General features: G+C 42.6%; 60 protein-coding genes, 3 pseudogenes and 1 riboswitch (2 of these 64 running past the window's edge). Of the genes and pseudogenes, 42 read left to right on the top strand and 21 right to left on the bottom strand.

Going from position 1 to position 56,788, the window contains the following annotated elements:
• The 3 genes from ACTWPX_RS05925 to ACTWPX_RS05915 form a co-directional block, all read left to right on the top strand.
• Positions 1-516 carry the 3' portion of a hypothetical protein gene (locus tag ACTWPX_RS05925; RefSeq protein ID WP_443118890.1) on the top strand. The gene continues 150 nt to the left of window position 1, outside the view, so only the last 516 of its 666 coding nucleotides appear in the window; the start codon falls outside the window, past its left edge; the stop codon is at positions 514-516.
• A complete protein-coding gene (locus tag ACTWPX_RS05920; protein WP_443118889.1) occupies positions 507-980 on the top strand; it encodes an endonuclease NucS domain-containing protein in 474 nt (157 codons plus the stop codon). The genes ACTWPX_RS05925 and ACTWPX_RS05920 overlap by 10 nt, the downstream gene beginning before the upstream one ends.
• 394 nt (positions 981-1,374) lie before the next feature.
• On the top strand, positions 1,375-2,709 hold the full coding sequence (locus tag ACTWPX_RS05915; RefSeq protein ID WP_443118888.1) for a D-serine ammonia-lyase: 1,335 nt from the start codon (positions 1,375-1,377) through the stop codon (positions 2,707-2,709).
• Between the two features lie 171 nt (positions 2,710-2,880).
• Here the strand turns inward: ACTWPX_RS05915 and ACTWPX_RS05910 are convergent, their stop codons facing one another.
• The 4 genes from ACTWPX_RS05910 to ACTWPX_RS05895 all read right to left on the bottom strand — a co-directional run bounded on the left by ACTWPX_RS05910 (position 2,881) and on the right by ACTWPX_RS05895 (position 7,425).
• Positions 2,881-3,549, bottom strand: coding sequence for a restriction endonuclease (locus ACTWPX_RS05910; RefSeq protein WP_443118887.1), 669 nt, complete (start codon positions 3,547-3,549; stop codon positions 2,881-2,883).
• A 429-nt stretch (positions 3,550-3,978) separates the two neighbouring features.
• Entirely contained in the window at positions 3,979-4,794 is an 816-nt protein-coding gene (locus ACTWPX_RS05905; RefSeq protein WP_281975780.1) for a YitT family protein, read from the bottom strand.
• 262 nt (positions 4,795-5,056) lie between these two features.
• Positions 5,057-6,034 (bottom strand): bile acid:sodium symporter family protein, encoded by a 978-nt coding sequence (locus tag ACTWPX_RS05900; RefSeq protein WP_443118886.1) that lies wholly within the window; start codon positions 6,032-6,034, stop codon positions 5,057-5,059.
• Positions 6,031-7,425: an FAD-binding oxidoreductase gene (locus ACTWPX_RS05895; protein WP_443118885.1), complete on the bottom strand. Its 1,395-nt coding sequence runs from the start codon at positions 7,423-7,425 to the stop codon at positions 6,031-6,033. Before ACTWPX_RS05895 ends, ACTWPX_RS05900 begins: the two co-directional genes overlap by 4 nt.
• Before the next feature lie 256 nt (positions 7,426-7,681).
• On the opposite strand from ACTWPX_RS05895, the gene ACTWPX_RS05890 reads away from it, so the two are divergent.
• The 4 genes and pseudogenes from ACTWPX_RS05890 to ACTWPX_RS05875 all read left to right on the top strand — a co-directional run bounded on the left by ACTWPX_RS05890 (position 7,682) and on the right by ACTWPX_RS05875 (position 8,811).
• Positions 7,682-8,233, top strand: a complete 552-nt coding sequence (locus ACTWPX_RS05890; RefSeq protein ID WP_443118884.1) for a hypothetical protein — start codon at positions 7,682-7,684, stop codon at positions 8,231-8,233.
• 69 nt (positions 8,234-8,302) lie between these two features.
• Positions 8,303-8,524 (top strand): hypothetical protein, encoded by a 222-nt coding sequence (locus ACTWPX_RS05885; RefSeq protein ID WP_443118883.1) that lies wholly within the window; start codon positions 8,303-8,305, stop codon positions 8,522-8,524.
• Between the two features lie 20 nt (positions 8,525-8,544).
• Positions 8,545-8,649, top strand: a pseudogene (locus ACTWPX_RS05880) (Ltp family lipoprotein); the annotation flags it as partial.
• Positions 8,650-8,811 carry an Ltp family lipoprotein gene (locus ACTWPX_RS05875; protein WP_443119003.1) on the top strand — a complete coding sequence of 54 codons (162 nt, stop codon included), beginning with the start codon at positions 8,650-8,652 and terminating at the stop codon, positions 8,809-8,811.
• 180 nt (positions 8,812-8,991) lie between these two features.
• Here the strand turns inward: ACTWPX_RS05875 and ACTWPX_RS05870 are convergent, their stop codons facing one another.
• Complete coding sequence (locus ACTWPX_RS05870; protein WP_443118882.1) at positions 8,992-10,110, bottom strand: toxic anion resistance protein; 1,119 nt, start codon at positions 10,108-10,110, stop codon at positions 8,992-8,994.
• A gap of 68 nt (positions 10,111-10,178) precedes the next feature.
• The gene (locus ACTWPX_RS05865) at positions 10,179-11,036 is read right to left on the bottom strand and encodes a hypothetical protein (RefSeq protein WP_443118881.1); all 858 of its coding nucleotides are present in this window, start codon (positions 11,034-11,036) and stop codon (positions 10,179-10,181) included.
• Positions 11,037-11,467: 431 nt separating this feature from the next.
• Here ACTWPX_RS05865 and ACTWPX_RS05860 point away from each other — a divergent pair, with 431 nt between their 5' ends.
• A complete protein-coding gene (locus tag ACTWPX_RS05860) occupies positions 11,468-13,429 on the top strand; it encodes a phospholipase D-like domain-containing protein (RefSeq protein ID WP_443118880.1) in 1,962 nt (653 codons plus the stop codon).
• Positions 13,430-13,670: 241 nt separating this feature from the next.
• Entirely contained in the window at positions 13,671-14,777 is a 1,107-nt protein-coding gene (locus tag ACTWPX_RS05855) for an NADH:flavin oxidoreductase (RefSeq protein ID WP_443118879.1), read from the top strand.
• Positions 14,778-14,961: 184 nt separating this feature from the next.
• Here the strand turns inward: ACTWPX_RS05855 and ACTWPX_RS05850 are convergent, their stop codons facing one another.
• On the bottom strand, positions 14,962-16,434 hold the full coding sequence (locus ACTWPX_RS05850) for an esterase/lipase family protein (protein ID WP_443118878.1): 1,473 nt from the start codon (positions 16,432-16,434) through the stop codon (positions 14,962-14,964).
• Between the two features lie 476 nt (positions 16,435-16,910).
• On the opposite strand from ACTWPX_RS05850, the gene ACTWPX_RS05845 reads away from it, so the two are divergent.
• From ACTWPX_RS05845 to ACTWPX_RS05830, 4 genes are all read left to right on the top strand, one after another.
• Positions 16,911-17,261 (top strand): DUF4260 domain-containing protein, encoded by a 351-nt coding sequence (locus ACTWPX_RS05845; RefSeq protein WP_443118877.1) that lies wholly within the window; start codon positions 16,911-16,913, stop codon positions 17,259-17,261.
• 15 nt (positions 17,262-17,276) lie between these two features.
• Positions 17,277-18,017: an aminoglycoside adenylyltransferase domain-containing protein gene (locus ACTWPX_RS05840; protein WP_443119002.1), complete on the top strand. Its 741-nt coding sequence runs from the start codon at positions 17,277-17,279 to the stop codon at positions 18,015-18,017.
• A gap of 25 nt (positions 18,018-18,042) precedes the next feature.
• On the top strand, positions 18,043-18,426 hold the full coding sequence (locus ACTWPX_RS05835; protein ID WP_443118876.1) for a VOC family protein: 384 nt from the start codon (positions 18,043-18,045) through the stop codon (positions 18,424-18,426).
• A gap of 183 nt (positions 18,427-18,609) precedes the next feature.
• Positions 18,610-18,801 carry a hypothetical protein gene (locus ACTWPX_RS05830; protein ID WP_443118875.1) on the top strand — a complete coding sequence of 64 codons (192 nt, stop codon included), beginning with the start codon at positions 18,610-18,612 and terminating at the stop codon, positions 18,799-18,801.
• On the opposite strand, the gene ACTWPX_RS05825 is transcribed toward ACTWPX_RS05830, so the two are convergent.
• Positions 18,764-21,196 carry a heavy metal translocating P-type ATPase gene (locus ACTWPX_RS05825; protein ID WP_443118874.1) on the bottom strand — a complete coding sequence of 811 codons (2,433 nt, stop codon included), beginning with the start codon at positions 21,194-21,196 and terminating at the stop codon, positions 18,764-18,766. The two genes, ACTWPX_RS05830 and ACTWPX_RS05825, sit on opposite strands and share 38 nt — an antisense overlap.
• Positions 21,193-21,582 (bottom strand): ArsR/SmtB family transcription factor, encoded by a 390-nt coding sequence (locus ACTWPX_RS05820; protein ID WP_281975793.1) that lies wholly within the window; start codon positions 21,580-21,582, stop codon positions 21,193-21,195. Before ACTWPX_RS05820 ends, ACTWPX_RS05825 begins: the two co-directional genes overlap by 4 nt.
• Before the next feature lie 132 nt (positions 21,583-21,714).
• Between ACTWPX_RS05820 and ACTWPX_RS05815 the strand changes: the two genes are divergently transcribed.
• The 4 genes from ACTWPX_RS05815 to ACTWPX_RS05800 all read left to right on the top strand — a co-directional run bounded on the left by ACTWPX_RS05815 (position 21,715) and on the right by ACTWPX_RS05800 (position 23,720).
• Entirely contained in the window at positions 21,715-22,596 is an 882-nt protein-coding gene (locus ACTWPX_RS05815; protein ID WP_443118873.1) for a ribokinase, read from the top strand.
• A gap of 40 nt (positions 22,597-22,636) precedes the next feature.
• Positions 22,637-23,032 carry a hypothetical protein gene (locus ACTWPX_RS05810; protein WP_443118872.1) on the top strand — a complete coding sequence of 132 codons (396 nt, stop codon included), beginning with the start codon at positions 22,637-22,639 and terminating at the stop codon, positions 23,030-23,032.
• 12 nt (positions 23,033-23,044) lie between these two features.
• Positions 23,045-23,257 (top strand): hypothetical protein, encoded by a 213-nt coding sequence (locus ACTWPX_RS05805; protein ID WP_443118871.1) that lies wholly within the window; start codon positions 23,045-23,047, stop codon positions 23,255-23,257.
• Positions 23,258-23,585: 328 nt separating this feature from the next.
• The gene (locus ACTWPX_RS05800; RefSeq protein ID WP_443118870.1) at positions 23,586-23,720 is read left to right on the top strand and encodes a hypothetical protein; all 135 of its coding nucleotides are present in this window, start codon (positions 23,586-23,588) and stop codon (positions 23,718-23,720) included.
• A 143-nt stretch (positions 23,721-23,863) separates the two neighbouring features.
• Here the strand turns inward: ACTWPX_RS05800 and ACTWPX_RS05795 are convergent, their stop codons facing one another.
• On the bottom strand, positions 23,864-25,252 hold the full coding sequence (locus ACTWPX_RS05795) for an N-acetylmuramoyl-L-alanine amidase (protein WP_443118869.1): 1,389 nt from the start codon (positions 25,250-25,252) through the stop codon (positions 23,864-23,866).
• Between the two features lie 163 nt (positions 25,253-25,415).
• Between ACTWPX_RS05795 and ACTWPX_RS05790 the strand changes: the two genes are divergently transcribed.
• The 3 genes from ACTWPX_RS05790 (at position 25,416) to ACTWPX_RS05780 (ending at position 28,036) form a co-directional block, all read left to right on the top strand.
• A complete protein-coding gene (locus tag ACTWPX_RS05790) occupies positions 25,416-26,630 on the top strand; it encodes an EAL-associated domain-containing protein (protein ID WP_443118868.1) in 1,215 nt (404 codons plus the stop codon).
• Positions 26,631-26,719: 89 nt separating this feature from the next.
• Entirely contained in the window at positions 26,720-27,187 is a 468-nt protein-coding gene (locus tag ACTWPX_RS05785; RefSeq protein WP_443118867.1) for a GNAT family N-acetyltransferase, read from the top strand.
• Positions 27,188-27,517: 330 nt separating this feature from the next.
• The gene (locus ACTWPX_RS05780) at positions 27,518-28,036 is read left to right on the top strand and encodes a GGDEF domain-containing protein (RefSeq protein WP_443119001.1); all 519 of its coding nucleotides are present in this window, start codon (positions 27,518-27,520) and stop codon (positions 28,034-28,036) included.
• Between the two features lie 17 nt (positions 28,037-28,053).
• Here the strand turns inward: ACTWPX_RS05780 and ACTWPX_RS05775 are convergent, their stop codons facing one another.
• A complete protein-coding gene (locus ACTWPX_RS05775; RefSeq protein ID WP_443118866.1) occupies positions 28,054-28,740 on the bottom strand; it encodes a toast rack family protein in 687 nt (228 codons plus the stop codon).
• Positions 28,741-29,353: 613 nt separating this feature from the next.
• Here ACTWPX_RS05775 and ACTWPX_RS05770 point away from each other — a divergent pair.
• Together ACTWPX_RS05770 and ACTWPX_RS05765 are read left to right on the top strand one after the other, a co-directional pair.
• A complete protein-coding gene (locus ACTWPX_RS05770) occupies positions 29,354-29,815 on the top strand; it encodes a hypothetical protein (RefSeq protein ID WP_443118865.1) in 462 nt (153 codons plus the stop codon).
• 111 nt (positions 29,816-29,926) lie between these two features.
• On the top strand, positions 29,927-30,115 hold the full coding sequence (locus tag ACTWPX_RS05765; RefSeq protein WP_128526743.1) for a hypothetical protein: 189 nt from the start codon (positions 29,927-29,929) through the stop codon (positions 30,113-30,115).
• 159 nt (positions 30,116-30,274) lie between these two features.
• Here ACTWPX_RS05765 and ACTWPX_RS05760 read toward each other — a convergent pair whose 3' ends face one another.
• Positions 30,275-31,186, bottom strand: coding sequence for a DMT family transporter (locus ACTWPX_RS05760; RefSeq protein ID WP_443118864.1), 912 nt, complete (start codon positions 31,184-31,186; stop codon positions 30,275-30,277).
• A 136-nt stretch (positions 31,187-31,322) separates the two neighbouring features.
• Between ACTWPX_RS05760 and ACTWPX_RS05755 the strand changes: the two genes are divergently transcribed.
• Positions 31,323-31,886 (top strand): GNAT family N-acetyltransferase, encoded by a 564-nt coding sequence (locus ACTWPX_RS05755; RefSeq protein WP_443118863.1) that lies wholly within the window; start codon positions 31,323-31,325, stop codon positions 31,884-31,886.
• Between the two features lie 17 nt (positions 31,887-31,903).
• Positions 31,904-33,235 (top strand): NAD(FAD)-utilizing dehydrogenase, encoded by a 1,332-nt coding sequence (locus ACTWPX_RS05750; protein WP_443118862.1) that lies wholly within the window; start codon positions 31,904-31,906, stop codon positions 33,233-33,235.
• Positions 33,236-33,269: 34 nt separating this feature from the next.
• Here ACTWPX_RS05750 and ACTWPX_RS05745 read toward each other — a convergent pair whose 3' ends face one another.
• Positions 33,270-34,346, bottom strand: a complete 1,077-nt coding sequence (locus ACTWPX_RS05745; protein WP_443118861.1) for an iron-containing alcohol dehydrogenase family protein — start codon at positions 34,344-34,346, stop codon at positions 33,270-33,272.
• 293 nt (positions 34,347-34,639) lie between these two features.
• Positions 34,640-34,743: riboswitch (SAM riboswitch) on the top strand.
• 79 nt (positions 34,744-34,822) lie between these two features.
• Here ACTWPX_RS05745 and ACTWPX_RS05740 point away from each other — a divergent pair.
• The 3 genes from ACTWPX_RS05740 to ACTWPX_RS05730 are packed head-to-tail and all read left to right on the top strand — an operon-like array spanning position 34,823 to position 37,347.
• Positions 34,823-35,866, top strand: coding sequence for a methionine ABC transporter ATP-binding protein (locus tag ACTWPX_RS05740; RefSeq protein ID WP_443119000.1), 1,044 nt, complete (start codon positions 34,823-34,825; stop codon positions 35,864-35,866).
• On the top strand, positions 35,826-36,488 hold the full coding sequence (locus tag ACTWPX_RS05735) for a methionine ABC transporter permease (protein ID WP_443118860.1): 663 nt from the start codon (positions 35,826-35,828) through the stop codon (positions 36,486-36,488). The genes ACTWPX_RS05740 and ACTWPX_RS05735 overlap by 41 nt, the downstream gene beginning before the upstream one ends.
• Positions 36,489-36,510: 22 nt before the next feature.
• Positions 36,511-37,347: a MetQ/NlpA family ABC transporter substrate-binding protein gene (locus ACTWPX_RS05730; RefSeq protein ID WP_443118859.1), complete on the top strand. Its 837-nt coding sequence runs from the start codon at positions 36,511-36,513 to the stop codon at positions 37,345-37,347.
• Between the two features lie 257 nt (positions 37,348-37,604).
• Here ACTWPX_RS05730 and ACTWPX_RS05725 read toward each other — a convergent pair whose 3' ends face one another.
• The 4 genes from ACTWPX_RS05725 to ACTWPX_RS05710 form a co-directional block, all read right to left on the bottom strand.
• Positions 37,605-38,327, bottom strand: a complete 723-nt coding sequence (locus ACTWPX_RS05725) for a 3-ketoacyl-ACP reductase (protein WP_443118858.1) — start codon at positions 38,325-38,327, stop codon at positions 37,605-37,607.
• Between the two features lie 220 nt (positions 38,328-38,547).
• Positions 38,548-39,690, bottom strand: coding sequence for a Ger(x)C family spore germination protein (locus ACTWPX_RS05720; protein WP_443118857.1), 1,143 nt, complete (start codon positions 39,688-39,690; stop codon positions 38,548-38,550).
• Positions 39,680-40,774, bottom strand: a complete 1,095-nt coding sequence (locus tag ACTWPX_RS05715) for a GerAB/ArcD/ProY family transporter (protein WP_443118856.1) — start codon at positions 40,772-40,774, stop codon at positions 39,680-39,682. Before ACTWPX_RS05715 ends, ACTWPX_RS05720 begins: the two co-directional genes overlap by 11 nt.
• On the bottom strand, positions 40,767-42,155 hold the full coding sequence (locus ACTWPX_RS05710; RefSeq protein WP_443118855.1) for a spore germination protein: 1,389 nt from the start codon (positions 42,153-42,155) through the stop codon (positions 40,767-40,769). The genes ACTWPX_RS05715 and ACTWPX_RS05710 overlap by 8 nt, the downstream gene beginning before the upstream one ends.
• Before the next feature lie 94 nt (positions 42,156-42,249).
• Between ACTWPX_RS05710 and ACTWPX_RS05705 the strand changes: the two genes are divergently transcribed.
• Genes ACTWPX_RS05705 through ACTWPX_RS05690 form a run of 4 tightly spaced genes read left to right on the top strand, consistent with a single transcriptional unit; the run spans position 42,250 to position 43,565 of the window.
• Entirely contained in the window at positions 42,250-42,453 is a 204-nt protein-coding gene (locus ACTWPX_RS05705; RefSeq protein ID WP_443118854.1) for a helix-turn-helix transcriptional regulator, read from the top strand.
• 2 nt (positions 42,454-42,455) lie between these two features.
• Positions 42,456-42,836: a permease gene (locus ACTWPX_RS05700; protein WP_443118853.1), complete on the top strand. Its 381-nt coding sequence runs from the start codon at positions 42,456-42,458 to the stop codon at positions 42,834-42,836.
• Positions 42,837-42,848: 12 nt separating this feature from the next.
• Positions 42,849-43,022, top strand: coding sequence for a hypothetical protein (locus ACTWPX_RS05695; protein WP_443118852.1), 174 nt, complete (start codon positions 42,849-42,851; stop codon positions 43,020-43,022).
• Positions 43,023-43,037: 15 nt separating this feature from the next.
• Entirely contained in the window at positions 43,038-43,565 is a 528-nt protein-coding gene (locus ACTWPX_RS05690; RefSeq protein WP_443118851.1) for a short-chain dehydrogenase, read from the top strand.
• 407 nt (positions 43,566-43,972) lie between these two features.
• Here ACTWPX_RS05690 and ACTWPX_RS05685 read toward each other — a convergent pair whose 3' ends face one another.
• Positions 43,973-44,515, bottom strand: coding sequence for an RDD family protein (locus tag ACTWPX_RS05685; protein ID WP_443118850.1), 543 nt, complete (start codon positions 44,513-44,515; stop codon positions 43,973-43,975).
• Between the two features lie 12 nt (positions 44,516-44,527).
• Positions 44,528-45,529: a signal peptide peptidase SppA gene (gene sppA / locus ACTWPX_RS05680; protein ID WP_443118849.1), complete on the bottom strand. Its 1,002-nt coding sequence runs from the start codon at positions 45,527-45,529 to the stop codon at positions 44,528-44,530.
• 418 nt (positions 45,530-45,947) lie between these two features.
• Here sppA and ACTWPX_RS05675 point away from each other — a divergent pair, with 418 nt between their 5' ends.
• Positions 45,948-46,124 (top strand): hypothetical protein, encoded by a 177-nt coding sequence (locus tag ACTWPX_RS05675; RefSeq protein ID WP_443118848.1) that lies wholly within the window; start codon positions 45,948-45,950, stop codon positions 46,122-46,124.
• On the opposite strand, the gene ACTWPX_RS05670 is transcribed toward ACTWPX_RS05675, so the two are convergent.
• A complete protein-coding gene (locus ACTWPX_RS05670; RefSeq protein WP_443118847.1) occupies positions 46,097-46,546 on the bottom strand; it encodes an ASCH domain-containing protein in 450 nt (149 codons plus the stop codon). The two genes, ACTWPX_RS05675 and ACTWPX_RS05670, sit on opposite strands and share 28 nt — an antisense overlap.
• Positions 46,547-47,404: 858 nt before the next feature.
• Here ACTWPX_RS05670 and ACTWPX_RS05665 point away from each other — a divergent pair.
• Entirely contained in the window at positions 47,405-48,877 is a 1,473-nt protein-coding gene (locus ACTWPX_RS05665) for a UDP-N-acetylmuramoyl-L-alanyl-D-glutamate--2,6-diaminopimelate ligase (RefSeq protein ID WP_443118846.1), read from the top strand.
• 205 nt (positions 48,878-49,082) lie between these two features.
• Positions 49,083-49,462 (top strand): annotated as a pseudogene (locus ACTWPX_RS05660) (cell wall hydrolase).
• Positions 49,463-49,525: 63 nt separating this feature from the next.
• Here the strand turns inward: ACTWPX_RS05660 and ACTWPX_RS05655 are convergent.
• Positions 49,526-49,711 carry a hypothetical protein gene (locus ACTWPX_RS05655; RefSeq protein WP_443118845.1) on the bottom strand — a complete coding sequence of 62 codons (186 nt, stop codon included), beginning with the start codon at positions 49,709-49,711 and terminating at the stop codon, positions 49,526-49,528.
• Positions 49,712-50,171: 460 nt separating this feature from the next.
• Here ACTWPX_RS05655 and ACTWPX_RS05650 point away from each other — a divergent pair.
• The 8 genes and pseudogenes from ACTWPX_RS05650 to ACTWPX_RS05615 all read left to right on the top strand — a co-directional run.
• Positions 50,172-50,522 (top strand): annotated as a pseudogene (locus tag ACTWPX_RS05650) (alpha/beta fold hydrolase); the annotation flags it as partial.
• A 24-nt stretch (positions 50,523-50,546) separates the two neighbouring features.
• Positions 50,547-50,903 (top strand): hypothetical protein, encoded by a 357-nt coding sequence (locus ACTWPX_RS05645; protein ID WP_443118844.1) that lies wholly within the window; start codon positions 50,547-50,549, stop codon positions 50,901-50,903.
• 124 nt (positions 50,904-51,027) lie between these two features.
• Entirely contained in the window at positions 51,028-51,438 is a 411-nt protein-coding gene (locus ACTWPX_RS05640) for an RDD family protein (protein ID WP_443118843.1), read from the top strand.
• Positions 51,439-51,648: 210 nt separating this feature from the next.
• Positions 51,649-53,559, top strand: a complete 1,911-nt coding sequence (gene nagE, locus ACTWPX_RS05635; protein ID WP_443118842.1) for an N-acetylglucosamine-specific PTS transporter subunit IIBC — start codon at positions 51,649-51,651, stop codon at positions 53,557-53,559.
• 18 nt (positions 53,560-53,577) lie between these two features.
• Positions 53,578-54,747: an N-acetylglucosamine-6-phosphate deacetylase gene (gene nagA, locus ACTWPX_RS05630; protein WP_443118841.1), complete on the top strand. Its 1,170-nt coding sequence runs from the start codon at positions 53,578-53,580 to the stop codon at positions 54,745-54,747.
• Between the two features lies 1 nt (position 54,748).
• Positions 54,749-55,492, top strand: a complete 744-nt coding sequence (nagB, locus tag ACTWPX_RS05625; protein ID WP_443118840.1) for a glucosamine-6-phosphate deaminase — start codon at positions 54,749-54,751, stop codon at positions 55,490-55,492.
• Positions 55,482-56,207, top strand: a complete 726-nt coding sequence (locus tag ACTWPX_RS05620; protein ID WP_443118839.1) for a GntR family transcriptional regulator — start codon at positions 55,482-55,484, stop codon at positions 56,205-56,207. The genes nagB and ACTWPX_RS05620 overlap by 11 nt, the downstream gene beginning before the upstream one ends.
• Positions 56,208-56,218: 11 nt before the next feature.
• Positions 56,219-56,788: the 5' portion of an SIS domain-containing protein gene (locus ACTWPX_RS05615; RefSeq protein ID WP_443118838.1), read on the top strand. Its footprint extends 147 nt past the window's final position; only the first 570 of its 717 coding nucleotides appear in the window; it begins with the start codon at positions 56,219-56,221; its stop codon lies off the right edge, out of view.

Below are 56,788 nucleotides of genomic sequence, written 5' to 3'. Positions count from 1 at the left end.
AATGGTGATAATGTTTACTTTTTTTTGAATAGAAAAGTATATGGTATTGGAAAATTAATTAATATAGGAATTGATTGTAAATATTTAAATTTTCCAGAAGCAGATTTCCCTTCCGGAGTAGATTATAAATCCATAAGAAAACATCTTCTCTTAGATAATGGAGTAGAAAGTGTGAATAACAGGTTTATATGCACCTTTGAACCTTCTCCATATTTCTTCAGTACGGGAATCGATATGGATGATGTACTAGCTTCTAATCCAAAAAGTTTTCGGATGTTGAGGGCGTTCTGGAAGTTATCATTCTTAAAGGTTGATGATGAAGAGAACCGTGCATTAAAAGATATAATCTTAAAAAGGAACGAAGAATACCTAGTAAATAAAGGTGGAAAGTACACTTCTACGGTGTCGCTCCACTCTGAAATCAGCAAAAAAATAAATAGAAAATACAATATAACATCATCGAATATCTTGGATATATCCTCGAAAGATACATTTATAAAGATGAAATGGCAATAGAAGCTGGTATTATTGATTTATTAACAAAAAGAGAGGAAAATGTTTTTGGAGAATGGGATTATATATCTCATCAAATAATTGCTTCACCATTTAAACCCATTGATTATATGGATAAAATGGATATATTCGGGTATAAATTCATTTCGGGTTATTCTACTATTTCAAGGTATTTAATAATAGAAATTAAGAAAGACAAAGGTACTATAAATGCTGTAGAACAACTTATGAAATACGTCGATTGGGTTAATCAAGAATACTCATTCGGTGATTATTCAATGATTAACGCTTTTCTTGTTGCGCATAATATACCAAAGGAAGTTATTGATTTCAGAAACAATCATGGGAAAAGAAATTATATAAAAGATCGTAGACCAGCGGTCCCTTCTGAATGGAACAACATAAGGCTAATTGAATACAGCTTTGATAAAATTAATAAGAAGTTGAAATTCAATGAAGTGAATTAGGACTCACACACTTCACTTCTTTGAGATTGTTAAAACAAAACTAGGCAACTTGTGAAAGTGCCTGACCCCCACTCTGCTAAAAAGATAATGCGGTGGGGGTCAGGCACTTTTTAACAATTTATTGGTAAATCCTTCATAAATAGGAGGTTTTTGTATTGTCCTGTCGAAAAGAGACGATTGAAGGGAGAAGTGGAAATATGGAGTTATCATGATTTATCTATATGATTATTCTATTCAGAATGGATATGAAAACATTTGGCTTCCTGGATGATGGGTTATTCCAATAAAACCCAAATCTAATCTCCGCGATATAATGTAACTGCATGAATTTTAAGTATGTTAAATATCCTGTGAGTTGGGGTGTCTTAATTTTAAATCAACAAAGGAGGATTTTATGGTTTCTAAACGTAATCATAGTAGTGAGGAAGAATTGATTAACCATTTAAAAAACAAGAAAGAAACGTTTTGGCCCAATACATCACTTAAACCTTATTACACGCTTGAAGAAAATCTAGTCATTCCTATCAAAGACCTTCATGAAGCAGAAGCGCTTCTGCAGAGATTTACTCCATATTTAGCTAAAGTATTTCCAGAAACCAAGAAAATGAACGGGATCATTGAATCTCCTATCCGCGGCATATCTGATATGCAGCTAGAATTGGAAAAACGATTCACGCAATCCATCCCTGGCAATTTGTATTTAAAGTGTGACAATGAGCTTCCGATAGCTGGTTCCATAAAAGCGCGGGGAGGTATATATGAAGTATTAAAATACGCGGAAGAGCTGGCAATAAAACATGGAAAGCTCACAAAAGATGACGACTATTCTAAGCTAGCTGATTCCGAATTCAAGCAGTTTTTTTCTAACAACTCGATCGCTGTAGGATCAACAGGCAATCTGGCTTTAAGTATAGGCATAATGAGTGCAGTTTTAGGCTTTCAGGTAACGGTTCATATGTCGGTGGAAGCGAAAGAATGGAAGAAAGAGTTACTCAGGGATAAGGGTGTAGTAGTGGTTGAGCATGATAAGGATTTTTCTTTTGCCGTAACCGAGGGACGAAGACAATGTCAGAAGCAAAGTAACTGTTACTTTATTGATGACGAAAATTCCAAGGATTTATTTTTAGGATATGCAGTGGCTGCTTTGCGCCTTAATGAGCAATTAAAGCAGGAGAATATCACGGTTGATGCGGATCATCCACTGGTTGTTTATTTACCTTGCGGCGTAGGAGGGGGCCCTGCTGGTATCACTTTTGGACTGAAATATGTTTTCGGGGATCACGTACATTGTTATTTTGCAGAGCCGACTAGCTCTCCTTGCATGATGCTTGGTCTAGCTACAGGAAAACATGAGGATATTTCTGTTCAAGATATCGGACTTGATAATAAGACGGAAGCTGACGGATTAGCTGTTGGGCGACCATCCGCTTTGGCTGGCCGGCTGATAGAAAAAATGGTGAACGGCATTTATACGATCAACGACGAAAACTTGTACAAGCTATTAGCCCTTTTGCATAACTCAGAAGGAATTTCCCTCGAGCCATCAGCACTTGCGGGCATGTACGGCCCTGCTTCCATTGATATTCAAAACCAGTTAGACCACATGTATGGCTCGCGTTTAAGTAATGCTACTCATTTAGTTTGGGCAACAGGAGGGAGTTTGGTACCAAAAGAAATTATGGAAGGTTTTGTTTCTAAAGGAACAACATATCTTCGTCAGGAGGAATAGCTGTTGAAGTGATCCTGATGAAAGTGCCTGACCCCCATTCTGCTAAAGCGATAATGCAGTGGAGATCAGGCACTTTTAAATTGAAACTATCCAAGGTGAAATTGATTATTTAAATGATGAAAAGTTGAATGAGTATTATGGGATGCCCAGTCTACCGCCATAGATTGGTTTTTATTTTGAGATATCTTTAAGTATAGGTTTTCTTTTACCAGATTTTTTATTGTAATGTCTTAACATAAGGATAAGATCATCCCGGTCTAGCAACTTCACTTTGTTTTTATGTGCCTGTACAATTGCTGCATTCGTATAGAATTGATTGGTTATTACCCACTTCTTATTGGCTTTATAATACCCTGAAGCACCAATTATTTCATTTACGGCAGATATACCTATATTGTCAGAGTATCTTTTCGCTTGGACTACAATTACATCTGACCCTTTTCTTAAGACAAGGTCTGCTCCATAATCACCAGACTTAGGAGTTGGTTTTACGTCATATCCTTCACTTCTAAATAAATGAGAAAGGACTGTCTCAAACTGAATACCACTCATTGAATCGATTTCTTCAATTAAAGCATTCAATTGATTGCTGTTATAGAATGAGTTTTTGTATTTATTCAAAATTATTTTAATGACTAAAAAAGCTAAGTAAATAACTGAATAAAGAAAGAAAAGAAGGAATGAAAAGTATATTATTTCATTAGTAGGAAATAGACAAACAACACAAAAATAAAGCAAGTTTGAAATTCCAATGAATATTGCCTTCTCTGATAATGACCAGTACTTGAACCGCTGTATTTTTTTCCATTGCTTTATGTAGTATTTAAATATTTTAATCAACCACCTTATATATAAGATCAGATGGTATTTTGCCCAATTATTAGGAGATTATACTGCTTTTAATATTACTGAAATGGATTTAAGTAGAAGCACAAGTTGGAAATGGGGGAAGTAAATTGGAATATTGTCTAAAATGAGCAATACAATGTTAAATTGGTTGACGTGAATATAGCTGGTTTCTTCATTTAATCAGTACTATTAATCATTTTTATAAGACGGTTGGATTTTAAAACAAAAGAAAAAGGAAATTAAATAATAGTATATATTAAGGAGTTATCAGAAGGTTTGTGCATGAAGTTAAAAGACGATAAAAAGGTGGAGGTAGGAATAGGCGACAATGGTGAGTAACATCGACTAAGGGAAAGTGCCTGACACCCACTCTGCTAAAGCGATAATGCAGTGGGGGTCAGGCATTTTTTAAGTTTATATTTACCTTCTGAAATTCCCTACTACTTCTACAGTTTCACTGACACTGACAAATGCTTTGGGATCAATACTGGTAATAAGTGATTTAACTAACGCAAGCTCATAACGAGTAATAACCGTATAGAGCACTTTTCGTTCTGTGTTTGAATACCCGCCTTGACCGTGCATGACAGTGATACCACGTATTAAGTTATTTAGCAGCTCAATTTTTACTTCTTCCCCACGATTGGATACAACCATTAAGCTAAGCTTCACATGCCGGGTATGGACACGGTCGATCACTATTCCCGTAATATAAATGGATATCATGGTGTACAAAGCTAATTCCCATGAAAAAATAAAGCCGGATATAAAAACCACAACACTATTTATAGCGAAAATTAATACTCCTAACGGGATATCACGCTTCAACGTTAGTAGCAGCCCAATAATATCAGCACCACCACCGGATCCGTAAAACCTGATGATAAGACCGATGGCTCCGCCAGCAATGGCTCCTCCAAATACACATGCTAACAATGCATCCTCTGTTACTTGAGTGACTGGGAGATATTGCATCGTGATGGAGGTTATAACTACAGAAAATATACTATTCCCAATAAACTCTTTTCCTAGCTTCATCCACCCGATAATGAAGATCGGGGCATTAAGAAGCACTAACCAAATACCAGAATTTATAGGAGTAAGTATTCCGAACACCATAGCCAGACCGGTTACCCCACCAGTTAAAACTTCATTAGGTATTAAAAACAGGTTGAAGGCTACGCCTAAAACTATCGAGGCGACCAACAGTACTGATAAATTTCTCAAGCGACTCATGACAACACTCCAATTCATGTTAATGAAAATACTAGAATGAATTCTAGTGGCAATGAATTTGGAAGTCAATAGTATAGAAAGAGAGAATAATTTCCCTTGGTCCTTGCTCCTGAGAGCTGCCATACAAAAAACCTACTTCCCTAATGAGGGAGTAGGTTCTTTCTTTTCTTACACTAATTATTCTTTTCACTTTAGAGTAGGAGGGTGGCGGTGACTCTTAAAATCTTTTACCTATGGTGCACGGCCAGGAGGACTGTCCCCACTATTGTGCTTGTTTGGAGACGGACTTGGTTTCTTTTATGTTTTTCCCTTCTGTGACTCGCTTTTTGGACCAGTATGTTGCTAGAATCGGTCCGGAAATATTGTGCCAGACCGCTGCGATGACATTAGGCAAGGCCGCTAATGGTCCGAAGTGGGCGGTTGCTAGAGCTACGCCAAGGCCGGAATTCTGCATACCGACTTCTATGGATATCGCTCTTCGTTTACTCTCATCCAATCGCATCAATACAGCTGCTGCATACCCAAGGAAAAGGCCCAGCAGGTTATGGATCATGACCGCTGAAAAAATCAGCAACCCTGAAGTGGTGATACTTTCTACGTTTGCTGCTACGACTGCGGAAACGATGATGATAATCGCGAGAACGGAAATCAACGGAACGACGGTGGCGCTTTTTTCAACGGTTGCCGGAAAGATTCGTCTGAGTAAAACCCCCAGGGTGATCGGAACAATAATGACTTGTACAATGGATAAGAACATCGCGACTGGGTCTACGGGCAGCCATTGACCTGCTAAGGCTAACAGGATCAACGGTGTGAGAATCGGCGCAAGCATGGTAGATAAGGAAGTCATGGCAACAGAAAGGGCAAGGTTTCCTTTCGCCAAGTAGACCATGACATTGGACGCTGTACCGCCTGGAACAGAACCCAATAGGACCAGTCCTGCTGCCAGTTCCGCCGGTAAATTCATGAGATAGGCAAGCATAAAAGCTACTAACGGCATTAGAACGAATTGGGCAGCGACTCCAATGATAACGGGAATAGGTTTATTTAATACCAGCTTGAAATCTACGGGTTTAAGCGTGAGCCCCATCCCGAACATGACGACTCCCAATAGGATCGTAATATAAGCACCCAAACCGATGAAAGGCTCCGGGATGAAAAAGGCGATAAGCGCTACACCAATCACCAAAAATGCAAAGTATTTCCCGGCCAGATTACTGATTGTCTCTAGTATTTTCATTTGCTTCTTCCTTTCGCATCTACAAGTTTATGAGGATTCATGATTCCTTTCGGGTCCAGCGCCGATTTGATATTTTCCATGACATTCAGTGCACTTCCATGTTCACGCTGCAAATACTTCATTTTCCCCCGTCCGACACCATGTTCTCCGGTGCATGTTCCGCCTCGCGCCAAGGCGTATTCCACGATGGCTTCATTGAATTGCTCCGCCATCCTTACTTCTTCTGGATCATCTGTATCGATCATTAACAAAGCATGGTAGTTGCCGTCACCGACGTGGCCTAGGATGCCTGCTTCAAAGTCCAATTCCTCGATTTTCTCTCTTCCATGTTTGATGGCACCTGCCAATTCCGAGATGGGTACACAAACATCAGTGACCATGAGCTTTCTTCCAGGGTTGCCATGGATATACGCGTAGGCTAGGTTATGGCGTGCTTCCCAAAGCTTGGTGCGGGCGGCATTATCCTTTTCAAAATGGACTTCTTCACAATGATGGTCTGCGACGATTTCTTCCATAAAGGCGACATCATGCTTAAGACCAGGTTCATTCCCGTGAAATTCGAGGAACAATGTAGGTTTTTCTTTATAATCCATTTCGCTGAAGCTGTTCACTTGCCTGATGGAAGCTTCATCTACGAGTTCGACACGGGCGACTGGGACACCCGTCTGTAAAATCGAAACCACTGCCTCCACAGCATCATCGACAGTCGGGAACGACGCTCTTGCTGCCATGATATTTTCCGGGATTCCGTATACTCTCAAAGTCAGTTCGGTAATACAGCCCAGCGTTCCTTCTGAACCTACATAAAGACTCGTCAGGTCATATCCGGAAGCTGACTTCTGCGCCAAGTTCCCTGTGTGGATGATTTCACCGTCCGGCAGCACTACTTCTAAATCATTCACCTGATCCTTCATAACCCCATATCTGACAGAGGTCGTCCCACTGGCATTGGTAGCTGCCATACCCCCGAGCGTTGCGTCTGCCCCTGGATCCACCGTAAAAAACAGACCGTATTTCTTCAGTTCTTTATTCAATTGCGACCTTGTTACACCGGGCTGGACCTTGACGAGGAAGTCCCTTTCCCGAATTTCAACGACTTTGTTCATTAATGTAAAATCGATGGTAATTCCTTTATCATAAGGAATGACATGCCCCTCCAGGCTGGATCCCAGTCCAAAAGGGACGATCGGTGTATCATTTCTATCCGCTACTTTGACAATCTCACTTACTTCCTGCGAACTTTCGGGGAAAACGACAATATCTGGATTATTCCCGGCATGGTAGGATTCGTCTTTGCTGTGGTGCTCAAGAATCGTTTCATTTGTAGTGACTTGCTCATCTCTTAAGAATGCTTTCAATTCATCTAATAAAGTCTCGACACTAGTACTCATATGTATTTCACCTCTTTAGTCTAATAAACCGTTTATTCCAAGGATTATACATAATACTCTGAAAATTTACAACCTTAAATTATCTTGAGGCTGTTTATCTATGAGCCTGACCCCAAGTGCGTGATCTTTTAGAAAAGCTGGTGGACAGGTTACTGATATTAGAGGGTTTAAATTACACAAATTAAAAGGTAAAGTATGGCTTTTTACGTAATACAATAGAATGAGATGTTTAAACCTAAAAAAGAGGAGGTAATCAGTGGAAACATTCTTAATGATTTTAATGCTAACGGCTTTAGCAGGTGCGATAGTCTTTTTTGTTTTGGGCTTCGTGAAAGGTAAGGATAACAGACTGAAGAACTTTGCAAAATCAGGTGGTTGCTTGTTCTCGATTCTAGTCATAGCACTGATTGCAGGGTCGACAGATGGAGTTTTTCAAACATTCTTAGAAATTTTAATCTTAACGGCTTTAGCGGGTGTGATAGTCTTTTTTGTTTTAGCTTTCGTGAAAGGTAAAGATAACAGACTCAAGAACTTTGCAAAATCAGGGGCGTGTCTGTTCGCATCTCTAGCCCTAGGATTGATTGCAGGATCGACAGAGGGAGCTTTTCAAACATTCTTAGGAATTTTAATGTTAACAGCTTTAGCAGGTGTGCTCGCCTTTTTTGTTTTAGCCTTTGTGAAAGGTAAGGGAAAAAGGCTCGGGAATTTTGCGAAGTCAGGTGGATGCCTGTTCGCGCTTCTAGTCATAGCACTGATTGCAGGGGCGATAAGTGAAGAACCCCTGTTGCTGAAGAGGTTACTGCTATAGCTTCCGCAGAAGATAAAGAGCAAGAAGAACAGGAAGCTAAAGAACAAGCAGATAAAGAGCAAGAAGAACGTGAAGCTGAAGACCAAGCACAGAAAGAGCAAGAAGAACAGGAAGCTGAAGAACAAGCACAGAAAGAACAAGAAGAACAGGAAGCTGAAGAACAAGCACAGAAAGAGCAAGAAGAACAAGAAGCTAAAGAGCAAGAACAGAAAGAACAAGAAGCCAAAGAGGCTGAGGAACAGGCGAAGAAAGAAGAAGAGGAAGAGCGTAAAGCTAAAGAAGCCAGCGTAACAGTTTCTCAGGAGCAGGCGGTTGCAATGGCTCAACAATATCTTAATTACACTGCATTTTCTAAATCAGGATTGATCGATCAATTAAAGTTTGAAGGTTTTAGCACAGAAGATGCGACATATGGTGTGGAAAATATCACGGTTGATTGGCAAGAACAGGCGGTTGTTATGGCTCAACATTATCTTGATTACACTTCTTTTTCAAGACAAGGTTTAATTGACCAATTGACTTTTGAAGGGTTCAGCACAGAGCACGCAACATACGCTGTCAGTCAAGTTGGTTTTTAATGAAAGATTAATTTAGGGAGGTTTATTCAGCTGGATTCCTTAGCGGAAGTGCGTTAAACACATAAACGAAGGGGAGTTAGGCTCCATAGCAGAACAAACGGGTCAGATAATGATAAAGTTAATATTGCTCATACCTATCTGGTGGAGTCTCGTGCAAATCCCCACATACAAAAGAGCGCTTCATTCACGAAGCGCTCTTTGTCTATTCTGAGATAATTTTTTTCGGACATTTTCGTTCAAGGTATCCATCTCTTCAATGAACTGTTCACTCGAAGCGATGATCCGCTCGGACGACTGCTCTGTCGTTTTCAGTGCTTCGAATACGTTATCGAAAGACTCTTGAAGAGCTTCCATACTGATTGCCGGATTCTCCATCATCTGCGTGGTTTCTTCTGCATTCTCCCTGAGGTTCCTCGAGTTCGAAAGCAGCATTTCCTCGGTCGCTTTATTGACGCCGTTCACCGTATCGATCACTTTCCGCTGGTTATTCAACGCCAGCTGGATCGAGGCGGAGACGGTAATGATATTTTTCGTCAGCGTAACGGCATTACGAATCGATTCTTTCAGCTTTTCATTGTTTTTCTTAATGATATCAACGGAAGAAATACTTTGATGCAGCACACTCTTCATCTGCGTCATGTTTCTCGTACGGGTAATGATTTTTTCTTTTCCTTCTGTAAGCAGTGCCACGTCGTATTCGCCTGTCGCTTCTTTTTCTTTCAAAAGCTCAAACAGCTTCTTCCCGAGATAGATTTGCTTGTCCAGGTCATAAATACGCTTCTGCGCGTTCTCTTTGATCAGCTGTAATTCGACGCTGTCTTCTTCAAGGCGATCTTTCCCTGCCAGCAGACTGCGAACCACTGTATCAATCTTCGAGTCGACCGTTTCATACTTCTTCATGTAGCGGTCGATGGGCTTTGTTTTGCTCAGTTTATAGAAGAACCGCTGCACGCCGTTGCCTTCGGTGCGCTTCGGATCAAGATCCGACACGATTGCCTCGAGTTCATTCAATGTTTCGGGAATGTCGTTATTGCCTCTGGTCATGAGATCGTTTACCGGGCGCTTCAAGGAGTCCATCGTCTCCCCGGCGACACGTTGTTCTTTATCTCCGAGGTCACCAAGTTCTCTCATCACTTCTGATAGGGATTCGTCCCTGGACGAGTTGAACTTTACTGCATAGGCTTCAGCCTCTTCATTCAGGCGGTCGATGTCTTCTTTTTCGATAAGAGTCATCGCTTCTCTCAGATCATTATCGTTCATTTCAGCTTCTTTGTCTCTGTGCATAGAATTTTCGCTCATGTCCATACCTCCTGTCTGCCATTCATGGGTTTCAAGAAAAACAAAACGACCGGCTGCACTACAACTTTTTATTTCCGTGACAAGAAACTCTCGTCTTCCTTATTATACTTGGAAGCAATGATCCCTTTGCTTCTGGCAAAGTTCATTGTACGACTTTCTTCTTCTTTTCGCTCAAGCGTTTCGATGAACTTATCCAAATCGTACATCGTTTCCACCAGTTCACTTTTCCGCATTCCCTTATTGATATCGGACAAGCGCTGAAACGAGTCGATGAAGTCTGGAACGTCTTTCTCCACCATCGTCTCGAGGGCGTATTGTTCTTCAATGTCGAGTTCTTCCATACGGCTGAATTGTTTCACTGTCCGCTTCTTTAAAGATGTCCACTCTTTGTGAAGATCAGGATGGTTCTCGAGAAACGGGAAGTCCCAGCCTTCGAGCATCGTTTCTTCGGGATGTTCGGAAGTTGTTTCCTCCCGGGATTTTTTCGTGTTTTTCTCTACGTATGAATCTAAATACGAGAACAAAACCTTCGAAAAATCAATTAATGTGTCTCTGAGCCCTTTTCTTCTCGTGAATTCTTCTTTCAAAAACGTAGGGAAAAACACCTTTTCTTCTTCTCCCATTTCAAACCGTCCAAGTAGCGTTTTCGGTGGCTTCCCGTAAACCTCGATGGTACCCCTGAAGGTGTCGGAAGTTGGAAGAACCGCAGTGAAAAAGACACCGTTCCAAAATACATCCACAATATATCGATTGTCCATCTCGACCAGTTCTTTTATATCCAAATCGAAGTAAGCAAGACGGTTCCTTTTTATAGCCTGTTTCATATCTCTCATCGTGTGAAAGTCGATGTATCGCTGATATTCGGAAGTATGTGGCATGAATGTTCTTTCCAAATTCTCAAGCGTAGAAGAGAAGAGGTTTTCCATGATTTTTCAGCCCCTTTGTAGTCCTTCCTTTGCCACGACTAAATGTTCCATTATAATTCAAGAATACCATAAATGGGAGTTTGATACTAAGAAATGCCCATGTCCTCTCTGCCGGAGAATAAAGAAGGGACACCATTCCCATGGTGTCTGGTTCACTCGATTCATCCATTCACCTATTCGACTCTTTACTATTTGTGAGAGTGCCTGATCCCCAATCTGCTTTAGCGATAATGCGGTGGAGGTCAGGTGCTTTTTTATGTCCTTAAAAAGTAAAAATGAGGAAAGTTCGTGTGTCTTGAGTTTTACCTATTTTTTAGCCAATCAGGTCCATCGATGTGTTTATTGTTAATGATCCCTAAATTCTGAATTCTCACGTTCGTTTTATGGTACGTTGAGAATTGCGAGAATAAAGTGAATGGGGGATGGAACACGTGAAAAGATGGAAACCAGGATTTATAGCTGTACTTATTTTTTTATTAGGATGGACGAGTTTTCCTGTGTCGCAGGTGACAGAGGCTGCAGGGACAAATGATGTAGTCATTAATGAAGTGGCTTGGATGGGCACGGATGTGAGTTATAACGATGAATGGATCGAGCTTTACAATCCGACCGGTTCAGACATTTCACTTGAGGGGTGGACTTTGGATGCAGCCGATGGCTCCCCGCAGATTTCATTATCGGGCACGGTCCCGGCTGGGGGTTATTACTTACTTGAAAGGACGGACGATACGACAGTTTCTAATGTCGGTGCTGACTACATTTACACAGGGGCCATGGGTAATACGGGCGAAGTGCTTGAACTGAGTGATGGTACACAGATCATTGATGCAGTGGACTCCTGGTATGCAGGGGATAACGGGACCAAAGCGACGATGGAAAGAGTCGATCCAGAAACCGAGGGGACGGATGCTTCAAACTGGCGTACAGCGACTGATACATATACAGAAGGACTGGGAACACCTTCTGCCAGCTATACTTCCGAGGAGAAAGGGTGTTCCACGACGAGTGAACACCTGAACAACGTCAGTGAAACTGCCGGAAGCATCAATGTGTACTTTAACAAGTGCGCCTATGATCAATACGCAACTTCTGGTAACGAAGCCAACTATAATGTGAATTTGGAAGATCGGTTGATTCATCGCATCAATCAGGCGACGACATCGATCGATCTTGCAACATATGAAATCAACTTGCCAGGCATCATTGATGCGTTGATGGCAAAAGCTGCTGAAGGGGTAGACGTCCGCGTCATCGCTGATGCCAAAGATGGAAGTGATCCTCACTACGCGGAGCGTTATCAAACGATGCGTTTGTATGCGGAGAAATTGGTACGTGGACAGGATAATGTCATTGGAACCAGTGATGATACCACGGTATTCTCCGATTCGATCATGTTTGCTGTAGAGGACGTAACGCTCAGGGAACAGTACGGACTTCCGAGTTCAACAGCTGGGATGGAGGAAGTGACAGTAGAAGTAGGGAGTGGAACAGAGACCGGATTTAAACTTGCCGGTGCGGAACAAAAAAGTGAAGGAAGTTATTACTCGCCAGGACAGCAAATGCATAACAAATTTGCCGTCATTGACGGGGAATGGGTGTTTACAGGAAGCTGGAATTTTACCGTGACGGGGTTATACGGTTCAGAAGAGAACATGCAGAACGATGTCCTTGGAGGGAACACTCAGCACGTGGTGGAATTGTATTCCCCAGCACTTGCGGATGTATTTAAAACGGAGTTTGATGAAATGTGGGGAAGCACGGGGATGAACCCGGATGCGGCCGTTTCGAACTATCATGGTCGGAAAGTGGACAACACTCTTCATACTGTCGACGTTGGAGGGAAAGAAGTGGGTGTGTACTTTTCCGCAGGTGATGATGCGATTGGAGAAATGACTTCTTATGTAAAAAATGAGGCGGATTACAGCAGTTACTTTTCGATATTCGCTTGGAGTGATCAAGCGCTAGTCGATGAATTGAAGTACAAATGGGAAGGCTCGTATAACGACAAGGAAGGAAGTTTGACAGGTTTTGATGTGCGCGGAGTCTTTGATCAGAGCTTCTGGAATCAATGGTGGTCAGCTTCCATTGAAATGACCGGTCGTACGGCAAGCCAAACTTCCGAAAACAATCCGAATGTCCGCTGGAATCATGCCGCTCCAGTTTATGAAGATGCCGAAGACCGCAAAATGCATGCGAAAACGATGTTGATTGATGCCGCAAACCCGACCAGTGATCCGACCACAATAGTCGGGTCGACGAATTGGAGTACGAATGGAAATGAAATCAACGATGAAAACATGTTGTTTATTCATGATGAAGATGTGACGAATCAATTCTTACAGGAGTTTTATACCCGGTATGAGGCAGCGGGAGGAGAGATTCCTGCTCCTTGATCGGATAGGAAGAGGATTGGGACAAAAAGATAACTGCCTTAGGAAAAGACGAACAATAGGCTAGAATGGGCCGAATGTTGCCGGAGCGGCGTATGCATTAATAGCTTCATAAATACATCCTGACATCACACTATGACAGAAAAGGTAGAATTCGATTAGCAATGCTAGTACCAAGCAGATTATTTCTCTTTCTTGGATGCATTTGTCATAATATGCAAGGTAAGAAAGAGGAGGCCATACATTGACAACAACTACAAATAAATCCATCGAACCTCTATTTGAGGCATTCCATAGTGAAAAATTAAACTTGAACAACCGTACCGTCATGGCACCTATGACACGCGGATTTTCTCCAGAGGGGATACCCGGCGAAGATGTCGCTGCTTATTACCGCCGCCGTGCGGAAAATGGTGTAGGTCTGATCATTACAGAAGGAACCGGAATTAACCATCCTTCTTCTGTATCAGGTGCAAGCATTCCGCTTTTCCACGGGGAAGAGTCATTAAAAGGCTGGAAGCACGTTGTTGACGAAGTGCATAAAGCAGGCGGCAAAATTGCACCACAGCTTTGGCATGTCGGCATGACTCGGAAAAAAGGTGAGCTCCCAAATGAGGAGGCTCTGCCTGTTGGCCCTTCCGGTTTAAGCCTTGACGGAGAACAAGTAACGGAGCCGCTGACGACAGAAGAAACGGAACGGCTTGTGGAAGCATATGCGCAGGCAGCTGCTGACGCTAAACGCCTCGGCTTTGATGCCATTGAACTTCACGGCGCTCATGGCTACCTGATTGATCAGTTTTTCTGGGAACAAACGAACAAGCGCACCGACCGCTTCGGCGGAGACATCGTTGGACGCACTCAGTTTGCTGTGGAAATCATCGAAGCGTGCCGCCGCGAAGTCGGACCAGACTTCCCGATCATCTTCCGTTTTTCTCAATGGAAAATGAACGACTTTAATGCGAAACTCGCGAAGACATCAGAAGAACTGGACAGTTTCCTGCAGCCGCTTGTATCAGCTGGGGTGGATATCTTCCACTGTTCCACACGCCGCTTTTGGGAACCTGAATTCGAAGGTTCTGACTTGAATCTCGCGGGCTGGACGAAGAAACTCTCAGGTAAACCGGTTATTTCTGTAGGTTCCGTCGGCTTAAATGGAGAATTCACAAGCTTTAATTCAGCGGAAGCCACCAATCTCGATAACCTCATGGGAAAACTCGAAAATGATGAGTTCGACCTTGTAGCAGTCGGGCGCTCTCTACTAATCGATCCTGAATGGGTGAAAAAAATCCGCGAAGGCCGTGCTGAAGATTTGCAGCCGTTTGATAAAACTGCACTTCAACAATTATATTAATCGATTAAAAGGTCCACCGACGCCGGTGGACCTTTTTAGTGAAAGTAACTGAACCCAAAGTGCGATAACCCTTTAGCGACGCATAGGGGAGAAGCGTAAAATGGCAAAGATAGATTTACTATAAAAATAACGCCCTTACTACAGAATCGTTTAACAAATACAACATTGATAAAAAGGGCTTTACTTATTGGTATATATTCCCTTCTCGATCGACATAAACGGAAAGGATAATGGTGCGATTAAAGGCATCGTTGTTTACTGTTTTACCATGAACATCGATTGTAATATTATAGATTCCCTCTCCGTATTTAGGAATCTTTGTGAAAATGGTCTGGTTGATGTTCTTCCAGCTATTGGTTTTCGATTGCCGTTCTCCTTTTCTGATAAAAGCTAAGCGGATATCTGCAGTTAATTTCCTTTGATTATTCCAAATTAAATAGCTGCCTTTGGTCTGGAAGAGTAAATTCAAATCAGCATCGACGATCACTTCAAGTTCTTCATTAATCGGACTTTCATAAGCTACCGAGAGCAGGTATCGTTCATAGGCAGAAGTTGATTGAAGCTTCCAACTGCCCTTTTCAGGAGATACAAGGGTGAATGTGTGGTGGTAGGCTCCTTCGAAAATCTCACTATCAGCTGTGGTTATCATTTGATAATCTTTGCTTCCATCTGGATGAAATAAGGTTAGGAGAGGGTCTTGCTGGTTACTGACCCAGTCGACGATCACTTCTTTTACCTCTTCTTCTACTTCAAAAATCTCCACAATAGATCCTCTGTAAACTCCGCCTTGATGATAAGACGGATGGTAAGCTTGTGGGGGATGACTGGCGACATTGGCCGCTTGAGTGATGGGGATTCTTCCACCCTCTGATAAGTAGTCTTGTAAATAGGGGAAGGTAGAACTTCCTCGTTTTATTTCATAATGGTTCCAGTCGTCTACACGAATTTCTGTTGCATAAGGAAGCCTTGAACTCTCAACTGTAACAACCCCGTCATTTGCACCAAAACTTCTTAGGTATAATCCACCCCAGAATAAAGATGTACCAAAGGCTCCCCAGCCTGTTCCCCCGAATGTGAAAGTAGGGACATGATCAATTGTCGGCAGGGAGTCCGTTTGACTTCTGTAGTAGCTCATGTACCCTGTTTGAAGAGAAAACGTGGCATCATTTTTACTCCCGATTATATCTGCGAGCCAGGAAGCCCAACTGCTGTAAGCCAGATTCGCGAGCTGCGAACCATGGTGCGGTGAAGATAGTGTAATGATCTCATGAACGTAAGGAAGAGCACCATAATGCAAAAGTGCTGCCTGGGTGTCTATTCCGCCTTTACTATGAGCGATTACAGTTAATCGCTCACCAAAATGTTCATAAAGGTCAGGGATGATCGTTGCTAATAATAGACCGTTGTCCCACATATCCTTTACAGGCGATACATCAATGAACGCTGTCTCGTAGCCATTCTCTCGAGCCATTTCATACATATCATTATCCTCCCACCATGTGTAGGAAGAGCTATTGATTCCATGAATGAATACGAGAGGAGCAACACCAGGCTGAGGGTTTGCAGGGGCTTCTCCCAGATACCATTTTCCTGGAGTTCCAAGCTTGCTGTACTTTCCCATCATTTTTGTTCTAACTTGAGAAGAATAAGAATTCATGAAAGACCTCCTTCAAGATAAAAACGAGTTTACCATTAATTTGCGATCAGGGATATTATTCCAATGTCAGTTACTATTATAGTATGATTGAGGTAGTCCGTATATCAACCGAAAGTGATAGTAAAGCTATTATAAATGTGATAAAGTATCTGAAAAACTTTCAGAAGTGGTGTCATAATAGCTAAATGCACTCTCTATGTCATAATCATTCCGGTATATGTCCTCTTTCCTCAAGTTCATTACGACTCGTACTAGCAATTCCTTTAGGTGCAACAAAACGATACTCATCTTCCCCTAAATAGTAAGGAATGTTATATATATAACCTCTTTCAATTTGATTGGAAACGTTCTTATAATTATGAGAATGGGGATATAGTAACACTTGTATTATCATCCTGTGTCTAGAAAATGAAACGTATTGAGTTTCATTACGTATCAATTAACGAAAGGAAAACAAGAAAGCAGGCGATTGATAAATGACGCAAAAACTACTTCATTTTGAAGGTTTATCTGTTTTACTAGCATCCCTCTTTTTCTATTCAATCCAGGAAAATTCCAGCTGGTGGTTGTTCATTCTTTTATTGTTCGTCCCCGACATTTCTATGATCGGGTATGCTTTCAATGAACGGATCGGGAGCATTTTGTATAACATTTTCCACAGTTACCTTATCCCGATTTTTGTGATCATGCTGGCATTTTTCATTACAAATGAATGGTTATTATCTGTAGCAATCATATGGATGGCTCATATCGGAATGGACCGGATGCTTGGTTATGGTTTGAAGTATCCGAGTGGATTCAAGGATACGCATTTACAGAGAGTATAGGAGGGGAGCATTTTGGTGAATGAGGTGTTGGAGGACTTGGTCGCTAAAATTGAAGACATCGCAGGTGATCGGTTGGTAGGTGTGTATTTACATGGTTCGCTCGCTATGGGCAGTTTTTTTCCTGAGAGTAGCGACATCGATGTGATCGCAGTGACAAATCAGGCTTTGGAAAATGAACAGTACAGGCTGCTTACAGAATATTTATTGGCGCGATCCGACCATCCATTTCCAATTGAAATCAGTGTTTTGAATAAGGAACAATTGCAGCATTGGAAGCATCCTTGTTTGTTCGATTATCATTTCAGTGAAGATTGGCGGGAATATTTTGAAATGGATCCAGCGCAGCACTTCAATAAGGAAGGGATGAGAGACGCTGATTTAGCGGCCCACCTGACTATTTTAAATAAGAGAGGGCGGGTGCTTTACGGACCGCCGATTAAGGAGGTTTTTCCTGCCATCCCTGTCGAAGATTATAAAAATGCGATTCTTGCAGACTATCAGGATTGTTTGGAAGAAATGGATGATGACCCCGTCTATAGTATTTTGAATATGCTCCGAGTCTATCGATACTTGCAGGACGGGATGATTAATTCTAAGCTGGAAGCGGGAGAATGGGGACTTCTTCAACTGCCTGAATATCAATCTGTTTTACGAAAGGTGATAGCTGTTCAAAAGGGCGATTCCAAATTACTCGATATGCAGGAGGTAGACAGTTTGAGGGAAGCAATACATAAGCCAGTGAAGGGTATGCTTTGAAAATTCCAAGATAGAGGAGGATATTATGAATTTCCGCGAATTCGGAATAATTTTGTTCGTTGAACATTATGAGGATTGTATTGATTTCTATAAAAACAGACTACAACTGGAAGTGAGAAATGTTAAAGATACCCTGACCACGTTCGATTTACCGCAGGGTTATTTGATGGTGGAACAGGAGGGTGTCGGATACATGCATGAGAAAAATCGTGCACAGAATCCTGTCGTTCTCCGTTTTGACGTGCATCATTTAGATGAACAAGTAAAAGTATTAAAACAAAGAGGCATCGACTTTTCACAGGAACGACTGGAATTTGACTGGGGAACGATCGCTGTGCTGCAGGACCCTGACGGCAACCGTATTGAACTGGGAGAAATCAATGAAACTAGCGGTTCCTATGCTAAATGAAAGGTAAGTGAACACAAAAAAGCTCGTAGGTTTTGAGGTACCAGAAGAACTGCAACTTTTAGAGCTATGCATCAAATAAAGAAGCCGAGTTGGACGATTTTGTCGTTCAACTCGACTTCTTTCAATGTACAAGAAAATCACTCTTATCAGATGGGCATCTGTTGATTCCACGATGAGCTTTCGGTGGTGACGCCTGCGGGAACAGCGCGAGCCGAAAATCCACTTGGTCAAGCAATCTTTTTGACCAAGTTAGCTGAGGCCGTGCCCGCGGGAAACATTCACCGACAAGCGATCCGTGAGAAGCAACAACAAACTTTAACAGCTCTTCTGCGTTCACTTATTTTTGTTTCAACAACCGCATGCTGTTCAAAATGACGATCAACGCGGCGCCAGTATCACTTAGTACCGCCATCCAAAGTGTAAGAATTCCAGGGAATATAAGGATTAATGCAGCGAATTTAGTAATCAGTGCAAACCACACATTCTGTTTGATGATTTTCAATGCCCGGCGACTGAGACGAATCGTATAAGGGAGTTTTTCTAAATTGTCAGCCATCAATACGATATCGGCGGTTTCCATTGCGGTATCAGTACCAGCGCCGCCCATGGCGATTCCAAGATCTGCGGTAGCAAGGGCGGGTGCATCATTGATCCCATCGCCGACCATGGCGACCTCTTTCCCTTCTGACTGCAGTTTTTTCACGGCAGTCACTTTGTCTTCAGGTAAGAGTTCTGAAAACGATCGATCGACTCCTGCTAAAGATGCCATTTTAGCGGCGGTTCCTCTGTTATCCCCTGTCAACATGACGATTTCCTCAATGCCGCTTGACTTCAACCGAAGGAGAGCATCCTTCGTGATTGGGCGTATCGTATCCGAAATAGCCATGTACCCTGTAATTTCTTTTGCTGTACCGATAATGACGACCGTATGACCTTCCTGTTGCAGTTGATGAATAGCAGAGCGTGTCTTCTCGTCTAATGAAACTTTCATTTCTTCGTATAGACGTAGGTTACCTGCAAAGTAGGGGAGACCTTCTATTGTTGCTTTGGCTCCTTTACCTGCTAACGCTTCAAAGTCTTCTCCATGTCGTTCCTCTATAGAACGTTCCTTTGTATAAGCGGTAATAGCCTGAGCAATCGGGTGACTGGAACGAGCTTCAATCGTATGGGCAATGCTTAACATTTCCTCAGGTGAACCATTTATTGGAAATACCTGTGTGACTTTCGGTTTTCCTTCGGTCAAAGTTCCTGTTTTGTCAAAGGCGATGGCTTTAATGGTCCCGGCTTTTTCCAGGAATGTTCCGCCTTTGATGAGTACACCGTTCCTTGCTGCATTGCCGATAGCTGAGACGATAGCAACAGGGGTGGATATGACTAGGGCACAAGGGCATGCGACGACAAGCAAGGCAAGCCCTTTATAGACCCATTCGCCCCAGGTACCGAATCCAAGTAGTGGAGGACCGACCATGACGAGTAGAGCCAATAAGAACACGATCGGAGTATAGACGTTGGCGAAACGATCGACGAATGCTTGCGTCGGTGCTTTTTTCTCTTGTGCTTCTTCCACCAGATGAATGATGTTCGCGATTGTCGTATCTTCCACGAGTTTTGTCACATGGACTTCAATCGAACCGTTCTCATTGACAGTACCTGCATAAACAGTGTCCCCGACATTCTTATCTACAGGAAGAGATTCTCCTGTAATCGGTGCCTGGTTGACACTTGTCGATCCTTTGGTGATTTCACCGTCTAACGGGAATTTTTCCCCTGGTTTAACGAGGATGGTATCACCGATAGTTATTTCTTTCACTTGTAAAGTCACCCAATCAGCGCTGCGCTTTACAAGGGCTTCTGATGGGGCGAGGTCGATCAGCCCACGAATGGAATCACGGGTCCGTTCAATCGAGCGGTTTTGTAATGTGTTTCCGAGAGCGAAGAGCCAGACGACCATTGCCCCCTCGAACCATTCTCCAATCAACGCGGCACCTATTGCGGCTGACGCCATCAGCACATTCATATCCAGCGAACGGCTTTTAATTGAGTAAAAGGCGCTTTTGGCTGGTTTCCATCCTCCAACGACTATTGCTGTCGCATAAAACAGGATGACCAAATATTCGGATAGCGCTGTAAAGGAAGCAACGAAACCGCCAGTGAGGAATATCCCGGAGATCCAAGTCGTTATGTCCTTTTTAGAAGGAGCTTTTTCTGCTGACTCCGTCTTGGAAAACAAGGAGGCTTGGAAACCGGATTTCTGCACTTCTTTCATAATCGTTTCAGAATTAGTCGTGTGATCGATTTGCATTTTACCTGTCGAGAAATTCACGCTTACTTCTTTGACTTTTGGATGGTTCATCAAGTGTTTTTCTATGGTTTTAGCACACGAACCACAATCCATACCTTCAATGCTGTAAGTTTCAACGTCTTTTTCCTGTTCCACAGGGGCAGCCTCAAACCCGAGCTTTTTCACTTTTGCAGGGATATCAGAAAAGCTACTTTCCTGATCAGCTTTTACCTTCATTTTGGCTGTGCTGTAATTTATGTTGACTTCGCGAATATTTCGGGACTGCATCAGATTCTTTTCAATCGTCTGTGCACAAGAAGGACAGTCCATTCCCGTCACTCGATATTCTTTTTCAACGCCCGTTATACTGCTGCTATCTTCTGAACAGCAACTGGATGCAGTAGAGGTTTGATCCGATACGCAGCAACTCACCGCTTCAGTTTTTTCGGTTGAGCAGCAGGAGGTTTCGTTTTTCTTAAGTTCACTCATTTTGATGTCTCCCTGGCTTCTTGAGGGTCTGTTTGTTTACTATGCGCAAGGGCGATGGTCACCATTTGATGGATGTAATCGTCAGCCAGCGAATAAAAGACTAATTTGCCTTCTTTGCGATATTTGGCAAGCCCCATGTTACGTAACAGTCGTAAATGGTGGGAAGCGGTCGCAGTGGTTGAACCGGTGATGTTGGCTACATCACACACACAAAGTTCATTTTCCAGTGTCATAGCATAGGCGATCTTCAAGCGTGTGGCATCTGACAACGCTTTGAAAATAAGCTCGACACCATTCACCTCTTCGATTTGCGGCTGGACTCGTTCTACGAGCTCTTCATCATAACAAAAAGTATCGCAAGTATCTTTTCGCTTTATATTCGTCATCGTGTCACTCCTATATATTCAAACATTCATTTGATTATTAGTTTATGCGCTTTTAGTGAAAGTGTCAATCAAATATCTGTTTGAATGATGCGAAATAAAAAAATGTTAAAATAAAGAGAGGGGGAATTCAGTTTGAAAATACTTAATTATGGTTCATTGAATATTGATAAAGTCTATCGTGTTCCGCATTTTGTCCGAGAAGGTGAGACACTTTCATCGCTTAATTACAGCGAATATTGCGGAGGAAAAGGTTTGAATCAATCGATGGCCTTATCCAGGGCCGGAGCAGACGTCTATCACGCAGGAAAAATCGGGCCCGATGGCGCATTTTTATTAACGGAATTACAAAAGAATGGTGTACATACAGAATTTATTGAAAGGGATGGGACAGTTACCGGTCATGCCATCATCCAAGTTACAGATGCTGGTGAAAACAGCATTCTACTATTCGGAGGAGCGAATAAAGAGATTGGTCATCATCACATTGACCATGTTTTATCACGATTTGAAGCAGGAGATTTGCTCGTTTTGCAAAACGAAATCAAAGACTTGGATATCATCATAGAAAAAGGGTATAAAAAAGGAATGTTCATTGCCCTGAATCCTTCTCCAATGACCGAGCCACTGTTACAGTTGGATTTGTCCAAAATCACTTACCTTATTGTGAACGAAGTAGAAGGGGAGAGATTGACCGGCCAAAAGGCTCCTGAGAAAATACTAGCTTCTTTACGTGGGGAGTTTCCGCTGCTGAAGGTGGTGTTGACACTAGGTAAGCAAGGAGTCATTTATCAGAGTGAAATTGAAACGGTAAAGCAGAAAAGCTTTCAAGTGGATGTCATCGATACCACAGCAGCCGGGGATACCTTTCTCGGTTACTTCTTAAGTGGCATCTTTAATGATATGAAAACAGTAGATGCTCTCCGTATAGCATCAAAAGCCGCGAGTATTGCAGTCTCACGTAAGGGAGCAGCTAGTTCGATCCCTCATTTGTATGAAGTTGAGTGGAACCATTGATCCGTCCCTCCCGTACATCATAGAACAGGAGGTGATGTTAGTGATAAAGGCCAATCGCTCCATCATGGTCGTCATTTTCCTGGTGATCCTGTTAGCTGGATGTGAATTAGACGATCGTTATGTTTATGAGGGGCAGAGTCAAAACTGGCATGCACAATTGGATTATATCGAGGGGGATTCCGGGCAAACTTACGATCTTTATTACACTTATAAAGGTGAACTTGAAGATCTATCTGACGTTGAGAAGATGATTTTTTCATATGAAATGGAAAATCAGTCGGGAAAATCGACGATCAACTTTGAAGGATCCCCGCCAGACAAAAAGCAATACTGGAACACGATTTCATTCCAAGGGATAGATGTGGAGGGGATGGAACAAATTGATGTGGCAGTAGAGTGGAAGGATCAGAAAGAGAGTTTTCAAATAAAAAGATGATAAGGAGATAGTATGGGTTTAGTCATTATTATTGCAGCGATTATTTTCTTTACTATTTTATATAATGTCATAAGAAAAGCGGTCAAAGAAGGCATCGATCAATCCAAGACCGCTCGTGTCCTCCAGCAGGTACATAAAAGGGAATGGATGAAAATTGAAAGAGAAGAGCGAGAGAAAAACAAATCTTCACTGGATCGAGTGCTCGAGAGTGAAGAGGATAAATGAGCCTCCGAGTTTGGGACAAAACGATGACTGCCACTGGAAAAGACGAACATTAGGGTAGGATGAATCAAATGGAGCGTAGGCAACATACGTAGACTCCCTCCTGCGGGAACAACACGAGCGGAAGCGCCCGGAAGATGGCCGTCTCCGCTGAAAGTGAAGTATGTTGAAGCTACTGATGAACTGCAACTTTCTGAGTTATGCATCAAAGAAAGGCCGGGCAGGACGATTTTATCGTTCAACTCGGCTTCTTTACTTCGATGAGACATATATAAATCAAAGAAAATCACTTTTTTCAGATAGGCCTCGTTGATTCCACGATGAGCGTTCGGTGGTGACGCCTGCGGGAAAAGCACGAGTCGAAGATCCACTTGGTCAAGTGATCTTCTTGACCAAGTTAGCTGAGGCGTGCCCGCGGCATGCATCCACCGACAAGCGATTCGTGAGAAGCAACAACAAACTTTAACAGTTCCTCTAGGTTGAAAAGTGTTTTTCAGTGGTCTCAAGTATGTTGCCGTAGCGGCGTATGCATTTATGGCTCCATAAAGAAAACCCGAACAAATTCGTTCGGGTTTTATAGTGGAAAAATTCTTTTGTCCCACTCTCTTTTTATAATTCATCTAACACATCTTGCAACACTTGTTTCTGTTGGTCCATTTCCTCGATGGCATGATCGATATTACGCTCATAGATAGATAAGATGCTCTGACCGTAAGTTGTGCCGGGGACAGCCCATTTTCCATTGAGCTGTATCCATGTCTTCCCACTTCCACGGCTGACGAGGTCAAACCTTGGATCTACTTTTGCGTAACCGGACGGGATAGCTTCCGTGGAGGCATATGCGTAAAGGTGCTGAATTTGTGCATGAACGCCTTCTTCAGGAGAGCTGAATGTCGCACCAGGATTCCCTGGTCCTGTAGCACCGATGCCTGCATAGTTGTTTTGGTCTGGGTCAACGAGGCCGGTGAACCGGAAATAATCTGTTTCGTGAATGGCTTGTGCATAAGCGATATCGCCGCGAATGCCGTAAGCATTTCCGTACTTCATATAGAATCGTCCGAGGTCAGGGGCATCAGGGTTGACTGTTTTTACAAGATCGTCAAGCTGGCAGGCATTCAAATACTGATCACCAAGAATAGAGTAACCTTCATCTTGTGGAGGTTCCGGATCAGGTGTTGGAGGTGTGGGCCCCGTTTCCCTTACAATGAATGCTCCGGTAATTCCGATGCTTTTTAAACGAGCTACTTGATCTTTGGCATTCTTCTCTTGCGCATAGGCGCCAGCCTGGACACGGTAATAGACAGTTCCAGAGATGGTCGTCTGTACTACAAATGATGCAATCCCTTGATTGGCAAGAAATTCGATTCGATTCTCTGCATTTTCGCGATCGCGAAACGAACCGGCAATGACCCTGTAAAGATCTCCGGGGGCAGGTTGTGGTTGTGTCTTCCCAGGTAGATTCAAAGCGTCTGTTACACCTTCAGCGATGCTTCTGCTTACATCATTGATGAAGGCAGAGTTCTTCAGAAGGGCAAGGTCGCCAGGGTTGTCGACAAACAAAATTTCGAGAAGAAGTGCACTCATGTCTGATTCCCTCAGCACATGGAAGTTCGCCTCTTTCTTACCGCGGTTGCTGACATTGTATTTCGGTCCGACAGTGTTGATTATGCGATCGTGGATGGTGTTTTGATAAGCTTGGGTAGTAGGAACTAACGGGCCATTGTAAATGTAACTTTCGAACCCGCTTCCACCAGCTGCATTATTGTGAATGGATAAGAAGAAATCCGCATTCCTTTGATTGGCGAGCTGCGTACGGGCGCCAAGGGACAGAGTTACATCAGACGTACGTGTCATAACGATTTCAACTTCGTAATTCTGCGATAATATACGCTGGACATTCAAAGCGATGGATAAGTTGAAGGTTTTTTCCTGGCTTCCCTGATAGGTTGCTCCGGGATCAGACCCTCCATGACCGGCGTCTATGACAATAGTCTTCATAATTTAGTCAGTCTCCTTTCTAGACTTCCATCTATTATATGAAAATATCAAAAGTTTGCATGGTCATTAATCTTGAATTCAAGATTAAATATATTCTTTCATTTAGTCTGAAAGTCAACTTATTGTATAATGATACAATAGAAGTGTATAGAGGAGGGGACATATGGATCCATTAGATATCATAGGAAACTTACATAAGATCAAGCCCGTCTTCCAGCCGATTGTCAGTGCGATCAACCATGACATCAATGGCTATGAAGTACTCGGACGTTATCAGCATGAGAATGAGTGGTATAGTCTCGGCCCTTTCTTCCATGACCCTGAGGTTCCGGAAGAGTTCAAAGCGGAAGTCGACCAGCATATTTTAAGACTTGCGATGACAGAGATGCTTGAAAAGAATAAAAAAGGTCTATTGTTCATCAACCGTAACGCAGGGCAGCTAATGATGAATGAAGGAGAGGACTTACTTGAAACGCTGCTGGTCTACGAACAAAAGGGCTTTAGCTTAGACCGGGTGGTCATTGAAGTGACAGAGCACGAGTTCGATGAAGATTTTGAGTCCTTAAGTCACTTGCTTCTCTACTATAAAACGTACGGGATCCAGATTGCGGTCGATCATGTAGGGGCCAAAAGCTCGAACATCGACCGGATCCGCCAACTGGAGCCTCATATATTAAAAATCGATGCCAGCATCATCCGCAAACAGAACAGTGATATATTCCAGGACATCGTCTACTCTTTGTCCATGCTCGCCAATCGCATCGGGGCGGCTATCCTCTTTGAAAACATTGAAGATGATTTCGAGCTTTATTTCGCTTGGAAACACGGGAGCCGTTATTATCAAGGTTTTTATCTAGCTTATCCTGCCTTCGATCTTGTCGACAAGGCATCGCTTACCAATGATTTAGGGGAGAAAGTAGCGGGGTATGTCCAACGGGAAAAGAACCTTCTCGAACAACGTTACGGATTCGTGAAAAAATGGGAAAACAAAGTCAAAGGATTGCTAGCCAAGTGGGAAGGACCGAAGAAATCGGATGCATTCATAGAATGGGTGACAGAGCAATTCCACGACGAAAGCTTTCGTATGTTCGTTTGTCATATCGATGGCCAGCAAGTGTCTGCCAACTTTAGAAAAAAAGAAGATACATGGGAACTGGAACCACATAAACGCGGCTCGAACTGGGCGTTCCGTCCCTATTTTCTGGAAAGCGTCGTGCAGATGAAGGTACTGAATACAGGGCTGTTATCTGAACTCTACTCTGATATAGAAACAAAAGAAATGGTGCGGACCTTCAGTGTCCCGCTTACGGATCAGCATTTTTTATTCATCGATTTACGTTATGCTTACCTGTACAATCACGAATGTTTGTTAGCATGAAGCCACTTTTGGAAACGTTATCTGCTAGTGTGTCTTTGCACTGCTATTTGGTTAAGTTCGTAGTAATTGAAATATAGAGGAGAATACATATGACAAAGGTTGTCCAGCCAATGACTGAATTTCTCGCTAACCAGTCACTTCAGTGGAGGTACCAGCCTCCTTATGATTTATACAATGTTCAAGCAGATGCTGAAACGATCGCTGAAAGACTCGATGGCAGTTATCAGGCAGTCTTCGAGAACGAAACATTCATCGGTTTTTTCTGTACTGGAACGAGTGCTAGAGTTCCAGCCGGCTATGACTACGGTGTATACGAAAAAGCACGTGTCGATATGGGACTAGGAATGGACCCTGCCCTCACCGGAAAAGGAAACGGGTATGGGTTTGCCCGTTTTATAATTGAACAGATTGGCAATCAGAAAGGAACGCTGCCAATCAGGCTCTCTGTCGCAACCTTCAATAAACGAGCGATTCGATTATATGAGAATCTTGGTTTTGTAAAGGTCGACACGTTTTTTACGGACACAAATGAATTCATCACGATGATCAAGGGATAAAGTTGAAACTCAGCAGCTGGTTTAGGCAGCTGAGTTTTTATTTTCGGCGCAAAAAAATCTAAAAATTTAATCTAGTGCTTATTACCTCCTTAATCAGGGTATATACTCTTTGGCACATTCAGAATTGCTTCCGAAAACCTCTGCCCGTATCATCGACCTATACAAAAGAAATAGGACTTAAGGATGGATTAGTAGGTTGGAAATTACGATGGAGAGGACTGTTGTGGATGTTACATACGAGGGAGCAAGATAATTTCAGACATGAGATTTTATTCAATGCGATCGATAAGAATCTAGCAATCATTCAATTCGGAACGGAATAATAAAACAATCGCTGATCTTGAAAAATCGCAGAACGCGATTCATCATGATGATTTGACCGGTCTACCGAATAGGCAGGCCTTGCAGCAGTTTTTCTTGAATCAGGAAAATGATAACAAATATTATCTTTTTTTAGATGTGGATAGGTTCAAACAAATCAATGATACATACGGACACGTAATCGGGGATGAAGTATTAAGATATATCTCGTTTTTGCTTCACGATCTTGCTGAAGGAAAGGGGAAAGTGTTCCGACTGAGCGGTGATGAATTCATTATCGTACATGAATTATATGCGGGTAACCGGACAGCGTGGGAATTGTGTCAGGACATCCACCAGCGTTTCCGGGAACCATTCTTTTGTGCCAAGCACTGCATCCATATCAGTATCAGTATAGGTGTGTATGAATTTTGTTTCGGAAGCGAGGATTTTATCACAATACTCGATCAGGCTGACCAGGAAATGTACAAAGTTAAGAAAAGTATTACAGATGGCTTTGACGTAAGAAAGAGAAGGACCCTTCCATGAGGGACCTTCTCTTCGCTTTATCCGGATTTGAATGTGAGTCCACCGACACCCATATTGGCATCAATATCGATGGTGACTTCTGAATCTCCATAAGCTTTGTTTACCAATGAAGCTCCGTGGTATGTCAATCCATCAGCCTTTATTTTACCTACCCCTTGAGCTGTTTCTATTCTTACTCCAATGCCTTCTGGCAGGTGAATTGTGGTATCACCGACGCCACATTCCAGGTTTACTTGAAAGCTTTCCTGCCAATCGCCACTCAAATCAAGCTCCAAGTTCCCTACACCAGTCTGGATATCCACTTTCTTAAGTCGAGTACCTGATAAATCCAACGAAGAAGAGGAAGCCCCTGTTTCAATCTGAAGTTCTACTGGAAGTTCATTTGTCAGGTTCAAGTTCCACTCACTGCCGCCTCTCCTTTTTATCGAATTGGATTTTTGCTGCAAAGAAATGATTCCTTGATCGTCTTGCAACGTATAAGACAACAGGGGGACCAAATTATTTTCCCTGTACAAGAAGGTTCCATCCATCCATTCCTTTGAACCTCCGGTGATGTTCAGTTTCCCGCCCCCCATTTGAATGTTGACTTTCAACCTTCTCGCTTCATCAGCGGTAATTGTTTTGATTTCCTCTATCCGCTCACCAGCCTTAACAAAAGAAAACCCGCGGACTACCTTTGTAATTAACGATTTTATAACTGTCATGACCATCGCTCCTTTTCTGCTGATTTCATTATATAGGAAACTAGAATAAGGGAGCAGTGGCTTGGGAAGGAAAAATTCTCAATCTAGAGACTGAGTTACCACCAGTTAAAATACATAATAAGATTATCGTAAACTAAATCCATGTACCGTATTTTATTATACGGAGGGGGAAGTGCTGATCCAGTCATCATGGAATAGAAATTTTTGTTACAATATTAGGGAATAAAATCCAATTTATGATTTGTTAAGCCTTTGGTGTGATGAAGACGGAGGAAGGTGTCATCAACATGGATAAGTCTTTAAAGGTTACCGCCTGGATATTATTGAGCATAGCTCTGGTTCTTTATTTGCTCCCGTTTTTCACCCAGTTTGATATTTCATTATCAGCTGTGTGGGTATTTTTGACCTGCTCTCTTATGGTGAATGCCTGGAGTGAATACAGGAAAACGAGAAAAAAGCCGAAAATCATTTTTAGTACTTCTTCTTTGGGGACCTGTTTTTCTTCGCCATATTTGATCTTTTTTTTATAAGATGAAAACAGATTAATCAATTACTCCAAACTGAAAAGTAGTAAGATTTATGGAAGATAGTTTATACATAAGGGGTTCGTGTTATGGAAGAAGCTTTAGAAAAAGAAAGCATCAATCAAATTTCGATAAGAAATAAAGAGAGAAAATCAGCCTGGTATCTATTCTTGACTATGGCTCTTTGTATAGGAGTTGGCCAGCAATTTCTCGATTCAGTACCTGGACTCATCTATTTAGGTGCCGTCGTGTTTTATGCGATATTTCTCTATGAGACTTATATGAGCAGGAAAACGAACAAAGAACTTTGGAAATTATGGGAGGCAAGATGGAGCGAACATAAGAGACTTTTTCAGCTCCGTTCCTCATTTGGTGAAAGTTTGCAAGTCTTTCTCCCTGCGATTTTGATGGCGGACTACTCCGGAGTCATGTCTATTATCTTCGGGGTGATTGCACTGGTTACAGGGTTCAGAAGCGGGGATAAGAAATGGAGAGCCAAACAGCATTATTATGAAGAATTCCAGGAAAATAACAACACGAATACAGCATAGGCGGGTCCGGGGATTCCTTTCGATCATGGACCTCCATGTCTCCTCATCAAAAACAATAATTATAGAAGGTTATCATTCTGGTTATACTGATGCTAGAAAGGGTGATGAGGCATGAGTTATATGGAGAAGACGAACAAAGTGATGGAGGAACTGATTTCCGGAAAACGGGGACAATTCGGGAATTACTCTTATCATCAATCCAGGTTTACCGATGGAAAAGCTGATATCCCTGAATGGGAAGTCCGGAGATTTATCCTAAACTACTTCCTTACATTGGACAACTTGAAAAAGAATGCATGAGGATTTGGCCCCCAGGACCTGTAAAATAACTTCGTAAAGATAAAAATAGCCGTACTGAATATTTGAAAAGCGACCCTTGAATGAAATGGATCGCTTTTTTACTTTGGTCAATAGTCGTATCTGGCCAGGTCGTTCCTGTCTCTGCCGGTGGAATACTATTCACCCGGCTAGCGATTTACTTCCACCAATAGGCTGTGTTCGTTTTGATTCTTGTACGATGATGACAGATAGGATGACAAGCCCGAAACCGGTATATTGCCATATATCCATCTTTTCTGCAAAAACAAAATAACCTACGAACGTTGCGACCACCGGCTCGATGGTTGCGATGATCGATGCCCGGCTGGATTCTACAGCTTCTAGTCCTTTCGTATAGAGAAGAAAAGGAAGCATGGTCGACACAAGACCGAGCCCAAGGATGAGCAGCCATACCTTCCCACCAATCAAGAGATCGCCGGTCTCCCAGATACGGCTGAAAGGAAAGACGCCGATTGCTGCTAGGAGAAAGGTGTAGACAGTTACTGTCAGAGAACGATATTTTTTCAATACGAACTTGCCGAATATGCTGTAAAGGGCATAAAAAAGCCCGGAACCTAATCCCAGCATCAGTCCATAAAATGAGAGTGAAGCATTCCACCCCGGAAATAACCCTATGACGAGCGCACATCCAGTGAATGTGGTGACAAGCGCGAATATTTTCCTGACCGTCAAAGACTCCTTGAAAAATATTCTCGATAAAAGCGTGACGAACAAAGGTGCAGTATAGAGGAGGACGAAGGCGATGGATATGGAAGTCTCCTCGATCGCACTGAACAAGCACCAATTAAACAAGACAATACTGATGATGCCTGTCCCTATAAAATAATGGGTATCTTTCGGTTTGATAATCAATAACCGCCTATTTATCAGACTTACATACAGCATAAGCAGCACAGCCGCTGTGATGACTCTTAGTGCAACGACTTGCAATGGTGTAAATCCGATTTCATAAAGCTGGTTTACAAAAATTCCAATGATCCCCCAGAGGGACGCGCCGATGAAGATTAACAGGAAAGCTTTTTTTCTACTCACTGCCATCCTCCTTCCGTTTAATGATATTCGTCTATTATACAAAAATAGGTAAAGATTGAATATATCTATTGAAAAAACTTCAAATATCGGGTTTGATAGATTATAAGAATTTGTAGGAGGGGAAGGGTGGCAATCGATGAATCCGATTATGAAAGATATTAAAACATCAATTGAAACAGAACGCTTACTATTAAGGAGACCGGAAGCAGGAGATGGTGCTGTCATCAATGAGGCCATCCGGGAATCGATCCATGAACTGAAACCATGGCTCGGTTTTGCCCAGAAGCTCCCAAGTGCTGAAGAGACAGAGGAAAACGCAAGAAGAGCACATGCGAAATTCCTGACCCGCGAAAGTCTCCGGTATTTAGTTTTTCTGAAAGAGGGGGATGTATATATCGGCACCACGGGTTTTCCTGACATTGACTGGGATATCCCTAAGCTTGAAATCGGGTATTGGGTCGACACGAGGCATAGTGGGAAAGGGTATATGAGAGAAGCTGTCGGGGCCATTACACAGTATGCTTTGAATGAATTGAAGTTTGCCCGGTTAGAGATCCGCTGTGAATCAGAAAACATGAAGAGCCGCGCCATCCCTGAAGCGCTAGGATATAATCTGGAAGGTGTTTTACGGAATGAAGATTTCTCAGTAGATGGAGAGAGGCTGACAGACACTTGTATTTACGCGAAAATACGTACATGAAATAAGGGGTTTTTTCAATGAATGACGTAACAATCATCGGAGCAGGTGTAAGCAGTGTTTTTCTTGCTTACACCTTAATGGAGAAACATCCTGATTGGGAGATCCATGTGATTGATAAAGGAAAGCCATTAGCAGAACGGGTCTGTGGTCTCGACCATGGAGAGGGATGCACATGTGAAGGAGGATGCAGTAAATATATCGGTTTTGCCGGACTGGGAAAATCAGAAGGGAAATTCAACTACACGACTGACTTCGGGGGGCAGTTACCTGAAAAAATCGGTGAACAGGAGACAATGGATTTAATGAATGAAGTTGACCGTATCCTGTGTTCTTTCGGAGCAGACCGAGCAGAAAAATATAGTACGAAAAATGAGCAGCTCAGCAAAAAAGCCGAAAGTCATTCACTGAAACTGCTATCCACAGATGTCCGTCATCTCGGTACACAGCTCGCCGGGGAAGTTTTTCAGAAGATGTATGAATCCTTGAAAGAACGCGTCACGTTCAGCTTCGAAGCAGACGTTGCCAGCATAACCAGGAAAGAAAATGATTTCTTGGTTGAGACAAAAGACGAGGACTATGTGAGTGATAAAGTCGTACTGGCTACAGGCATGAGCGGAAGCCAGTGGATGTTGGAGCAAACGAGAAAGCTGGAATTGAAGCCCGCTGAAACCAGACTGGATCTCGGGATACGTGTAGAAATGCGGAAAAATCAATGGGATGACATATTGAAAAACACTTTTGAAACCAAATTGCAGTACACTGACGGTGATTATACTGCTACGACCTATTGTATGAACCCCCATGGACGTATCGTTCTCAAGCATCAGCATGGACTGGTAATGCCCGATGGCCAAAATCAACATGAGGAAAATTCATCAAGCGGCAATTTGAATTTCACATTGTTTATTCCGAAATATTTTGAAAGCTACGAAATGGCGTTTACATATGCTGAAAGGGTTGTCGGTGGGATCAACGATGGAAGCAACCGGATTGTCGTCCAACGATTCGCGGATTTGTTGAAGAATCGCCCTACTGAAGTGCTCATGGATAACAAAATTGCCCCGACCATCGAAGCAGAAGGTGGAAACTTGCACGAGGAGGTTCCAGCGCTGTATATTAGATTTTTGCTCGAGTTTTTTGAAGCTTTGGAAGGCCTATTAGGAGAAAAAGTCGATCCTGATACTCTTCTTTACGGCATCGATAGTAAATTCTATGAAGCTAAGATTTACACAGATGAATCCTTTCAAACCTCCGTGTCAGGGCTGTATTTGGCAGGCGATTGCTCCGGGGAGACGCATTCTCTTTCCCAAGCTGCCGCAAGCGGAATCTATTTAGGATCTAAACTTTAAGAACCTCCGGGGCTTTCACTCCCGGAGGTTCTTTCTATTGCTTGTGGTAAAGTTCTTCAACGTTCTGAATGGCCGCTACGACGACATCAGCTTCAGAGACACCCATCAAATGAATCGACTCCCCCTGTCTGGTTGTGTAACGAGCAATCGTTTGGACCGCTTCGTTCGTGATTTCGCTTAACCCTAAATCATATAGTGACATCGGCAAATGCATTTTCTGATAGAAGGGATATAACCGCTCTATTTCTTCAAAGCGTTCTTCAAGAGCAAGTTGGACCAAGATGCCATATGCTACTTTATCTCCGTGTAAATGTCCGTGTGTCTCTTTGACTTTTGTTAAACCGTTATGAACCGAATGGGCTCCGGAAATCCGACCGTACACATCACCGAAACCGCCGACCATTCCACCTGCCAGGATGATCGTTTCGACCACTCTGATAAACGAAGGGTCTACTTCTTGCAGCTGATGGGCACGGATAGAATCGGCCCCGTCTTCAATCAAAACATCCCGGCATAGTTTAGCTGCATGAAGTGAAACGTCTAACGGTATCGGCTTTGTCTTTATGTGCCTTGTCAGTACATCCGCTTCATACCATTTTGCGATCGTATCCCCAATACCTGCCCGTAAATATTCTACGGGTGAGTCAAGTAATAAATCCGGATCAACGAGAACCATCAAAGTGCTTCTCGGAAATACAATGTATTCTTCGAAATTGCCTGTCTCATCATAAAAAACGCTTAAAGGGGTCCAGGCTGCACAATTGGATGGAAGTGTAGGAATCAGAACTAGCGGCTTATCCAACCGGTCGCCACAGGCTTTGGTCAAGTCGAGAATCTTTCCACCACCGACACCGATAATGAGCTCAGCCCCTGAAAGGTTTTCACACAAACGTTCAACCTCTTTATGAGAGCATTCACCGTTATACTTTTGATAAGAGATGGATAGAGGGAGGTCAGGAATGTGAGGTTCTGCTGCACTCCATGACTGTTCTCCGTGGATGAGACCTGCTTTGTTCGCATGTTTTCCTTTGAGTAAGTCGGGCAATTGTGCTAAAACTCCTTGCTCACAACGGTAGAATGCTGGAGCACCTTGCACATTCAATGATTCCATTATTTCACCACGCCTTTGTTAGATATGCCCATCATTATCAGTTCAAGCGGTAATTTTGTCAATATTGTAAATAATTCTCTGGACCATTCATGTAGTAAGTGTTCAGGCTCTGATTCGGCCGCATCGATTTGTTACTACAGGTCTGGCTTTGAATCTACCCATCATTCCCATGTATTTGAGCAGAGAGTAAATAAGTTGCCAATTATTAATATTGGGAAAATTGTTTACAACCACAAATATTTACGTTAAAGTGTTAAATTATACAGTTCAACAACAAAACTGAATCGAAACACTTCTTATCAAGAGTGACAGAGGGAGAGGCCCGTTGACGTCACAGCAACCTTCCATCCGGAGTGGTGCTAATTCCTACAGAATGATTCATTCTGGGAGATAAGAGTTTGGCTGAAATTATCATGCGAAACTCTCTTCCGAATGTGGAAGGGAGTTTTTTATTTTCTAAAAATGGGGGGAAGCAAATGATTTCGATTGAACATCTGAGTAAAGTCTATCAATCCAAAAACCGTCAAATCACCGGGGTGGATGACGTATCACTGCAGGTAGAAAAAGGGGAGATTTATGGAGTAGTCGGTTATAGCGGAGCAGGGAAAAGTACATTGCTGCGCTGTATGAACATATTGGAAAGGCCGACAAGTGGGAAGGTCAACATAGATGGAATCGATCTCCTATCTTTATCCTCAAAAGATTTGCGGAGAGCCAGGCAGTCGATCGGCATGATTTTTCAAGGCTTTCATTTGACGATGGCAAAAACTGTCCTCGAAAATGTGGCGTTTGCGCTGAAAGCATCAGGCGTGGGGCGGAGCGAAAGAAAAGAGCGGACACTGCAGTTACTGGAACTCGTCGGGTTATCTGACAAAGCCGATCAGTACCCTGCCCAGTTGAGTGGGGGCCAAAAGCAACGGGTCAGTATCGCGCGGGCTCTGGCCAACAATCCGAAAGTTCTTCTTTGTGATGAAGCGACTTCCGCTTTGGATCCGAACACGACTCAGTCGATTCTTAAACTATTGAAGAAGATTAACCGCGAATTGGGGTTGACGATTGTCCTCATCACCCACGAAATGGAAGTCGTCAAGGAAATTTGTGACCGTTGTGCCGTCATGGAAGAAGGACGTATTGTTGAACAGGGGTATACGTACGATATTTTTGCAGCACCTGAAAACCCTTTGACGAAGCAGTTCATCCAGACGGTGATCGATTTCAACATCCCGGAAGAGTTGATGGAGAACAACAAGGGGACGATCGTCCATATGAAATTCACAGGAAATCTCGCCAGGGAGGCTGTCGTATCAGATTTGCTGCAGAATCATCAAGTTCAAGGCAACATCCTTCATGGGAAAGTCGATTACATACAGGGTCATGCATTAGGAACTTTTGTTATGGAATTGACAGGAGAAGAAAGTGAAGTTCAGCAGGCGATCGAAAGTTTACGGGAAAAACTAGGGGAAGTGGAGGTGTTAAGAGATGTGGGAACAGTTCATCACGATATTGCCCGAGCTGAATAAGTCATTTTTGGAGACATTGATCATGGTGGGGATCGGGCTGATAGTCGCTTTGGTCGTCGGCTTACCTTTAGGGCTCCTGCTGTTTGTCACAGACCGGAATTTATTTTTGGAAAACAAATGGGTGAAAGGCATTGCAGGTGTGGTCGTCAACTTGGTTAGATCTGTACCGTTCATTATATTACTCGTCTTTCTTTTTCCTTTTACTAACTATTTATTAGGTACGACAACCGGGCCGATTGCCGCATCTGTCGCCCTATCTGTCGCAGCGATTCCGTTTTACGCCAGAATCGTAGAATCATCTGCCCGTGATATCGATCGCGGCGTCATAGAGGCAGCGATTGCATGCGGAGCGTCTCCATGGCTGATTATCAAGGACATAATTTTTCCTGAAATCAAATCAGGATTGATTAGTGGATTGACGATTACAGCCATCAGTCTGATTGGATACTCGGCCATGGCAGGAGCGATCGGTGGCGGTGGAATCGGTGACCTGGCGATCCGATACGGGTATTATCGTTACGATAATTTCGTCATGTTCACTACGGTCGTGCTGCTCATTGTCATGGTCCAGGTTGTCCAATATGTAGGTGATTTTGTTGCAAAATCTGTGAAGAAAAGCTAACCAATTTTAGGAGGAATTATAGATGAAAAAAATATTCGCCGTACTTATCACACTATTAACAGTGACTGTTTTATCAGCTTGTGGAGGGGATGAATCCGGGAGCGCAGACGCCTCTGATAAAGATACCATCCGCTTCGGTGCTACTTCCGGCCCCTACAGTGATATGGTCAACAAGGCCATCAAACCATTGTTAGAAGAAAAAGGCTATGAAGTGACCAATAAGGAATTCACGGATTATGTTCAGCCGAATAAAGCATTAGCGAATGGAGATCTGGATGCGAACCTTTTCCAACACAAGATTTTTCTTGAGTCTTTCGCTAAAGAACATGGTTTGGATTTATCTGAAGTGATCATTGTACCAACTGCCCCGATGGGGATTTATTCTAATACATTCGAGGATATCGAGAGCATTGAGAAAGGGAGTACAATGGGCGTGCCAAACGATCCGACCAACCTTGCCCGTGCACTTATCGTGCTTGAGGAAGAAGGCTTGGTGACAATTAAAGATGATGTCGATCCATTACGTGCTTCTCTGAAAGATATCAAAGAAAACAAGAAAGATATTGAATTCGTCGAAGTAGAAGCTGGACAACTCCCACGTCTGGTCGATAGTGAAGACTTATCTATGGTTCCTGGTAATTATGCGTTGGCTGCAGGTATGGATTTACTCAATGCTTTGGCATTGGAAGATATGCCGGATGATTACCGTAACCGTGTTGCTGTTAAGACAGAAGATCTTGATAAACAATTCGTCAAAGATATCAAGGAAGTCGTCGAATCCGAAGAGTTCGAAAAAATCATCGATGAAGAATTTGAAGGCTTTGGAAAGCCGCAATGGATGAAGAAAAAAGAAGAATAGTAAAAAACGGGACCTGTGATAAGGTCCCGTTTTTTCGTACTGATATGGCAGAGTATCGTGAAGGAAAACCGTTTCACGTTACGAATGTGCTTAAGCTTGTCGAGGCTCCCCAATGCGCTTGCGCTTTTGATTCATCCAGCTCCAGCGCCTAGCCTCTCGAGGTCTTAAGTCCATCCGTATCGTGAAGGAAAAGCGCTTCACGTTACGAATGTTCTTAAGCTAGTCGAGGCTTCCCAATGCGCTTGCGCTTTTGATTTTTAAAATGGATTTGTCGCCCACTGAAGGGATTGTTTAATAAAGATTCTTGGGTGAAGTTTCAGTTGGGATACCATATACTCTGCCATGTCTTCAGGCTGCATGAATTTTTCTTTATCTTGTTCCTCTAAATTGTCGCCGAAGGCCAGTTCTGTAGCTACAAGGCTTGGATTCAACGTAAAGACGCGGATATTGTTCCTGCGTACTTCCTGCATGAGAGCTTCCGTCATTCCCTGGATGGCAAATTTGGAAGCACTGTAGGATGTTGAGCCTGCTGTGCCTTTCAGCCCATTGCTTGAGGATATATTGATAATGTCACCTTGATCTTTTTCAATCATTTGTGGCAAAACAGCACGGGTTACATGATAAGTCCCATACACATTGACTTCAAAGGTATGTTTCCATTCTTCAGGGTCGGTTTCTAAAAAGGACCCCTTCAAACCGATCCCAGCATTGTTGATCAAAATGTCAGCACTGCCAAGATCTTCTTTTAAGTGTTGGATCGCTTCTTCAACGTTTTCTAAATCGGAAATGTCTACGGCAGCGATACTTGTTTTTACGCCATATTGCTTCGCTTCCTCAGCTACTTCCTGGAGTTTGCTTTCCGTTCGAGCAATCAAACCTAAATGAACACCTTCTTTTGCTAACTGTAAGGCTGTCGCTTTTCCGATACCACGGCCGGCCCCAGTCACGTAAGCAATTTTACCTTTGATTTCTTGTCCCATCACCATCATCCTTTCTTTCTTCTTATAAAAAGTGTACGGCCTTCCTCATAATGATGCAAAAATTTACTACTGAAACCAGATCTTTCATTCATGGGTTGAGATTTGAACTCTCTACATTGAGAAAGGTAAGATCCGATTCTTTTTCGTGAGAAGGTGATTTGATGATCAGACTTCACTTGGATTAAGAAGTTATAACGAAGACTGCAGCCAGCCTTCGTTTTTAATTTGAATTGAAATTTTGTGTGCCGAAATCAGTGATTTTTGTTTTCACTTCTACAGAAACATCAATATCTTTGAATGTATTGTTCCAATCCTTTCCATGTTCCTTCCAATATTTTGGTTGTTGAATTTTAACCCTCTTCGAAAGGTCGAGAAAGTCAATTTTGAAATCTTTTTGCGCCATTTGGATGACTTGTTCTACTTTATCCTTGATCACTTGGTTCCCTGCTGCTTCTACTTTACCTTTCCAACCTTTTTTAAAGACATTTCTTTCCATTCCCCAGTCCTCTCCAAGTACTGAGGAAATATGGATCGTGATTTTCATCGTTAAAGTGTTGCCGGAGAGGGTGGTGGTATATTCCGTTTTCGAGCCTTTGATTTCTAAAACTACCGGGCCCTGATCGATTTTATCCTCAACTATGTCGATGTACCCTCCCTGAACATCATTGTAAATGAAACGAAGGCCTTCGATGTTTTCGCTGGGAATCCAGCCTGCATATTTTGATTCTTCTGCAGAGATGACCCCCGCACCGGATGATTTAATAAAACCATCTTCGAGAGAGATGCCTGGGATGACAAAGTTAGTTTCCTCTGAAATTTTCTGGGACATATCTCCGATGCTTAAGTTTCTGGGGATTTTGTTATTCTTAAGATAATTCTCACTAAGCTCTTTGATTTGGATGGAAGGAAATAATTCCTTCGTAGGTTCTGTACTGAAGATGTCCTCTACTGAGTCGCCCGTAATGAACACAGGGACGGTCCGTCTGAATTCATGATCCCGGATGAATAAATCGATGACTTGATCGACCCGTTCTTTTTCAAAAAGACGCGTGGAAGTAAGGATTGATTTCAAGTGTGTGTAATTAGGAGGACGATTACTCTCGAGAGAATTCTCCCGGATGATTTCAAAGAAAGACTCTCCATTGATTTGTATGTTTTGATAGGGTGCTTCCTGATTGGAGCTTTCCTGCTGGGTAGGGATTTTTCCTGGAACAACATATTGGTTGACCATCGATAAGGAACTTTCTTCAGAGACGTCCAAAGACAGGCCAGTAACAATACCGACGTTCTCAATTTCCTTACTATCCCAGCATCCAGCCAAGAGAACGAGAACCAACCCGCTAAGTAAAATCTTATGATGCATAGGAATCCCCCCTGAAAAACGAGACAATCAATAGAATGGCTGGGAGTGCAACGATTGCGATTAAGGAAATGATCTGGATGTAGGCAGAGTAATGAAAAACTTCAGTAAGACCTTTCGGTAAAAGCGTTGCTGTGAATATTCCCGCCGCGCTGATGAGCAGCATCCAGTTGGAAGGTTTGATCAGTCTTTTTAAACCCAGTGTCATAGAAAACGCATAAGCAGTAAAAGACGTGAATGCTGTCGTCAGCCAGCCGAATAGAAAAATGAGTTCAAATCGCTCAAAGAAGAAGCCTTGGAATTCAATACTTTTGGCCATTTCAATGGTGGGGAAGGTGATTTCTTTCAGTTCTGCCACCCCTAGGACACCGATGGAAATGATGTGGAAGATTACATAAATAAGAGCGGTAATCCCAATGCTTGTCCATACAGTGAAGAGAAGACTTTTCACTTGTTTCTTTTTTATTAGAGAAGCGAAAATAAGAAGGAATTCCACCCCCAAAAATGAAAAGAAGGTGATTTTCACCCCTCCTAAAGTAGAAAGAAAATCGTTTTTCAATACCGGTCTGATATTCTGTATATCAACATCCTTAATACTCAGTAAACAGAGCACAAAGAACATGAAGAGCATTACCGGGAAATATAGTTGAAAAAAACGAACAACGTCCCCTGCTCCGTTAGATAGTAAGTAGAAGCTGACCAGGATAAAAGTGCCGATGATCACATAAAGAGGCGTTGTATACAGTAAATAATTTTTGATAATCCCTGCGGTGATACGCATAATGAACGCTGCCACAATTAGACTGTAGAGGATATAATAAAGGTTAAAGAAAAAACCTAGGGATTTCCCCATGATGAGCGGTGACAATTCAAAAAAAGTTTTTCCAGGGTAGCGGCTGGCTAACAAAACATAAATTATAGAAATAACGGATATGGCAATGGCGCCAAAAATGATGCTGATCCATAAATCAGGGGAGTCCACTTCGTTAGCAAGCTCCCGTGGCATCAAGACAATGCCGACACCAATCATAGTCGAAATGAGGATGACGACAAGCTGCAATGCAGTCAATTGTTTTGCATCACTCATTGTTCCCACTCCCCTTTTTCAGTTTCATTCGAATGATGGAGTCTTTCCATCGATTCACGTAGTATGGAGCGAATGGTTCCAGGTAAGGAACAGAAAAGCTTTTAAGTCGGACTAAATGGATTGAGAGCGCGAATACGGCAAGAATGAGCCCGTAAATGCCTAATAGTGCAGCTGCGAACAACATCGCGAAGCTGATAGATCTCAAGGCTAAACTCAATCCATAATCAGGAATAGTGAATGAACATATAGCAGCGAAGGATACGACGATTACCATAAGCGGGCTGATAATCCCAGCGGTGACAGCAGCTTCTCCAAGCACAATGGCGCCGACGATGCTGACAGCAGGACCGATGGGTTTAGGTAAACGGATACCTGCTTCACGCAGGACTTCAATCGTGATTTGCATGATCAAAGCTTCCATGAACGAGGGAATCGGAACGCCTTCTCTCGTTTTGGAGATAGAAATTGCCAAATCGGTAGGAATCAGTCCTTGATGGAATGAAATCAGCGAAATATAAATCGATGGCAGCATAACTGAAATCACTGCAGCAAAATATCTCATCAAACGAATCAGTGTAGCAGGTATCCATTTGAAATTGTAATCATCGGCTTTTTGAAATAAAGCATTCAGTGTTGTGGGGGCAAGTAATACGGTAGGGCTTCCTTCCACGAAAATCGCGATTTTGCCTTCTACTAGCGCACTTGAGACTTTCGTTGGCCGTTCAGTTTCCTGAATCTCAGGGAACAACGAATAGCTGTTCTTTTCAAGTAATTGCTCTACTACACCACCATCAGGAATATATGTAGCATTGACTTGATGTAACCTTGTCCGCACATCGCTGAGCAATTCTTCATTAGCTTCTCCCTTCATGTAAGCAAGAGAAACATTTGTAAATGATTTCTTACCAAGTGTGAAGTTTTCAAAAGCCAAATCATTTGTACGTAAATGGACACGGAGAAGGGCGATGTTCTCATCGAGAGATTCAATGAATCCATCCCTGGCGCCCCTTAAAGTCATTTCTGAAACAGGTTCCTGTACAGAACGATATGAAAATTTCGCTGAATCTATAGCGTAGAGGGTTTTTCCTTCAATGAGCAATGTAAATCCGTCTAAAAGATGGTGATGAGCATCATCGATTTCCTCTAAACAAATCAAAGGTTCAGCTGAGAATGCATGCGTCACTGAACCTTTTCCTTTTGTATCGTATTCCATCAATGGTTGAAGGATGGACCCCTGGATTCTCTTTGTATCTGTAATCCCTGGTATATAGAGAATATGTATGAGGTGGGTGGACAGCTCCATTTCTTTAATCGTTACGTGCGGCATTTTCTGCATCTGTTGCAAAAAATCAACAGTATTCAACTTTGGAGAACGGACCATGATGCTCCCCCCTTAATCCAATTTCTTTTTTTAGTATGCACAGGCGTGAAAAAAATTACACAGACGATGCTGTATTTGGAAACGGAGGGAGTATATGAAAAATAATCTCCTCGAATATCGAAAAGAAGCAGGGATGTCTCAAGACCGCTTGGCAGATATCCTGAAAGTGTCGAGACAAACAGTCATTTCTATTGAAAAAGGGAGATACTCGCCTTCATTGCCACTGGCTTTTAAAATAGCCCGTACCTTTTTTGTACCAATTGAAGAGATTTTTATTTATGAAGAGGAAGGAGAATAAGAATGAAGGATTATTATCCAAGAACTTACGGAATTGCAGGAGGTCTTTTTTCATTACAAGCTGCTTTTTTGATCTTTGTGAGCCTGATGGCGAAGTCTGCTCCGCCAATGATCACGTATATGATGATTTCCATGGCGATTCTGGCTTTTTCCATGAGTTATCTACACCCTCAATTCAGACAAAAAGATGAGCGGATGAAAATGATCCGCTACAAGGGCTTATTCTATTCTTTCTTTGCCATGATGGGGTATCTGAGTTTATTACTGTTGTTGATGGAATTCAACATCATGATTTTGAGCGCTGAAGAAGTTGTGCAGCTATTGATTGCCTTGAATATGTCTACTGTATTCTTGTCATGGGTTGTATTATCCAAAAAGTATTAATGGAGGGGTAGGATGGAGTGGTTTTTCCCGATTGTATTTGTCGTCGGCTCCGGTGTGATCTATTTTGTCATACGTAAAGAGACCCACAATAACACTTTGAATAAGAGAGGTTTCATAAAGCTTATTGTCACTTTTCTCCTGTTGTTTGTTTTTGTGTTCGGAGTCGTGCTGCTAGCCAATACGTAAGTGAGGAGGGAAGAAATGAAGCATGCATTGATCATCGGAGGAACCGGAATGCTGAGACGATGTACAACACGAATGGCAGATGCGGGAGATCACGTATCTGTAATCGCTAGAACCTATGAGAAAATGGAACGGTTGGAAGCGGGGCTGGCTAATGCTGATATGTTGACTAAGCTCTATGTTAATTATGAAAACTCTGAAGAACTACGTGAAAAAATACGAACAACGGTTAAACACAATGGACCGATTGACATAGTGGTCGCCTGGATTCACAGTTCTGCTCCGGAAGCTTTACTGATCGTAATTGATGAGGTCGCTAAAGCTGAAAATTCTGTTCATATTTTTCAAGTCCTCGGCAGCCGTGGGACGCCGGAAAGCCAGCGACGCTCCTTGAATCTGCCTCAACAAATCCAATATCGGAGTGTAGTTCTCGGCAAGGTCGAGAATGAGGATGGTTTCCGTTGGTTGACTGATGAAGAAATTTCAGAAGGGGTATGGGAAGCGGTGGTCAACGATCGTATCGCTTCTGTGATTGGTAAACAGTAACTGAATGATAACGATTAACTTGCTGAATCAACCATATTCAAGGTTTCTGTTACAACTTATCCGCTGAATTTTCCAAAATAAGACGGCTCTTTTATTACTGCGCGGGGATATCTTCTCTTACATAAGCAAAGCTCTCAGTTGAACTTCAGTAGTGCTTCTGTTCTTTTTACATTTGTCACATGATTTGATTTTCATAAGCCAAACTATGAAAGAAGGGAGGTCATCACATTGGGTGAAAAGAAGAAAAACAAAAGCAAAAAAGACTTGAACGCCTTAAGACGTGAAAAGGGAGAAAAGAACGGAACAGGCAAACAAGATCCCTCCCGCTGACCAGTTCTTAATAAATTCAAGATCGTAAAAGTTGAATAAAAAAGCCTGCTTCCAATTAAAGAAGCAGGCTTTCGTTATTAGATGGTCTCTGGATTTTGTTCCATTGTTTCATTCAAATGCTTGAATTTGTTTTTTATTACTGATGTATCAGCAAAAAGGTCGTGAATGCCCTGGTGACGCTTCGTGAAAGCGACGACAAGGTATGGAAGTCCAGCCAGCGCCATGCTGATATATCGTCCGATACATTCACGGAAGATGAGCTGGCTGTTTGTCAGCTGTTCACCTTTTAAGGATTCTACAGATAGACCTAAGATCATCTTTCCTAACGTGGCTCTGAAAAACTTAGTCATCAGAATGAAGTATAGGAAAAAGATAACGGTTGTCATAATGTTCGCTGCACTAAACATCGGAATCCATAGTTGCGCACCCTCTAATCCCAAGAGCCTTAGTAATGGTCTCGTCACAATTGTATTAACACTCCATATGACAATCAAATCGATGATGTACGCTAAAAAGCGGGAACCGAAACCTGCATAGATCAGTTTCTGGAGGTCATCTTTTTGTTTAGTGACGATGGACGAAAGTAAACCGCCTGTGTGATGCTGCTCTGTTGTTTCCATCAAGATCCCTCCTTATTCTGTGTACATATACATGAGCGTCGGTCCTTGGCGTTCACTGATCAATTGCTCAAGGTAACGGATTTCACTGTTCGGCAAGAAGCTTTTAGCCATCGGCAAATTGAAGAAAGATGAAATGTTGTTTTTATATTCAAAAACTTGCGGATCCCCACCGACTTCTTCTTTTAATGCAGCCAATGTATCTTCACGGAAGCCGATGTCATCGACAAGTCCATTCTCTACAGCTTGTTTTCCTGAATAAATCCGTCCATCCGCAAGCTCTTTTACGCGCTCTTCAGACATGTCACGGCCTTCGACTATCACATTTACGAACTGCTGATAGGACTCATCTACAAGTGTCTGGAGAATTTCGCGGTCCTCTTCGGTCATTTCTTTCGTAGGACTCATGATATCCTTGAACTCACCACTTTTAATTGTGTTGAATTTCACCCCATATTCGTTAGCCAGCTCTTGATAATTGATGCTTTCCATAATGACACCTAAAGAACCGGTGAATGTGTCATTGGCAGCAAAAATACGGTCTGCAGGGGCAGAAACATAGTATCCTCCAGAAGCAGCCATATTCCCCATAGAAACATAAATGGTTTTACCTGCTTCTTTGATTTCCAAAAGCTTGTCGTGAATTTCTGCACTTTCATACACTCCGCCACCAGGTGAATTCACATAGAGGTGTAAACCTTTGATCGAATCATCCTTTTTAATGGCTTCCAGTTTTTTCATGAATCGATCGTGCTGATAACCTCCGCCCCCGAATGGGTTGGGGTTGGTACCAGGATTGTCGATGATTGTCCCTTCCAAATTCAATTGGGCAATCCGGTTCCCTCCGGATCCACGCTCTACGACTTTCTCTTCCAGCTTTTCACTGTTAGAAAAGAGAGCCATGGCGTCATTGTCCGACTCCTCGCCGGAGGTGGTGAAAAAGCCAATCAATTGGAAGGCGATCGCCACGATTAAAATACATGCTGCTATAATACTTGCTCCAATTCGTTTATTCATATGTATACCCCTTTCTTCTAATGGTGCTCAGAAATCAACTTTACCATAAAATATATTTCTGAACACTTTATTTATACGATTGAATATCACTCAAGTTTCATTTTTAAAATTTATATTTCCCTGATGGTTTATATAACCTCTTTTACAACGGGAACCATAGCTTGAAAAAATCACTTTGGCAGAGATTGGTTTACATGCAACCGTTACACTCAGAGTTCCCGAGTATGCCTTCAATAGTTCCATTGTATTTTATATTCCCCGATAGTCACAGACTTCCCACAACTGCTTTCATAGTAGCTTTAAGGGAGTAAGTCGTGGACCTTCCTATCTAATAAGATTATCCAACAAAATAATTAATTGTCCTAAGTTATGGTGAAGAGTGAAACGGGTAAGACACCTAAGGAAAAGGAGAGAGTAGATGAGTAAAAATAAATTACGCACCATAATCATCATAATCATAGTTGTTTTCATTATTGGTTTAATCGGGGTATCGATTCGTATGGCAGTTAACCCAGGCACTGCACTGCCTGCAAAAATTGAAAAAAGGACGGAAGCTGTAACCGTCCTTCAATCAGGGTTCACGTGGATTAATTGAAATCTTTCACATACGACATCCATGTCTTCTGAAAACTCATAACCCAGTTCTTCGGCTTCTTCATTAAAGAATTTCACATGTGCGTCCCACCAATACTGATAAGAACGATTGCCTTCCCCTTCAGCCCGGGCGAATTCTTCTGATACTTCATTGAAAGGGACGATGTCGACATTTGTTGTTTTGATGATTGCTACAGGTTCGTCGGAAGAATTTAAGATAATGCTGTGATCTTCTTTCTTGGGGAGAGGTTCGCTTTCAATTCTGTAAGCCTCTCTTGACGAACAAGTCGCTGTTTTAACCCCATCCATGACGAGTCTTGCTAAATGGTCAGCTTCTACACCGAAGGCCCATGCTGTAACGGTGGACGGCTTTTCTTTTCCTTGCCAATAATCTTCCCAATATTTTTTGGCAGTATCATTCATTATAAACAGCTCCTTTTTAAGTTTGGTAAGTATTACATATTATGGGATGATATAATGGATTCCATGCATATTAGGCAGGGGATAAAATGTCTACCACCAATTATCAGAACAAGCTGAAATGTTTTTTTAAAAATCAACAGTTGCTTTATGAAGGAAATTCCTATATGACTTGTTACGTATGGGATGGTCTGACGTTTCATTAATTTTTAAAATGGATGGCTACTTGTAAAATTCGTTTTTAGGGAGGGGATCGAATCGTTTATAAAGCAGCACCACCTCGTTATGTTGTTTTCTTGTTATTGCCGCATATTTTCACGAATTTCCAAACATTTTTTCAACATACAATAAGCATTGTTCTTGCACTCCTATCCATAATGATTATAACTCTTTCCTATGAATTGGAAATCAAGGGAGCTAGTATCCACTATCGTGTCCTCCTTTTAAAGAAAGTGGTTTATGTAAAAGAGATCGAACCCTCAAATATACATAAGGTAATTTTCAAGCATGCAGGGTGGGGAAGGCCAGGCGCATACATAAAGACGAAAAGAGGCTTCAATTTACGTATTCTTTTTTTCCGGCCGATTGAGCTCATGGAAGAACTGCAGTCATACGTGAATCATTATTCGATTGACTGGGAAGAGAAGAAAGATTTTCAAGTTGCCTACGAATTGAAAAAAGAAAAGAAAAAAGGGAAGCCTAAAAGGAAGAGAGAAAATAGGAAGGTTCCTTTCAGAATTTCCACGATTTAGAGAAGATATTAAATTTCATTTACATATTGACTGCATGCAACTATTTTGACTTCATTTCCTTTAAAATAAGGACACACAGCATAATTATCAGATCAAAGGAGCACTGACGGTGAAACTTCAAGGACTAATCGACATATTACACATAGATCACCAATTAATAAACAGGAAAGATTTGAACCAGGAGCTTACGGGAGTGACCGATGATTCTCGTGAAGTGAAAGAAGGGTTTGTTTTTGTAGCCGTCCGTGGTTATCGCGTGGATGGCCACAATTATATTGAAGAAGCGATTTCCAATGGAGCTTCTGTGATTGTTTGCGAAGAGAAACTCGATCATTTATCCATCCCTTTCTTACAAACAGATAATTGTCGTAAAGCTCTTGGTCTGATTGCCAGTGAATTTTACGGAAATCCCTCTTTTGATAAGATCGTTATCGGGGTAACAGGGACGAATGGAAAAACGACGACAAGCCATCTGATTAAACATTTGTGTGAGAAAAACGGTTATTCATGCAGCATGTTCGGGACCATTGACTATATCGTCAATGACCAAGCTGTTCCAGGTATACAAACAACACCAAGTGCACCTATTTTACAAAGGCTGCTTGCAGAAAGTAAAGATGATATTGTCGTTATGGAAGTGTCTTCACATGGCTTAGAACAGTACCGCTTAGAGGGGATTGCATTCGATTACTGTGTGTTCACCAACCTTCATCAGGACCACCTGGATTATCATTCTTCAATGGAAAATTATTTCTCAGCAAAATCTAAACTCTTTTATATGATGAAAGAGACAGGAGAAGCAGTCATTAATACTGATGACCATTGGGGAGAAAAACTTGCGGAGCAATTGACTGAAGATAGCATCACCCATGAAACAGTGGGAAGAAGGAAAACCTGTGATTATGAAATCATCCAGATATCTCCTGAAAGTTCATCTGCTGTCATTTCAGAGGAGAAGAGAGAGGTCACTGTAAAATCACCGTTGAAAGGTACTCATAATGTATATAATACTCTACAGGCATATGCGGTAGGACGCCTGCTTGGTCTAACACCTGAGAAAATCAACACGGCTTTAGAAAGCTTTCAGGGCGTATGCGGCAGGTTTGAAATGTACCGCTTGGAAAATGAGGTCACTGTAGTCATCGATTATGCTCACACCGCTGACAGCATTTCTCACACCCTTGAAACAGTTGGCTCTCAGGGAGCTGCTTCGATCACCCATGTCTTCGGCTTTCGTGGTGATCGTGATGAGAAAAAAAGGAAAGATATGCTTGAAGCATCTGTGCACCTGAGTGATGCTTACATCTTAACCTGTGATGACCTTAACACAGTGCCTTACGACCAGATGATAGAGACACTGGAAATGTTACAAAGCAGCTCTGGTGAAGAACATGGGCGGATCATCCCGGACCGTACGCTCGCTGTTGAAGAAGCCATCATGAATAGTGATAAAGGTGATTGGGTGTTGATTACTGGAAAAGGCCATGAATCTTACCAGCAGGAATTCCATTATCCGACCACATCAGATAAAGAAACTGTTGAATATATTCATTCGCGTTTAAAAGAGTATGAGAAAATATAATGCAGGACCTGTTTGTTATAACAAGCAGGTTCTTTTTTTATGTTAATCTTGAAAGCCCTTTGGGGAGGTGAAAAGCGCCACATCAAAAGTTGCGTATGATAGTCGAAGCTGAGGTCCTTCCACTTTTGTTCATTTGCACAGCAGTGGTGTTTAAGAGTATATATGGTATAGGAATGGATTTGGGGGGAAGCTCCTGGCCAGATTGATGAGGGCAGAAGCCGAAGGGGACGGAAAGCTGGGAATGCTGATGGTAGGAAACGTCGGCGTCAACCGGACAAGAGTCGGCTGCCTGGACTTTTGGATATCAACACGATCCAGCGGATGGTTTTTCAAAGCCCCGGGGGGTTTGAAGCCACTCAGAAGGGATATTTTTATCAGCGGGCCCGTGAAATGGAGATCCGTCTTGCTCAAAAAGCAATCAATGGCGGGAGGTACCATCCAGCGAGTTATGCCCTCTGGTTTTTCCGGCCTGAAGGGAACTGCCCCGCTCAATGGTTTGGGCAGTGGAATTCAGGAAGGTACAAAAGTCACTGTTTTTTTACACCGACAGAATCAGAATGCGCTGAAGTATACAATACATTTTAAGCGGGAGGCGTCATCAAGAGATGGCGTCTTTAACTATTGGCCAGAATTATTAAAGGTGGTAAATTAACTGTCCCCATTCTTCCACTTCCATCCATTTGTAATCACTCCGATTAAACCGGAAACAGCGAATATGTACGCGACAAAAAGAGGTAAATCATCCAATTGCCCTGTAAAAATCCGATAAACACCGACCATCAATAACAAAAAGCTGGCAATCAAGGCAATACCGATTTTAAATTGTTGGTTCATAGTCTTCCTCCTCTCTATAACCAAATCCAGATTAACATATTTGACGGAAATGATTCATGTTATGATGAAACGGATGGATAATTCTGATAATTTTGATTATTATACAGGAGTGATGGAAATGAGAGAAGAAAGTCTGTTTCAACAAATGCTTTTTGTAAGAAAAAAAAACTGTGGCTGCTTTGGAAGCTACTTCAGGGCATGAAGGGCTTCACCAGGGAGCGATTTCCTCCCTTAAAAGAGCACAAGGTCTCGAGGAACCCTTTTAAAGAGGATTCATACTGTGTGGGAGCTGCAGGGTACCATTTCTAAGCGTACATAACAGATTTTATAGAAAATCATCAACAGAAAGGCCGATCAGAATGAAACAAAGAACATTGAAATTGGAGGATGGTTCCTCTGTTCATGTCTATAAAGCAGGGCAAAGAAACCGTCCTGCTTTACTTTTTCTTCATGGGTTAGGCAGCACAGGATCCAGTTTTTTGAAGTGCTCGAATATCTTAGAGAAGACTATCAACTAATCCTGGTGGATATGCCTGGGCACGGATTTTCTCCGAGGTTAGAAGGGGCAATAAATGAATATACGGGATGGCTGCATGAAATAGTGATTGAACTGCGGATTGATTCCTGTCATATTATCGGTCATTCGATCGGAGGAGATCTTGCTCTTGCTTACTGCAAGACATATCCGGAGGCAGTACAAACAGTTGTTTTATTAGATGGTGGTTATATGAGAGGCAGCGCGTATCCCGATTATTCTCTAGCTGAAGAGTTAGAGGTGACGGACAAACATATTCGCACATACGTATTTTGATCCTGGCTTGACTATGAAAGCAAATTGAAAGAAGCGGGGTTCAACAGTAAGAGAATTGAACTTTCCAAAGATACGATGATGTTGGAAGATGGCAACGTTCGTTTAAGAGTAGACCATAGTACAGCATTATCTCTCGTGAAAGCTTTCTATGATGAACCTTCTTCCGATAGTTTGAAGGAATTGACCCGACCGGTCCTTCTGCTCAGGAGTACAGAACCGGATATGATGAACAAAATAAGAAGAAAGGAATGTGAACGTTTTTCCAAATATGCCTTATTGACGGTGGTAGATTTGCATGAGACCGGTCATGATTTATATGGGGAAGGCCCATATGATGTCTGTCAGGAGATAAAGGCGGGGGTGGTGTCTGGAAGAGCTTGAATTTTTAAAAACAGGCCGATATTAGCCTTGCAAGTCTTTGAAAGCCAGCAGCATGTTGGAGCTCATGTGGTCAACGATAGGACTGTATACATAATAGTAAAATGGATGAAAGGAGGTGGGGATTGTGGAGCGTGCAGGATTCTGGCTGCGTTTGGGCGCTTTTCTATTAGATGGTTTTCTCATCGCTTTCCCAGTCACACTTCTATGGTCTTTGTACCAAGGGGAATGGAGTTACCAATTGACGGAAGGTTGGGGGTGGGACATCATTTATACATGCTATTTGACAATAATCCCCGTTCTTTGGGGTGGCTATGTTATAGGAAAAAGGATTTTTACAATCAGAATCAGAAAGGAAGGGGACAGACCAGTCACTCTTTTACAAATGTTCGTCCGTGAAGTTGTTGGGAAGTTCCTGCTCGGCTATCTTACTTTTGGTATTACCACATTGATCAGTGCAGCTATGATAGGTGTCCTTAAAGATCGAAAAGCGATCCATGATTATTTAGCACAAACCTATGTAAAAAATGAAGTATAAAGGAATTTTCCTCAAGGTGCAGTCCATTTACAATGGCTGCACTTAAGTTATCGATTCGTGCTTAAATATGACTTTTTTGAGTACCCTAGGTGAATAAGTTACAACTTTTCGTCTTACTGGTATAGACGACTATATTAATAGATGATAAATTGTATGTGATAAAACGTTTTCATTTGTGAAGGATTTAAAGACATAAGGAGGATGTACAACATGCTGAACTTTTTACAGAAAATCGGGAAGTCCTTGATGTTCCCGATTGCAACCTTACCAGCTGCAGCGTTATTGGTCAGGCTTGGGATGGAGGATATGCTGGATATCCCATTCATGACAGCAGCGGGTAACGGAATATTAGAGAATTTGGCTCTTATTTTCGCCATTGGTATTGCTATGGGATTTGCTAAAGATGGCAGCGGGGCAGCGGCTCTCGCAGGTGCCATTGGGTATCTGGTACTGACGAATGGAATCGAATCCATCAATGACGAAGTCGAAATGGGGGTGTTCGCAGGGGTCCTTGCCGGAGTTGTTGCCGGGATGCTTTACAACCGCTTTCATGATGTGAAATTCCCCGAATTCCTGTCCTTTTTCGGAGGGAAACGGTTCGTACCAATCGTAACATCAGGGGCGATGGTAGTTTTAGCTTTCGTGCTTGGATATTTATGGGTATATCCACAGTATGCTCTTGATGCAACGACCAGTTGGATTTTGAATGCCGGAGAATTAGGTGTCGGTGTTTATGGTGTTTTGAACCGTCTATTGATTCCTGTCGGCTTGCACCATGTGATCAATGCTTTCATCTGGTTTGACTTTGGATCATTTACAACAGCTAGTGATGAAGTTGTCCGAGGAGAAATCAATCGCTTCTTGAACGGAGATCCAAATGCCGGGTACTTCTTAGCAGGGTTCTTCCCGATCATGATGTTCGGTCTTCCTGCTGCATGTCTAGCCATGTATATGGCAGCGAAAAAGCATCGGAAAGCTGCCGTCGGCGGGATGCTGCTCAGTATTGCTTTGACTTCTTTCATTACAGGAGTGACTGAACCGATTGAATTCTCATTCATGTTCTTGTCACCACTCCTTTATGTTGTTCACTCAATACTTACTGGAGTCGCGATGGTTCTTGCCTTCATGTTAGATGTCCGGCACGGTTTCGGGTTCTCAGCAGGGTTGATCGACTATGTTTTGAACTTTAATATCGCCCAAAACCCTCTGCTATTACTTGTAATCGGCCTAGTCATGGGTGTGATTTATTTTGTTGTTTTCTATTTCCTAATCGTTAAATTGGACTTGAAAACACCTGGGCGTGAAGATGATGATGAGCTCGCAGAAGAGGAAACGACTGAAGCTAGTAGTGGATATGAAGCTAAAGCAACTAAATACCTTCAAGCACTTGGAGGAAGCGAGAATATTAAATCACTCGATTATTGTACGACAAGATTGCGGCTGCAAATGGAAAACCGTGACAATGCGGATGAAAGAGCATTGAAACGTCTCGGTTCAAGAGGAGTCATGAAAGTTGGAAAGAACAATTTACAGGTGGTTGTCGGTACGACTGTGGAGTTTTTAGCTACAGCGATGAAAAACCAAATGGAGCATGGTATTCCAACACAGGCACCTGAGTCAGAGGAAAAGGCGGAAAAAGCAGAAGATGATGAAAACTTGAAAACTTTAACCGCTGATGAGTTCGCTATGCCGGTAGAAGGAGAAATCATACCTCTTGAAGAAGTCCCTGATCAAGTGTTTGCTGAAGGGATGATGGGACAAGGATTTGCAGTGAACCCATCAGGTGATGTCTTCCATTCTCCTATTGATGGAAAAATCGTCAATGTTTTTCCTACGAAACACGCGATCGGGATCGAAAATGATCTTGGCTTGGAAGTGTTGATCCATGTTGGACTTGATACTGTGAAGCTGGAGGGAAATGGTTTTGAAAGTCTCGTCGATTCTGGTCAGCAAGTGAAGAAAGGTGACCCGTTATTACGTGTGGACTTAGAGAAGGTAGCTGCAGAAGCACCTTCAATCATAACACCGGTAATTTTTACGAATTTAGAAAGCGAGACGGTTCAGGTTCATAAAAAAGGGAACGTGAAACTTGGAGAGACAGGCATTGTGACAATCAAATAATAGAAGGAGGCAAATAAGATGGAAGAGATTTTGGAAATCACAAATGTCCAGATCATAGCAGAATCAAAGACGATTCCATCAGGTACGGTTCAAATCAAAGATGGAAAAATCCATGCTATTTTACAAGCCCCTTCTAAACAGGCAGCTGAACTTATCGATGGAAAAGGAATGACGCTTGTACCTGGTTTTATTGATGTGCACATCCACGGGGCTAATGGTTATGATGTAATGGACGCAACAACAGAAGCTCTGGATGGAATGGCAGCAAAACTACCGCAAGAAGGGACGACAAGCTTTCTTGCAACAACGATGACTCAATCTGTCGAGGCAATTTCAGCGGCTGTCAAAAACATCGGCGACTATATGGACAAACAAAAGCAACCAGGAAAAGCTGAAGTGTTAGGTGTTCACCTGGAAGGTCCGTTCATATCAAAGGAGAAAGCTGGTGCCCAGCCGCATGGCCATATTCTGCTGCCTTCTGCGCAACAATTCGATGAGTGGCAACAGGAGAGTGGAAATCAGATTCGTTTAGTGACAGCCGCTCCGGAAGTCGAAGGTGGTTATGAATTTTTCAGTCATCTATCAGATCAGGGGGTGACCGCTTCCATCGGTCATAGCGCGGCAACTTTTGATGAAGCAAACAGAGCTGTCGATCATGGAGCGAGTCATGTCACTCATCTTTTCAATCAAATGAGCGGGTTCCATCATCGGGAGCCCGGTATAGTCGGTGCTGCATTTAATAACAAGAAGCTGAAGGTAGAGATGATTGTTGATCATATTCATGTTCATCAGAAGGCTGTCGAAACAGCTTATCAGTTGATCGGCTCTGAACGGACGGTATTGATCACGGATGCTATGCGTGCGAAGTGTCTCCCTGAGGGAACTTATGATCTTGGAGGCCAGCCCGTCGAGGTTGAAGGGAAAGAAGCACGATTGTCCGATGGAACCCTTGCTGGCAGTATCCTTAGGTTAGAAGAAGCGGCTTTCAATATGAAAACAGCAATGGGACTTGGCTGGCAGGAATTTGTGAGAATTACTTCAACCAATGCAGCAGAACAAACAGGATTGCTCGATCGTAAAGGCATAATAGCCACGGGGAAAGACGCCGACCTAGTGTTACTAGATGAAAAAGCACAGGTCATGATGACTATTTGTAGTGGTACGATCGCTTTTGATGGGAGGAATTAAGATGGAAGTGATAATCGTTAATGATTATGAACAGCTGAGCCAGCGTGCGTGCGACATAATCGTTGAACAAGTCCATATGAACCCTGAGTCTGTGCTAGGACTTGCCACGGGAGGCACTCCGCTCGGAACCTATCGTGAACTTGTTCAGGCTAATGGGAATGGGAAAATCGACTTCACGCATGTTTCGACACTGAATTTAGACGAATATATCGGCCTGGACTCTTCTCATCCTCAAAGTTATCGCCAGTTCATGAAAAGAGAACTGTTCGATGCCATTAATATTTCAGAAACGCGCACTCATATACCTGATGGCCGGCCAGATGACCTGGAAGAAGAGTGCAGACGATACGAAGCATTGATTGAGGCAATCGGCCCTCCAGATTTGCAACTGCTGGGCATCGGTGAAAATGGCCATATCGGATTCAATGAGCCAGGAAGTGACATGGACGGGGAAACCCATATCGTCGAGTTGACTGAATCCACCAGGGCTGCCAATGCTCGTTTTTTTGACAAGGATGAAGATGTACCGGCCCATGCCATTACTATGGGGATTCGTTCCATCTTAAAGAGTAAACGGATATTACTGCTTGCTTCCGGAGAAAGAAAAGCTCGTGCTATCAAGCGTTTGCTGCAAGGGGAAAAGGATGTGAACTTCCCTGCGTCAGCCCTGTTGGCCCACCCCCATGTTACACTGGTCATGGATCAAGCAGCTTATGGAATGAAAGGGGAAACAGATGCTGGATAAAAAATCGCCACTGCCGATGTATTATCAAATTGAAGAAGATATTAAACAGAAGATTGATTCAGCCATTTATTCTGAAAGAGAAACCATTCCTTCTGAGCGTGAACTGAGTGAGCAATATGAAGTCAGTCGGATGACGGTAAGACAGGCTGTCACCAACCTCGTTAATGAAGGTTACTTGTACAGGGAAAAAGGCAAAGGGACGTTTGTAGCTGAGAAAAAAATCGAACAGCCACTCCAGGGGATGACAAGTTTTACTGAAGATATGAAACAAAGAGGAATGGATTCAAGCAGCAAACTGCTCGATTTCACGATCATTCCTTCCCCTGGTGATATAAAAAGAAAGCTCTCCCTCGAGGATGAAAGGCAAGTTTACGAAATTCATCGAATCCGTTATGCCGATCACCAGCCGATGGCAGTGGAACGCACGTTCATACCGGTAGCTCTAGTTCCAGGGATGCAGGAGAAGGATGTCTATGGATCAATCTATGAATATATTGAAAAAAATCATGATTATACGATTCATAAAGCGACCCAGATGATTGAAGCTACAATTGCTGACGAGGAACAAGCAGAGCTTCTGGATATCGTGCCTGCTGCAGCTATCCTGCACATTGAGCGTACGAGCCTCCTGAAGGATGGAACACCATTTGAAGTCGTAAAATCATCGTACCGTGCAGACAGGTATAAATTCATTAGTGAAATCCACCGCTCTTAAGGGGAAATGCCATGAGTTACTTATCAAAAATCACCCAACACTTAAAGAGGCTGGATGAATATTCAGGGATTCGCCCTATCAGCAGGCATGTAGCAGGAAGATTGAATGATGGAGGAATCATCCACCTGTTCGGGTGTGGCCATTCAAGTTTACTTGCTCAAGATGTCTATTACCGAGCAGGAGGTCTTGTTCCCGTTCGGCCGATTTTGATAGAGCCTTTGATGCTGCATCAAGGCGCTTATCAATCTACATTGAATGAAAGGACGGCAGGCTTTGTCTATCCCTATCTGGCTAAAGAGGATATCAGGGAAGAAGATGTCGTTATCGTTCTCTCGACATCCGGCCGGAATCCCGCACCGATAGATGTAGCATTATACGGAAAAGCACAAGGTGCCATGGTCATCTCTGTCCAATCCCTTGAATATTCAGCTACCCAGGTTTCTAAACATCCGTCGCAGAAACGTCTGGAAGCGGTTGTTGATTTTGTAATGGATACTAAGGTCCCTGTAGGTGATGCGATAGAAGCGCGAGAAGGGTTGGAGACACATTTTTCTCCGTTATCTTCGGTAGTGGGGACGGCC

Origin of the sequence: Halobacillus sp. H74 (genome assembly GCF_052246715.1) — a bacterium.
Classification (GTDB): domain Bacteria; phylum Bacillota; class Bacilli; order Bacillales; family Halobacillaceae; genus Halobacillus; species Halobacillus litoralis_A.
The sequence above is the reverse complement of the archived record's forward strand: the minus strand, read 5'-3'. Positions and strand labels throughout refer to the sequence as shown.

Excerpts from the sequence above, each read along its gene's own strand:
- nagA (WP_443118841.1), top strand. The coding sequence starts at position 53,578 with ATGGAAGAGATTTTGGAAATCACAAATGTCCAGATCATAGCAGAATCA.
- ACTWPX_RS05685 (WP_443118850.1), bottom strand. The coding sequence starts at position 44,515 with ATGGAAACAACAGAGCAGCATCACACAGGCGGTTTACTTTCGTCCATC.
- ACTWPX_RS05620 (WP_443118839.1), top strand. The coding sequence starts at position 55,482 with ATGCTGGATAAAAAATCGCCACTGCCGATGTATTATCAAATTGAAGAA.
- nagE (WP_443118842.1), top strand. The coding sequence starts at position 51,649 with ATGCTGAACTTTTTACAGAAAATCGGGAAGTCCTTGATGTTCCCGATT.
- nagB (WP_443118840.1), top strand. The coding sequence starts at position 54,749 with ATGGAAGTGATAATCGTTAATGATTATGAACAGCTGAGCCAGCGTGCG.
- ACTWPX_RS05700 (WP_443118853.1), top strand. The coding sequence starts at position 42,456 with ATGAAGGATTATTATCCAAGAACTTACGGAATTGCAGGAGGTCTTTTT.
- ACTWPX_RS05720 (WP_443118857.1), bottom strand. The coding sequence starts at position 39,690 with ATGCATCATAAGATTTTACTTAGCGGGTTGGTTCTCGTTCTCTTGGCT.
- ACTWPX_RS05730 (WP_443118859.1), top strand. The coding sequence starts at position 36,511 with ATGAAAAAAATATTCGCCGTACTTATCACACTATTAACAGTGACTGTT.
- ACTWPX_RS05790 (WP_443118868.1), top strand. The coding sequence starts at position 25,416 with ATGGATCCATTAGATATCATAGGAAACTTACATAAGATCAAGCCCGTC.
- sppA (WP_443118849.1), bottom strand. The coding sequence starts at position 45,529 with ATGAATAAACGAATTGGAGCAAGTATTATAGCAGCATGTATTTTAATC.
- ACTWPX_RS05820 (WP_281975793.1), bottom strand. The coding sequence starts at position 21,582 with ATGACGAATATAAAGCGAAAAGATACTTGCGATACTTTTTGTTATGAT.
- ACTWPX_RS05770 (WP_443118865.1), top strand. The coding sequence starts at position 29,354 with ATGGAAGAAGCTTTAGAAAAAGAAAGCATCAATCAAATTTCGATAAGA.
- ACTWPX_RS05835 (WP_443118876.1), top strand. The coding sequence starts at position 18,043 with ATGAATTTCCGCGAATTCGGAATAATTTTGTTCGTTGAACATTATGAG.
- ACTWPX_RS05920 (WP_443118889.1), top strand. The coding sequence starts at position 507 with ATGGCAATAGAAGCTGGTATTATTGATTTATTAACAAAAAGAGAGGAA.
- ACTWPX_RS05850 (WP_443118878.1), bottom strand. The coding sequence starts at position 16,434 with ATGAATTCTTATTCTTCTCAAGTTAGAACAAAAATGATGGGAAAGTAC.
- ACTWPX_RS05750 (WP_443118862.1), top strand. The coding sequence starts at position 31,904 with ATGAATGACGTAACAATCATCGGAGCAGGTGTAAGCAGTGTTTTTCTT.
- ACTWPX_RS05725 (WP_443118858.1), bottom strand. The coding sequence starts at position 38,327 with ATGGGACAAGAAATCAAAGGTAAAATTGCTTACGTGACTGGGGCCGGC.
- ACTWPX_RS05765 (WP_128526743.1), top strand. The coding sequence starts at position 29,927 with ATGAGTTATATGGAGAAGACGAACAAAGTGATGGAGGAACTGATTTCC.
- ACTWPX_RS05805 (WP_443118871.1), top strand. The coding sequence starts at position 23,045 with ATGGGTTTAGTCATTATTATTGCAGCGATTATTTTCTTTACTATTTTA.
- ACTWPX_RS05695 (WP_443118852.1), top strand. The coding sequence starts at position 42,849 with ATGGAGTGGTTTTTCCCGATTGTATTTGTCGTCGGCTCCGGTGTGATC.
- ACTWPX_RS05915 (WP_443118888.1), top strand. The coding sequence starts at position 1,375 with ATGGTTTCTAAACGTAATCATAGTAGTGAGGAAGAATTGATTAACCAT.
- ACTWPX_RS05900 (WP_443118886.1), bottom strand. The coding sequence starts at position 6,034 with ATGAAAATACTAGAGACAATCAGTAATCTGGCCGGGAAATACTTTGCA.
- ACTWPX_RS05905 (WP_281975780.1), bottom strand. The coding sequence starts at position 4,794 with ATGAGTCGCTTGAGAAATTTATCAGTACTGTTGGTCGCCTCGATAGTT.
- ACTWPX_RS05715 (WP_443118856.1), bottom strand. The coding sequence starts at position 40,774 with ATGAGTGATGCAAAACAATTGACTGCATTGCAGCTTGTCGTCATCCTC.
- ACTWPX_RS05785 (WP_443118867.1), top strand. The coding sequence starts at position 26,720 with ATGACAAAGGTTGTCCAGCCAATGACTGAATTTCTCGCTAACCAGTCA.
- ACTWPX_RS05735 (WP_443118860.1), top strand. The coding sequence starts at position 35,826 with ATGTGGGAACAGTTCATCACGATATTGCCCGAGCTGAATAAGTCATTT.
- ACTWPX_RS05755 (WP_443118863.1), top strand. The coding sequence starts at position 31,323 with ATGAATCCGATTATGAAAGATATTAAAACATCAATTGAAACAGAACGC.
- ACTWPX_RS05655 (WP_443118845.1), bottom strand. The coding sequence starts at position 49,711 with ATGAACCAACAATTTAAAATCGGTATTGCCTTGATTGCCAGCTTTTTG.
- ACTWPX_RS05865 (WP_443118881.1), bottom strand. The coding sequence starts at position 11,036 with ATGGAAAACCTCTTCTCTTCTACGCTTGAGAATTTGGAAAGAACATTC.
- ACTWPX_RS05740 (WP_443119000.1), top strand. The coding sequence starts at position 34,823 with ATGATTTCGATTGAACATCTGAGTAAAGTCTATCAATCCAAAAACCGT.
- ACTWPX_RS05895 (WP_443118885.1), bottom strand. The coding sequence starts at position 7,425 with ATGAGTACTAGTGTCGAGACTTTATTAGATGAATTGAAAGCATTCTTA.
- ACTWPX_RS05775 (WP_443118866.1), bottom strand. The coding sequence starts at position 28,740 with ATGACAGTTATAAAATCGTTAATTACAAAGGTAGTCCGCGGGTTTTCT.
- ACTWPX_RS05795 (WP_443118869.1), bottom strand. The coding sequence starts at position 25,252 with ATGAAGACTATTGTCATAGACGCCGGTCATGGAGGGTCTGATCCCGGA.
- ACTWPX_RS05705 (WP_443118854.1), top strand. The coding sequence starts at position 42,250 with ATGAAAAATAATCTCCTCGAATATCGAAAAGAAGCAGGGATGTCTCAA.
- ACTWPX_RS05710 (WP_443118855.1), bottom strand. The coding sequence starts at position 42,155 with ATGGTCCGTTCTCCAAAGTTGAATACTGTTGATTTTTTGCAACAGATG.
- ACTWPX_RS05845 (WP_443118877.1), top strand. The coding sequence starts at position 16,911 with ATGACGCAAAAACTACTTCATTTTGAAGGTTTATCTGTTTTACTAGCA.
- ACTWPX_RS05675 (WP_443118848.1), top strand. The coding sequence starts at position 45,948 with ATGAGTAAAAATAAATTACGCACCATAATCATCATAATCATAGTTGTT.
- ACTWPX_RS05745 (WP_443118861.1), bottom strand. The coding sequence starts at position 34,346 with ATGGAATCATTGAATGTGCAAGGTGCTCCAGCATTCTACCGTTGTGAG.
- ACTWPX_RS05825 (WP_443118874.1), bottom strand. The coding sequence starts at position 21,196 with ATGAGTGAACTTAAGAAAAACGAAACCTCCTGCTGCTCAACCGAAAAA.
- ACTWPX_RS05870 (WP_443118882.1), bottom strand. The coding sequence starts at position 10,110 with ATGAGCGAAAATTCTATGCACAGAGACAAAGAAGCTGAAATGAACGAT.
- ACTWPX_RS05690 (WP_443118851.1), top strand. The coding sequence starts at position 43,038 with ATGAAGCATGCATTGATCATCGGAGGAACCGGAATGCTGAGACGATGT.
- ACTWPX_RS05670 (WP_443118847.1), bottom strand. The coding sequence starts at position 46,546 with ATGAATGATACTGCCAAAAAATATTGGGAAGATTATTGGCAAGGAAAA.